Origin of the sequence: Streptomyces sp. NPDC101166 (assembly GCF_044768125.1) — a bacterium.
In the GTDB taxonomy this organism is placed as follows: domain Bacteria; phylum Actinomycetota; class Actinomycetes; order Streptomycetales; family Streptomycetaceae; genus Streptomyces.
On record NZ_JBIWPF010000004.1, the window covers coordinates 1 to 57269 of the forward strand.

Annotated in this window: 49 protein-coding genes (1 of these 49 running past the window's edge); 34 read left to right on the forward strand and 15 right to left on the reverse strand. The window is 72.7% G+C overall.

All coding sequences use genetic code 11. The features are described from left to right. From ACIRS4_RS08910 to ACIRS4_RS08925, 4 genes are all read left to right on the forward strand, one after another. On the forward strand, positions 1–339 hold a 339-nt coding region (locus ACIRS4_RS08910), incomplete at its 5' end, for an alpha-glucosidase C-terminal domain-containing protein (protein WP_404192137.1). A gap of 28 nt (positions 340–367) precedes the next feature. After that, positions 368–1729, forward strand: a complete 1362-nt coding sequence (locus tag ACIRS4_RS08915) for a maltokinase (RefSeq protein ID WP_404192140.1) — start codon at positions 368–370, stop codon at positions 1727–1729. A gap of 4 nt (positions 1730–1733) precedes the next feature. Then, positions 1734–3950 (forward strand): 1,4-alpha-glucan branching protein GlgB, encoded by a 2217-nt coding sequence (gene glgB, locus ACIRS4_RS08920; RefSeq protein ID WP_404192143.1) that lies wholly within the window; start codon positions 1734–1736, stop codon positions 3948–3950. 55 nt (positions 3951–4005) lie between these two features. Then, positions 4006–5106 (forward strand): glutamate--cysteine ligase, encoded by a 1101-nt coding sequence (locus tag ACIRS4_RS08925; protein WP_404192146.1) that lies wholly within the window; start codon positions 4006–4008, stop codon positions 5104–5106. Positions 5107–5143: 37 nt separating this feature from the next. Here ACIRS4_RS08925 and ACIRS4_RS08930 read toward each other — a convergent pair whose 3' ends face one another. Next, positions 5144–5377 carry a DUF6480 family protein gene (locus ACIRS4_RS08930; RefSeq protein ID WP_404192148.1) on the reverse strand — a complete coding sequence of 78 codons (234 nt, stop codon included), beginning with the start codon at positions 5375–5377 and terminating at the stop codon, positions 5144–5146. Between the two features lie 149 nt (positions 5378–5526). On the opposite strand from ACIRS4_RS08930, the gene ACIRS4_RS08935 reads away from it, so the two are divergent. Both ACIRS4_RS08935 and ACIRS4_RS08940 read left to right on the forward strand, forming a co-directional pair. Next, positions 5527–7434: an AMP-dependent synthetase/ligase gene (locus ACIRS4_RS08935; protein ID WP_404192151.1), complete on the forward strand. Its 1908-nt coding sequence runs from the start codon at positions 5527–5529 to the stop codon at positions 7432–7434. A 163-nt stretch (positions 7435–7597) separates the two neighbouring features. After that, a complete protein-coding gene (locus ACIRS4_RS08940) occupies positions 7598–8032 on the forward strand; it encodes an ATP-binding protein (RefSeq protein ID WP_404192154.1) in 435 nt (144 codons plus the stop codon). Positions 8033–8137: 105 nt separating this feature from the next. Here the strand turns inward: ACIRS4_RS08940 and ACIRS4_RS08945 are convergent, their stop codons facing one another. After that, positions 8138–8503 carry a PRC-barrel domain containing protein gene (locus ACIRS4_RS08945; protein ID WP_404192157.1) on the reverse strand — a complete coding sequence of 122 codons (366 nt, stop codon included), beginning with the start codon at positions 8501–8503 and terminating at the stop codon, positions 8138–8140. 190 nt (positions 8504–8693) lie between these two features. On the opposite strand from ACIRS4_RS08945, the gene ACIRS4_RS08950 reads away from it, so the two are divergent. From ACIRS4_RS08950 to ACIRS4_RS09000, 11 genes are all read left to right on the forward strand, one after another. Further along, entirely contained in the window at positions 8694–9575 is an 882-nt protein-coding gene (locus ACIRS4_RS08950) for an RNA polymerase sigma factor SigF (protein WP_404192158.1), read from the forward strand. A gap of 313 nt (positions 9576–9888) precedes the next feature. Next, on the forward strand, positions 9889–14163 hold the full coding sequence (locus ACIRS4_RS08955; RefSeq protein WP_404192160.1) for a HAMP domain-containing protein: 4275 nt from the start codon (positions 9889–9891) through the stop codon (positions 14161–14163). A 52-nt stretch (positions 14164–14215) separates the two neighbouring features. Then, complete coding sequence (locus ACIRS4_RS08960; protein ID WP_404192162.1) at positions 14216–16774, forward strand: SpoIIE family protein phosphatase; 2559 nt, start codon at positions 14216–14218, stop codon at positions 16772–16774. Positions 16775–17051: 277 nt separating this feature from the next. After that, positions 17052–17426, forward strand: a complete 375-nt coding sequence (locus ACIRS4_RS08965) for an STAS domain-containing protein (RefSeq protein ID WP_404192165.1) — start codon at positions 17052–17054, stop codon at positions 17424–17426. 156 nt (positions 17427–17582) lie between these two features. Next, positions 17583–18482, forward strand: a complete 900-nt coding sequence (locus tag ACIRS4_RS08970) for an STAS domain-containing protein (RefSeq protein WP_404192167.1) — start codon at positions 17583–17585, stop codon at positions 18480–18482. Next, positions 18479–18895: an STAS domain-containing protein gene (locus ACIRS4_RS08975; RefSeq protein WP_404192170.1), complete on the forward strand. Its 417-nt coding sequence runs from the start codon at positions 18479–18481 to the stop codon at positions 18893–18895. Before ACIRS4_RS08970 ends, ACIRS4_RS08975 begins: the two co-directional genes overlap by 4 nt. A 47-nt stretch (positions 18896–18942) precedes the next feature. Next, a complete protein-coding gene (locus tag ACIRS4_RS08980) occupies positions 18943–19335 on the forward strand; it encodes an anti-sigma regulatory factor (RefSeq protein ID WP_404193052.1) in 393 nt (130 codons plus the stop codon). Further along, on the forward strand, positions 19335–20381 hold the full coding sequence (locus ACIRS4_RS08985; protein ID WP_404192172.1) for a SpoIIE family protein phosphatase: 1047 nt from the start codon (positions 19335–19337) through the stop codon (positions 20379–20381). Before ACIRS4_RS08980 ends, ACIRS4_RS08985 begins: the two co-directional genes overlap by 1 nt. Next, positions 20378–22114, forward strand: coding sequence for a PP2C family protein-serine/threonine phosphatase (locus ACIRS4_RS08990; protein ID WP_404192175.1), 1737 nt, complete (start codon positions 20378–20380; stop codon positions 22112–22114). The genes ACIRS4_RS08985 and ACIRS4_RS08990 overlap by 4 nt, the downstream gene beginning before the upstream one ends. A gap of 207 nt (positions 22115–22321) precedes the next feature. Continuing rightward, on the forward strand, positions 22322–23752 hold the full coding sequence (locus ACIRS4_RS08995; RefSeq protein ID WP_404192177.1) for an NAD(P)/FAD-dependent oxidoreductase: 1431 nt from the start codon (positions 22322–22324) through the stop codon (positions 23750–23752). An 83-nt stretch (positions 23753–23835) separates the two neighbouring features. Continuing rightward, positions 23836–26082 carry an FUSC family protein gene (locus ACIRS4_RS09000; RefSeq protein ID WP_404193055.1) on the forward strand — a complete coding sequence of 749 codons (2247 nt, stop codon included), beginning with the start codon at positions 23836–23838 and terminating at the stop codon, positions 26080–26082. Between the two features lie 296 nt (positions 26083–26378). Here the strand turns inward: ACIRS4_RS09000 and ACIRS4_RS09005 are convergent, their stop codons facing one another. The 5 genes from ACIRS4_RS09005 to ACIRS4_RS09025 form a co-directional block, all read right to left on the reverse strand. After that, positions 26379–26810: a hypothetical protein gene (locus ACIRS4_RS09005; RefSeq protein WP_404192179.1), complete on the reverse strand. Its 432-nt coding sequence runs from the start codon at positions 26808–26810 to the stop codon at positions 26379–26381. Between the two features lie 29 nt (positions 26811–26839). Continuing rightward, complete coding sequence (locus tag ACIRS4_RS09010; RefSeq protein WP_404192182.1) at positions 26840–27679, reverse strand: DUF1206 domain-containing protein; 840 nt, start codon at positions 27677–27679, stop codon at positions 26840–26842. 181 nt (positions 27680–27860) lie between these two features. Beyond that, positions 27861–28103, reverse strand: a complete 243-nt coding sequence (locus tag ACIRS4_RS09015) for a DUF5133 domain-containing protein (RefSeq protein ID WP_404192185.1) — start codon at positions 28101–28103, stop codon at positions 27861–27863. An 87-nt stretch (positions 28104–28190) separates the two neighbouring features. Then, on the reverse strand, positions 28191–29039 hold the full coding sequence (locus ACIRS4_RS09020; RefSeq protein ID WP_404192187.1) for a SigB/SigF/SigG family RNA polymerase sigma factor: 849 nt from the start codon (positions 29037–29039) through the stop codon (positions 28191–28193). A gap of 235 nt (positions 29040–29274) precedes the next feature. Then, positions 29275–29718, reverse strand: coding sequence for an ATP-binding protein (locus ACIRS4_RS09025; RefSeq protein ID WP_404192189.1), 444 nt, complete (start codon positions 29716–29718; stop codon positions 29275–29277). A 536-nt stretch (positions 29719–30254) separates the two neighbouring features. On the opposite strand from ACIRS4_RS09025, the gene ACIRS4_RS09030 reads away from it, so the two are divergent. The 3 genes from ACIRS4_RS09030 to ACIRS4_RS09040 all read left to right on the forward strand — a co-directional run bounded on the left by ACIRS4_RS09030 (position 30255) and on the right by ACIRS4_RS09040 (position 32824). Further along, positions 30255–30476 carry a hypothetical protein gene (locus tag ACIRS4_RS09030; RefSeq protein WP_404192191.1) on the forward strand — a complete coding sequence of 74 codons (222 nt, stop codon included), beginning with the start codon at positions 30255–30257 and terminating at the stop codon, positions 30474–30476. A gap of 63 nt (positions 30477–30539) precedes the next feature. Further along, positions 30540–32018 carry an aminotransferase class I/II-fold pyridoxal phosphate-dependent enzyme gene (locus tag ACIRS4_RS09035; protein WP_404192193.1) on the forward strand — a complete coding sequence of 493 codons (1479 nt, stop codon included), beginning with the start codon at positions 30540–30542 and terminating at the stop codon, positions 32016–32018. Positions 32019–32368: 350 nt separating this feature from the next. Beyond that, positions 32369–32824 (forward strand): cyclic nucleotide-binding domain-containing protein, encoded by a 456-nt coding sequence (locus ACIRS4_RS09040; RefSeq protein ID WP_404192195.1) that lies wholly within the window; start codon positions 32369–32371, stop codon positions 32822–32824. A gap of 35 nt (positions 32825–32859) precedes the next feature. On the opposite strand, the gene ACIRS4_RS09045 is transcribed toward ACIRS4_RS09040, so the two are convergent. Next, positions 32860–33477, reverse strand: coding sequence for a LysE/ArgO family amino acid transporter (locus ACIRS4_RS09045; RefSeq protein WP_404192197.1), 618 nt, complete (start codon positions 33475–33477; stop codon positions 32860–32862). Positions 33478–33546: 69 nt separating this feature from the next. Between ACIRS4_RS09045 and ACIRS4_RS09050 the strand changes: the two genes are divergently transcribed. The 3 genes from ACIRS4_RS09050 to ACIRS4_RS09060 all read left to right on the forward strand — a co-directional run bounded on the left by ACIRS4_RS09050 (position 33547) and on the right by ACIRS4_RS09060 (position 36109). After that, positions 33547–34446 carry a LysR family transcriptional regulator ArgP gene (locus tag ACIRS4_RS09050; protein ID WP_404193058.1) on the forward strand — a complete coding sequence of 300 codons (900 nt, stop codon included), beginning with the start codon at positions 33547–33549 and terminating at the stop codon, positions 34444–34446. Between the two features lie 89 nt (positions 34447–34535). Continuing rightward, positions 34536–35753: a saccharopine dehydrogenase family protein gene (locus ACIRS4_RS09055; RefSeq protein WP_404192199.1), complete on the forward strand. Its 1218-nt coding sequence runs from the start codon at positions 34536–34538 to the stop codon at positions 35751–35753. A gap of 104 nt (positions 35754–35857) precedes the next feature. Then, on the forward strand, positions 35858–36109 hold the full coding sequence (locus ACIRS4_RS09060; RefSeq protein ID WP_404192202.1) for a WhiB family transcriptional regulator: 252 nt from the start codon (positions 35858–35860) through the stop codon (positions 36107–36109). A gap of 56 nt (positions 36110–36165) precedes the next feature. Here ACIRS4_RS09060 and ACIRS4_RS09065 read toward each other — a convergent pair whose 3' ends face one another. The 3 genes from ACIRS4_RS09065 to ACIRS4_RS09075 form a co-directional block, all read right to left on the reverse strand. Further along, a complete protein-coding gene (locus ACIRS4_RS09065; RefSeq protein WP_404193061.1) occupies positions 36166–38052 on the reverse strand; it encodes a sensor histidine kinase in 1887 nt (628 codons plus the stop codon). Between the two features lie 32 nt (positions 38053–38084). Then, positions 38085–38783: a response regulator gene (locus ACIRS4_RS09070; protein ID WP_404192204.1), complete on the reverse strand. Its 699-nt coding sequence runs from the start codon at positions 38781–38783 to the stop codon at positions 38085–38087. A 139-nt stretch (positions 38784–38922) separates the two neighbouring features. Continuing rightward, a complete protein-coding gene (locus tag ACIRS4_RS09075) occupies positions 38923–40332 on the reverse strand; it encodes a M1 family metallopeptidase (RefSeq protein WP_404192207.1) in 1410 nt (469 codons plus the stop codon). Positions 40333–40497: 165 nt separating this feature from the next. Here ACIRS4_RS09075 and ACIRS4_RS09080 point away from each other — a divergent pair, with 165 nt between their 5' ends. Beyond that, complete coding sequence (locus tag ACIRS4_RS09080; RefSeq protein WP_404192209.1) at positions 40498–40845, forward strand: DUF488 domain-containing protein; 348 nt, start codon at positions 40498–40500, stop codon at positions 40843–40845. A 24-nt stretch (positions 40846–40869) separates the two neighbouring features. Here the strand turns inward: ACIRS4_RS09080 and ACIRS4_RS09085 are convergent, their stop codons facing one another. Together ACIRS4_RS09085 and ACIRS4_RS09090 are read right to left on the reverse strand one after the other, a co-directional pair. Beyond that, complete coding sequence (locus ACIRS4_RS09085; protein WP_404192211.1) at positions 40870–42543, reverse strand: FAD-binding dehydrogenase; 1674 nt, start codon at positions 42541–42543, stop codon at positions 40870–40872. Between the two features lie 46 nt (positions 42544–42589). Continuing rightward, the gene (locus ACIRS4_RS09090; protein ID WP_404192213.1) at positions 42590–43249 is read right to left on the reverse strand and encodes a TetR/AcrR family transcriptional regulator; all 660 of its coding nucleotides are present in this window, start codon (positions 43247–43249) and stop codon (positions 42590–42592) included. A gap of 131 nt (positions 43250–43380) precedes the next feature. Between ACIRS4_RS09090 and ACIRS4_RS09095 the strand changes: the two genes are divergently transcribed. The 3 genes from ACIRS4_RS09095 to ACIRS4_RS09105 all read left to right on the forward strand — a co-directional run bounded on the left by ACIRS4_RS09095 (position 43381) and on the right by ACIRS4_RS09105 (position 46129). Continuing rightward, on the forward strand, positions 43381–44007 hold the full coding sequence (locus tag ACIRS4_RS09095) for an alpha-ketoglutarate-dependent dioxygenase AlkB (protein ID WP_404192215.1): 627 nt from the start codon (positions 43381–43383) through the stop codon (positions 44005–44007). 127 nt (positions 44008–44134) lie between these two features. Next, positions 44135–44884 (forward strand): MBL fold metallo-hydrolase, encoded by a 750-nt coding sequence (locus tag ACIRS4_RS09100; protein ID WP_404192218.1) that lies wholly within the window; start codon positions 44135–44137, stop codon positions 44882–44884. A 9-nt stretch (positions 44885–44893) separates the two neighbouring features. Beyond that, complete coding sequence (locus ACIRS4_RS09105; RefSeq protein ID WP_404192221.1) at positions 44894–46129, forward strand: DUF4032 domain-containing protein; 1236 nt, start codon at positions 44894–44896, stop codon at positions 46127–46129. Between the two features lie 9 nt (positions 46130–46138). Here ACIRS4_RS09105 and ACIRS4_RS09110 read toward each other — a convergent pair whose 3' ends face one another. After that, a complete protein-coding gene (locus ACIRS4_RS09110) occupies positions 46139–47011 on the reverse strand; it encodes a universal stress protein (protein ID WP_404192222.1) in 873 nt (290 codons plus the stop codon). Between the two features lie 252 nt (positions 47012–47263). On the opposite strand from ACIRS4_RS09110, the gene ACIRS4_RS09115 reads away from it, so the two are divergent. The 6 genes from ACIRS4_RS09115 (at position 47264) to ACIRS4_RS09140 (ending at position 55116) form a co-directional block, all read left to right on the forward strand. Further along, complete coding sequence (locus tag ACIRS4_RS09115) at positions 47264–48940, forward strand: FAD-dependent oxidoreductase (protein ID WP_404192225.1); 1677 nt, start codon at positions 47264–47266, stop codon at positions 48938–48940. A gap of 11 nt (positions 48941–48951) precedes the next feature. Then, positions 48952–50439 (forward strand): ATP-binding protein, encoded by a 1488-nt coding sequence (locus tag ACIRS4_RS09120; RefSeq protein ID WP_404192228.1) that lies wholly within the window; start codon positions 48952–48954, stop codon positions 50437–50439. After that, positions 50436–50789 carry a UBP-type zinc finger domain-containing protein gene (locus ACIRS4_RS09125; RefSeq protein WP_404192231.1) on the forward strand — a complete coding sequence of 118 codons (354 nt, stop codon included), beginning with the start codon at positions 50436–50438 and terminating at the stop codon, positions 50787–50789. The genes ACIRS4_RS09120 and ACIRS4_RS09125 overlap by 4 nt, the downstream gene beginning before the upstream one ends. A 189-nt stretch (positions 50790–50978) precedes the next feature. Then, a complete protein-coding gene (locus ACIRS4_RS09130; protein WP_404192234.1) occupies positions 50979–52196 on the forward strand; it encodes a serine hydrolase domain-containing protein in 1218 nt (405 codons plus the stop codon). Beyond that, positions 52193–53179: a threonine/serine dehydratase gene (locus ACIRS4_RS09135; protein WP_404192236.1), complete on the forward strand. Its 987-nt coding sequence runs from the start codon at positions 52193–52195 to the stop codon at positions 53177–53179. Before ACIRS4_RS09130 ends, ACIRS4_RS09135 begins: the two co-directional genes overlap by 4 nt. A 266-nt stretch (positions 53180–53445) precedes the next feature. Continuing rightward, positions 53446–55116 carry a serine/threonine protein kinase gene (locus ACIRS4_RS09140; protein ID WP_404192238.1) on the forward strand — a complete coding sequence of 557 codons (1671 nt, stop codon included), beginning with the start codon at positions 53446–53448 and terminating at the stop codon, positions 55114–55116. Here ACIRS4_RS09140 and ACIRS4_RS09145 read toward each other — a convergent pair. Next, positions 55108–56568 carry a serine hydrolase domain-containing protein gene (locus tag ACIRS4_RS09145; protein ID WP_404192241.1) on the reverse strand — a complete coding sequence of 487 codons (1461 nt, stop codon included), beginning with the start codon at positions 56566–56568 and terminating at the stop codon, positions 55108–55110. The two genes, ACIRS4_RS09140 and ACIRS4_RS09145, sit on opposite strands and share 9 nt — an antisense overlap. A 97-nt stretch (positions 56569–56665) precedes the next feature. Between ACIRS4_RS09145 and ACIRS4_RS09150 the strand changes: the two genes are divergently transcribed. After that, on the forward strand, positions 56666–57269 hold the 5' portion of the coding sequence (locus ACIRS4_RS09150; protein WP_404192244.1) for an LLM class F420-dependent oxidoreductase. It continues 368 nt past the right edge of the window; the window shows 604 of its 972 coding nt (coding positions 1–604); its start codon is at positions 56666–56668; the stop codon falls past the right edge of the window.

The window sequence follows — 57269 nt, forward strand, 5'->3', positions numbered from 1 at the left end:
CGCCGCATGATCGAGATCCGCAAACAGAACCCCGCCTTCGGACTCGGCTCCTACACCGAACTGCCCTCCTCCAACCCGGCCGTCCTCGCCTTCCTCCGCGAAGCCCCAGCGGAGGACGGAGGGGACGACCTGGTGCTCTGCGTCCACAACTTCTCGCGCTTCGCCCAGCCCACCGAGCTGGACCTCAGCCGCTTCAAGGGCCGCCACCCCGTCGAACTGTTCGGCGGGGTCCGCTTCCCCGCCGTCGGCGAACTGCCCTACCTGCTCACCCTCGCCGGCCACGGCTTCTACTGGTTCCGGCTCGCCCGAGCCGCATCCCGCGTCGGCCGGCGTCTGTGAGCGTGCGTCGAGGAAAGGACGCGTCACCATGCAGAAGACCGCATCTCTGAGCCCGGGCAGTGCCGCCGGCGTCCGCTCCGCGGGGACGCTGAGCGCTCTGCTGCGCGAGTGGCTGCCCCGGCAGCGCTGGTTCGCGGGCAAGGACCGGCCGCTCCACGATCTGCGTCTGCTGTCCATGACGGAGCTGTATCCGGGCTGTCTGCATCTGCTGGTGCAGACCGGTCAGTCGGGCGTGCCCTCGCCCGGCGGCACTCCCCCGCCCGGGGACTGCTACCAACTGCTCCTCGGCATCCAGCGGCACCAGTCCCCGCGACTGGGCCGGGCCCTGATCGGCCGGGTGGAGGAGGGGGCGCTGGCAGGGCTCACGGTGCACGACGCGTTGCAGGACCCCCGGTCGGCGCAGCTGCTGCTGGAGCGGATGCGGCACCCCGGCTCCCTCGGACCGCTGTGCTTCGAGTCCGACCCGTCGAAGCCCGTGCCGGCGGGGCTCGCGCCGCGGCTGCTGGAGGCGGAGCAGTCGAACACCTCCGTGGTGTACGGCGACGCCTTCATCCTGAAGGTGTTCCGGCGTGTCCAGCCCGGGGTGAACCCGGATCTGGAGGTGCCGGTCGCGCTCGCCGGTCAGGGGTGCGGCAGGGTCCCGGCGCCGGTGGCGTGGTTCGGGACGACGCATCCCCTGGAGGCGACGCTCGGCGTGCTCCAGCCGTTCCTGCCCGACGCGTCGGACGGCTGGACGCTGGCGCTGGACGCCCTCGCCCACGGCGACGACTTCACCGCCGAGGCGGAGGCGCTGGGCCGGGCCACGGCGGAGGTGCACACCTCTCTCGCGGCGGCGTTCCCGGGCGGTCCGCACGCCGACAACGCGCGGACGGCGGCGGGGATGACCGAGCGTCTGGAGGCCGCGGCGCACCATGTGGCGGCGCTGCGCCCGTACGTCCCCGGTCTCACCACCGCGTTCGAGGCGCTCGCCGTGTGCGATCCGGGCCCGCCCGCCCAGCGCATCCACGGCGACCTGCACCTCGGGCAGGTGCTGCGCGCCGGGCGGGACTGGTTCGTCATCGACTTCGAGGGCGAGCCGTCCCGTCCGCTGGCCGAGCGGTGCAGCCCGCATTCCCCGGTGCGCGACATCGCCGGCATGCTGCGGTCCTTCGACTACGCCGCCCGGCAGCGCCGGCCCTGGCGGCCGGAGTGGGCGCGCGGCTGCCGGGAGGCGTTCTGCGCCGGTTACGCGGCGCGGGCCGGCTGGGACCCCCGCAAGAAACACGCGCTGCTGCGTGCCTACGAAACCGACCGGGCCGTGTACGAGGTGCTGTACGAGGCGCGGCACCGTCCGGACTGGCTACCCGTACCCATGGCGGCGATCGAACGACTCGCCGTCCGAGGAGGCTGACCCCATGGCTCTGCGCGACATCTCTCTGCCCGAGTCGGCCGGCCCCCGCCCGGGTGCGGCGCCCCCGCTGGACGCGGCCGACCGCGGCCGTCTGCTGGCGGGCGCGCATCACGACCCGCACTCCTTGCTCGGCGCGCATCCGGCGCCGGGCGGGATCGTCTTCCGGGCGCTGCGGCCGTACGCCCGGTCGGTGGCCGTGGTGGTGGACGGCGTGCGCACGCCGCTGGTGTCGGAGGGGGACGGTCTCTTCTCGGCGCTGCTGCCGCTGGACGCGATCCCCGCGTACACGCTGGCGGTGGCGTACGAGCGGGACGGGGCGGACGAGGCCGAGGTGCACGATCCGTACCGTTTCCTGCCCGCGCTGGGGGAGCTCGATCTGCATCTCGTCCGGGAGGGCCGTCACGAGCAGTTGTGGAAGGCGCTGGGCGCGGAGCCGATGGTCCATGAGGGGGTGGCGGGGACCCGGTTCACGGTGTGGGCGCCGAACGCCCAAGGGGTGCGCCTCGCCGCGGACTTCACGTACTGGGACGGAACGGCGTTCCCGATGCGCTCGCTCGGCGCGTCCGGGGTCTGGGAGCTGTTCCTGCCCGGGGTGGGCGAGGGTGTGAAGTACAAGTTCGAGATCACCTCCCGGCACGGTCACCGTTTTCTGAAGGCCGACCCGATGGCGCGGTGCGCGGAGGTCCCGCCGGACACGGCGTCGATCGTGCACGCCTCGCACTACGAGTGGGGCGACGCGGAGTGGATGGCGCACCGGGGTGACGTCCCCGTGCACGAGGCGCCGTTCTCGGTGTACGAGGTGCACCTGCCCTCGTGGCGGCCGGGGTCCGACTACCGCAGGCTGGCGGAGGAGCTTCCGGCGTATGTGAACGAACTCGGCTTCACGCATGTGGAGTTCATGCCGGTCGCGCAGCATCCGTTCTCGGGCTCCTGGGGTTACCAGGTCACCGGGTTCTACGCACCGGCCGCCCGGCTCGGCTCCCCGGACGATCTCAAGTACCTGGTGGACAGTCTGCACCGGGCGGGCATCGGCGTGATCATGGACTGGGTGCCGGCCCATTTCCCCAAGGACGACTGGGCGTTGGCGCGCTTCGACGGGGACCCACTGTACGAGCCCGGGGACTCACGGCGTGCCGAGCACCCCGACTGGGGCACGTTCGAGTTCGACTTCGGGCGAACCGAGGTGCGCAACTTCCTCGTCGCCAACGCCACTTACTGGTGCGAGGAGTTCCATATCGACGGGCTGCGGGTGGACGCCGTCGCCTCGATGCTCTACCTCGACTACTCGCGGGACTCCGGGCAGTGGACGCCGAACGTGTACGGCGGCCGGGAGGACCTGGACGCGATGGCGTTCCTCCAGGAGATGAACGCCACGGTGTACCGGCGCAATCCGGGTGTGGTGACGATCGCCGAGGAGTCGACGGCCTGGGGCGGGGTGACCCGGCCCACCGAAAGCGGCGGTCTGGGCTTCGGGCTGAAGTGGAACATGGGGTGGATGCACGACTCGCTGGAGTACATCGCCAAGGAGCCGGTGCACCGCAAGTACCACCACCACGAGATGACGTTCTCGATGATCTACGCCTACAGCGAGAACTACGTCCTGCCCATCTCGCACGACGAAGTGGTCCACGGCAAGCAGGCGCTGGTGTCGAAGATGCCGGGCGACTGGTGGCAGCGGCGGGCCGACCATCGCGCCTACCTGGGCTTCATGTGGGCTCATCCGGGCAAGCAACTGCTCTTCATGGGGCAGGAGTTCGCGCAGGGCGCGGAGTGGTCCGAGGAGCAGGGTCCGGAGTGGTGGCTGTTGGACGCCGGGTACGCCTCGGCGGGCGACCACCGGGGCGTGCAGCACCTCGTCCGCGATCTGAACACGCTCTACCGCGCGACGCCGGCCCTGTGGCAGCGGGACACCGAACCCGCCGGATTCCGCTGGGTGTTGTGCGACGCCGCGGAAGACAACGTGTTCGCCTTCCTGCGCCACGCCGCCGACGGCACGCCGCTGCTGTCGGTGAGCAACTTCTCGCCGGTGGTCCGCGACGACTACCGGCTCGGCGTGCCCGACGGGGTCTGGCGGGAGGTGCTCAACACCGACGCGGCGTGCTACGGCGGTGGTGACGTCCGTGCCGTCGGCCCGAAGGGGGAGGTGAAGGCGCAGAACGGGGAGATCCGGTTGACGCTGCCGCCGCTCGCCACGGTGTGGCTGACGCCGGCGGGCGTGTGAAGGAGGCCCTGCGGGGCATTCGGGTGCGTACCACCTGCAGAGAGGCTGTGAAGACGTGCGCACCGTCGGAGTGGAGGAGGAACTCCTCCTGGTCGACCCGGAGACCGGTGAACCGCGTGCCATGTCGGCCGCGGTTCTCGCCCGCGCCGAGCGGGACGAAGCCGAGCAAGGCGTCTTCGAGAAGGAACTGCACGATCAGATGCTGGAGTTCGCCACCCACCCGCAGTCGGGCATGGCGGAACTCGCCGAGGAGATCGTGCGCATCCGGGCCGAGGCCGCCCGGCACGCCGGGGAGATCGGCTGCACCGTGGCGGCGCTGGCGACGTCGCCGCTGCCGGTGCTGCCCTCGGTCGGCATGAACCGGCGCTACCAGTGGATGGCGGATCACTACGGCATCGCCACGCGTGAGCAACTGGTGTGCGGATGCCACGTCCATGTGTCCGTGGACTCCGACGACGAGGGCGTCGCGGTCGTCGACCGGATCCGGCCGTGGCTGTCGGTGCTGCTGGCGCTGAGCGCCAACTCGCCCTTCTGGCAGGGGAACGACTCGGGGTACAACAGTTACCGCAGCCGGGTGTGGGAGCGCTGGCCCTCGGCCGGGCCGACCGAGCTGTTCGGGTCGGCGGAGCGCTACCACCGGCGGGTGGCGGACATGGTGGCCACGGGCACGATCCTCGACGACGGGATGATCTACTTCGACGCCCGGCTGTCGGCGCGCTATCCGACGGTGGAGATCCGGGTGGCGGACGTCTGTCTGCACGCCGAGACCGCCGTTCTCCTCGCCACGCTCGCCCGGGGGCTCGTGGAGACGGCGGCGCGTGCCTGGAAGGCCGGTGAGGAGCCCGTCGACCACAGTGTGAGCCTGCTGCGGCTGGCCGGCTGGCAGGCCTCCCGCTCCGGGCTCACCGGTGAGCTGCTGCATCCCGCGACCATGCGGCGGGCACCCGCCGAGACGGTGGTGAACGCCCTGCTGGACCACGTCTCGGACGCGCTGTCCGACAGCGGGGACCTGGAGCGGGCCCGCGCGAGCTGTGCGGCGCTGCTGCGCGACGGCAACGGCGCGCGGATCCAGCGAGAGGTGTGGGAGCGCACGGGCAGCCTGCGCGAGGTCGTCACGACCTGCGTCCGCCACACCCAGGCCGACGGGGCCCACTGACCGCCGGGAGCGGCGATCGGAGCATCAGGGCCGGCGATCAAAGCATCAGGACAAGGGCGTAGGCCAGGAAGAAGGCCGCGACCAGCACGGCCAGGACGATGATCAGGGTGAGCGGGGCCTTGGCCCAGCCCTTGGTCGGGTTGTGCGTCTCGCGCGGCCCGGCCTCGGGCAGGCTGCTCTCCGCGGGCGGCGTCTCGCCGGGCGGAACGCCGCCTCCCGGTTCGAGACCGGTGCTGCGTTCGGGTTCGGGGTCGGGGCTGATGTGGGTCATGCCCCCCGAGTCCCCCCACCCTCGAGATCATCAACGCGGATTACTTATCTGTTCCCGGCCACAACCGGTCCCACCTGGGCTACATTCGACCACCGTCGATAACAGTCCTCATCGGCTGAGTCACACCCCGTACATGTCAGGAGCAGCGCATGCGCAACGTCGCCCTCGCTCCCCCAGCCGCCTCGCCCCTGACCGGAGGGCTCGCCGACAGCGTCTTCGAGACGGCGACCCGCACCCCCGCGCTTCCCGTGCTCGCCCGCCGTTCCGGCTCCGCGGGAGAAGAGGAGTGGGTGGAGGTGACGGCCCTCGAACTGCGGGACCAGGTGGTCGACCTCGCCAAGGGACTCGTCGCCTCAGGGATCTCGCCGGGCCACCGGGTGGCGATCATGGCGCGCACCCGTTACGAGTGGTCGGTGCTGTGCCACGCCCTGTGGGCGCTGGGCGCCGAGGTCGTCCCCATCTATCCGACGTCCTCCCGCGACCAGGTGGAGTGGATCCTGCGGGACGCCGGCTGCGTCGGCGTGGTCGTCGAGGACGAGCAGAGCGTGATGACGGTGGGCTCGGTGTGCGCGAACCTGCCGGCCCTGCGCCATGTCTGGCAGCTGGACACGGGCGCGCTGGACGAACTCGCACACCTGGGCCGGACGGTGTCGATCACCTCCGTGGACTCGCTGCGCCGGATCGTGCTGCCGGACTCCACCGCGGTGGTCGCCTACACCTCCGGCACCTCGGGCCGCCCGCTGGGCTGCGCCCTGAGCCACCGCAGTCTGGCCGCGCCCTGCGACACACTGCTGGCCGGCTGGGGGCGGACGGCGGCGCCGGCCGGGAAGCAGCCCTCCGTGCTCGCCTTCCTGCCGTTCTCCCATGTGTACGGGCTGATGATCCAGGGGCTGTGTCTGCGCGGCGGCATCCTCATGGGCCACGAGCCCGACCTGAGCGCCACCGCGCTCGCCGAGGCGCTGCGCACCTTCCGGCCGACCTATCTGTACGCCGTCCCCTCCGTGTTCGAGAAGATCTACAAGAACTTCCTGCGCACCGCCCAGCAGTCGGGCCGGGGGGCGGTGTTCGAGCGGGCCGCGGAGACGGCCCGCGACTTCGCGGCCGCCGTCGAACGCCAGCGGCTCGGCCGGGGTTCGGGACCGGGTTTCGACCTGCGGCTCCAGCACGCCCTGTTCGAGCGCACGGTGTACCGCAGACTGCGCGCCGCCCTCGGCGGGCGCGTGCACCGCGCCACGTCGGGCGGCTCGCCGCTCCACCGCGACCTGTCCCTGTTCTACGAGGGCATCGGCATCTACGTGCACGACGGGTACGGGCTGACCGAGACCGCCGGCGGGGTCACCATGCAGCCGCTCGGGCGGGAGAAGACGGGCACCGTCGGACAGGCCCTGCCGGGCAACGAGATCCGCGTCGCGGACGACGGGGAGATCCTGGTGCGCGGCCCGTCCGTGTTCCAGGGTTACATCAACGACGAGGGCGCGACCCGGGCCGCACTGCGGGACGGCTGGCTGGCCACCGGCGATCTCGGGACGCTGGACTCCGAGGGGTACCTCAGCATCACCGGCCGCAAGAAGGACGTCATCATCACCAGCAGCGGCAAGAGCGTGGCGCCGGCCGCGCTGGAGCAGCGGCTGCGGATGCATCCGCTCGTGCACCAGGCGGTGGTCGTGGGCGACAACCGGCCCTGCGTGGGCGCGTTGATCACGCTGGACCCCGACTTCCTGGCGCACTGGCGCGGCGGGCTGTCGCTGCACAGCGACGCCTTCAGCCGCGAGGACCGGGAGGAGACGGCACTGCGGGACGAGATCGGCCGGGCGGTGGCCGCGGCCAACAGCGCGGTGTCCCGCTCGGAGTCCATCCGCTGCTTCCGGATCCTCGCGCAGCCGTTCGACCAGTCCAACGGTCTGCTCACCCCGTCGATGAAGCTGCGCCGGGACTCGATCGTGCGGCACTACGCGGCGGAGATCGAGGCCATGTACCAGGCGCGCGCCCGGCCGCCCAGGCAGAGCCCGGTGGAAGAGGTGCTCAGCTGGGACGACGCCGACGACGTCTTCCGCTGACGGCCGCACCCGGTGTGGCCGCGCGGTGGCCCGGCGTATCTCACAGTCCGCCGTGCCGAGCCGGACGCGTAGCCTGCGCCGCCTCGGGAACCCTGTTGAGTGCGACGAGCAAGCTGCGGAAGAAAGGACGACGGCCCCGGCCACAGAGGGCCGCAACTACGACATGGCAACCGAGCCCCGTGGTAACGACTCACTGACCTCCTGGGCGATCCCGGGCCGCACCGCCCGTTTCTCGGGCGAACCGCACGACGTGACGGGCGCGCGTCTGGCCGCCGAGGAGTTCCTCCGTGACCTGTCACGGGTGTCCCGACCCGCGGCACCCGAGTACTGGCACGACATCGTGCTGATCGTCACGGAGCTGTCCTCGAACGCGGTCCAGTACGCGCCGGGTCCCTTCGACCTGCATCTGCGTCCCACGTTCGACGGCGTGCACGTCACGCTGCACGACACCAACCCCACCCCGCCGGCGCCCCGGCCGTTCCACCCCGACAGCGGGGGCGGCGGCATCGGCTGGCACCTGATCCACACCCTGTGCAGCCAGGTCAGTGTGGTCGCGGACGACACGGGTAAGGACGTGCACGTCTTCCTGCCCTGGTGAGTCACGCCGTGGCGACGGACCCGGCGAGAGGGCCCGGTGAGCGCCGCGCGGGCGGCCCCGTGATGCCATGTGAGCATCCGGGGGCCGCCCGCGCGCCGTGGGCGGTCAGCCCGTGGTCGTCCCGTGCGGGGTCAGCCGGTGGTAGTAATCGGCCACGGCCGTCAGATAGGCGGGGTCCATGGTCTCGCTGTCCGTCGTGAACCGGGGGGCCTCCTTGACCTGGTCCCCGGTGCAGGCCAGCGCGATGGAGCGGGCCTGCATGTCGACGGACTTGACGACCCCCACCGGTACGACGGCACTGCGCCCGAAGAGCCAGACCCCCGTGTCGACGACCAGGTGCCACATGCCGTGGTGGCCGTCCTCCCGTTCGACGTGGCCTATGGAGCGGTCGGCCGCCACCACGTCATACCCCGTCAGGTCCTCTCCCGCCGCATGCCCGCTGCCCGCCGGGTAGGACCAGATTCCGTCCATGGTCACGCTGCTCCCTTCTCGATTCCACCCCCCGGATACCCGCGCCCCGCGCGGGCATTCGGCGATTTCGGCCGAGGCCGGCGGCGGGCGGGTCCGGGGCGGTGTGGGGTGGGGAAGGCAGGGCACACGGAGTGCGTCCTTGATCAAGTCCGACGGTCCACGGCGGGCATTCACGAACGGAGTGAGCGGCATGAATGCCGTGACGGCACAGGCGAGAGAGACCACGGCGGAGCCGGGGGCCGCGGGCGGCCTCCCGGAGGGGGTCCCGGTCGTCGAATCGCCCACCCAGGTCAGCCCGAGGGACGCGCGACAGCTCTCGCGCCGGTTCTTCGACCGGCTGGCCGTGCTGGAGGAGGGCACGCGCGAGTACCAGTACGTGCGCAACACCTTGATCGAGATGAACCTCTCGCTGGTGCGGTACGCGGCCTCCCGGTTCCGCGGCCGTGGCGACTCGATGGAGGACATCGTCCAGGTCGGGACGATCGGCCTGATCAAGGCGATCGACCGGTTCGAGCTGTCCCGCGAGGTGGAGTTCACCTCGTTCGCCGTGCCCTACATCGTCGGGGAGATCAAGCGCTTCTTCCGCGACACCAGCTGGGCGGTCCACGTGCCGCGCCGGCTCCAGGAGGCGCGGGTCGAACTGGCCCGCGCCACGGACGAGTTGCAGACCAGGCTGGGCCGGATGCCCACCACGCGCGAGCTGTCGCAGCTGATGTCGCTGTCCGAGGAGGAGGTCATCGAGGCCCGCAAGGCCGCCAACTGCTACACCTCCGCCTCGCTCGACGCCGCCCTCACCGCCGACAGCGGCGCGGACGGCGAATCGGTGCTGGCCGACTTCATCGGCGTGGAGGAGCCGGCGCTGACGCTGGTGGAGGACTTCCACTCGCTGGCGCCCCTGATCGCCGAACTCGGCCCGCGGGAGCGGCGAATCCTGCATCTGCGCTTCGTCGAGGAGCGCACGCAGGCCGAGATCGGTCAGGAGCTCGGCATCTCGCAGATGCACGTCTCACGGCTGATCAGCCGGCTGGTGAGCCGGCTGCGCACGGGGCTGCTCGGCTCCGACCTCGCCTGAGCTCACCGGGCGCCCCGGGGGACGGGCCGCGACAGCGCCGATCCAGGGATGGGACAGGGCCGCGAAACCCTTTCCGGTACCCCGTTTCGCGCCGTGCATGCCTGATGGACGCCCGGTGGAAATCCTGTGTGCGCAAATCACGTGACGCTTTGTTCCGCCCCCGGCTCGTGGGTTAGCCTTCGGCGTATTTCTCTCCTCAGCGCACATTCGTGAGCTGCGGAAATACACGCACGACATGCGGTGCCGTCCACCCGGGCGGCCCGCGTTCCGAGCCTCCGCCCGGGGGCTCCTGGGGAGCGGAACGAGGGTACGCATGACCAGCAACGCGACCGAGGTCGTCGACACGGTCCCCGGCGAGGAGCTCAGGCGGCTCCTCGCCGGGCTCACCGCCGTACGCGACGGCGACTTCGGCACCCGGCTGCCCGCCGACGGCGACGGCCTCATGGGCGACATCGCGACCGTGTTCAACGGCATGGTCGACCAGCTGTCCGTGTTCACCTCCGAGGTCACCCGGGTGGCGCGGGAGGTCGGCACTGAGGGCACCCTCGGCGGTCAGGCCGAGGTGCCGGGGGTCTCCGGGACGTGGGCGGACCTCACGGACTCCGTCAACGCGATGGCGGGCAACCTGACCACGCAGGTCCGTGACATCGCACAGGTGGCGACAGCGGTGGCCAAGGGCGACCTGTCGCAGAAGATCGACGTGCCGGCGCGCGGCGAGATCCTCCAGCTGAAGGAGACCGTCAACACGATGGTCGACCAGCTGTCCGCCTTCGCGGGCGAGGTGACACGCGTCGCCCGCGAGGTCGGCACCGAGGGACGCCTCGGCGGACAGGCGCAGGTGCCGGGCGTGGCCGGCGTGTGGCGCGATCTGACGGATTCGGTCAACTTCATGGCCGGCAACCTCACCGCGCAGGTCCGCAACATCGCCCAGGTGACGACGGCGGTCGCCAAGGGCGACCTCTCCCAGAAGATCACCGTGGACGCCCGCGGCGAGATCCTCGAACTGAAGAACACCATCAACACGATGGTCGACCAACTCTCCGCCTTCGGCGACGAGGTCACCCGCGTCGCCCGCGAGGTCGGCACCGAGGGACGCCTCGGCGGCCAGGCCGACGTGAAGGGCGTCAAGGGGACCTGGCGGGACCTCACCGACTCGGTGAACTTCATGGCGGGCAACCTCACCGCGCAGGTCCGCAACATCGCCCAGGTGGCGACGGCGGTCGCCCAGGGCGACCTCTCCCAGAAAATCACCGTGGACGCCCGCGGCGAGATCCTGGAGCTGAAGAACACCCTGAACACGATGGTGGACCAGCTGTCCGCCTTCGCCGACGAGGTCACCCGTGTCGCCCGCGAGGTCGGCACCGCCGGCAACCTGGGCGGTCAGGCCACGGTGCGCGGGGTGTCGGGCACCTGGAAGGACCTCACCGACAACGTCAACGTGATGGCGTCGAACCTGACGGGCCAGGTGCGCTCCATCGCCCAGGTCGCCACCGCCGTGGCCCGCGGCGACCTGTCGCAGAAGATCACCGTCGAGGCCAAGGGCGAGGTCGCCGCGCTCGCCGACGTCATCAACACCATGGTGGACACGCTGTCGGCGTTCGCCGACGAGGTGACCCGCGTGGCTCGCGAGGTCGGCACCGAGGGACGCCTCGGCGGGCAGGCGCACGTGCCGAACGTGGCCGGCACCTGGAAGGACCTCACCGACAACGTCAACTCCATGGCCAACAACCTCACCGGCCAGGTCCGCAACATCGCGCTGGTGACGACGGCGGTGGCCCTCGGCGACCTGTCGAAGAAGATCGACGTCGACGCCCGGGGCGAGATCCTCGAGCTCAAGACGACGATCAACACGATGGTCGACCAGCTGTCCGCCTTCGCCGACGAGGTCACCCGTGTCGCCCGCGAGGTCGGCACCGAGGGACGCCTCGGCGGCCAGGCCGAGGTGGAGGGTGTCTCGGGCACCTGGAAGCGGCTGACGGAGAACGTCAACGAGCTGGCCGGCAACCTGACCCGGCAGGTGCGTGCGATCGCCGAGGTGACCAACGCCGTCGCCGAGGGCGACCTGACCCGCTCGATCACCGTGGAGGCGTCCGGCGAGGTCGCAGAGCTCAAGGACAACATCAACTCGATGGTGAGCTCCCTGCGCGAGACCACGCTGGCCAACCAGGAGCAGGACTGGCTCAAGACCAACCTGGCGCGGATCTCCGGACTGATGCAGGGCCACCGGGACCTGCCCGTGGTGGCCGAGCTGATCATGGACGAACTGGTGCCGCTGGTCTCCGCCCAGTACGGCGCGTTCTACCTCGCCGAGGACGGCAGGAAGGGCCCGGAGCTGCGGCTCGTGGGCGCCTACGGCTACCCCGACGACGACTCCCGCCCCACCCGCATCCCGTTCGGCCGCTCCCTGGTCGGCCAGGCCGCCCGCAGCCGCCGTACGATCACGGTCGACGAGCTGCCCGCCGGGTACGTCGCCATCTCCTCGGGGCTCGGCCAGGTCGAGCCCAGCGCGCTGGTGCTGCTGCCGATCCTGTTCGAGGGCCAGGTGCTCGGTGTGATCGAACTGGCCTCGGTCACCGCGTTCAAGGAGATCCACCGGGACTTCCTGGAGCAGCTGCGGGAGACCATCGGCGTCAACGTCAACACCATCGTGGCGAACGCCCGCACCGACGAGCTGCTCGACGAGTCGCAGCGCCTGACGGCCGAACTCCAGGCCCGCTCGGCCGAGTTGCAGTCGCAGCAGGAGGAACTGCAGCGCTCCAACGCCGAACTGGAGGAGAAGGCCTCGCTGCTGGTGGCGCAGAACCGCGACATCGAGGCGAAGAACCTCCAGATCGAGCAGGCCCGGCAGGAACTGGAGGCGCGGGCGCAGCAGTTGTCGCTGGCGTCGAAGTACAAGTCGGAGTTCCTGGCGAACATGAGCCATGAGCTGCGCACCCCGCTCAACAGTCTGCTGATCCTGGCCCAGTTGCTGGCTCAGAACCCCTCGCGCAACCTCACCCCCAAGCAGGTGGAGTACGCGGGGATCATCCACTCGGCCGGCTCCGACCTGCTCCAGCTGATCAACGACATCCTGGACCTGTCCAAGGTCGAGGCGGGCAAGATGGACGTCTCTCCGGAACGGGTGCCGCTGCGTCAGTTGCTGGAGTACGTCGAGGCGACGTTCCGTCCGATGACGACGCAGAAGAGCCTGGACTTCACCATCAGCACGGCCGCCGGCGCTCCGGCGGACCTGCTGACGGACGACTCGCGGCTGCGTCAGGTGCTGCGCAACCTGCTGTCCAACGCGGTGAAGTTCACCGAGCAGGGCAGTGTGGAGCTGCGCATCGAGCCGGTGGCGCCGGAGGAGGTGCCCCAGGGGGTGATCCGGGGCGGCACGGTGGTCGCGTTCCGGGTCAAGGACACCGGCATCGGCATCCCGGAACAGCAGTTGGAGACCATCTTCGGCGCCTTCCAGCAGGCGGACGGCACCACCAGCCGCAAGTACGGCGGCACGGGTCTGGGACTGTCCATCACCCGGGAGATCGCCCATCTGCTCGGCGGCGCGGTGACCGTGGACAGCACGCCCGGCAAGGGCAGCACGTTCACGCTGTATCTGCCGGTCGCCCGGGTCGACTTCGAGGAGCTGCTCGCCGGCGGACGGCCGGTGGAGCGCGGCTCCGAGGAGCGGCCGGCGGTGCTGATGGCGCCCGCTCCGGGGCTGCCGCTGTCGCCGGGCGGGGCCGCTCGCCGTCCGCGCCGGCTGCTCGTGGTGGAGGAGCGGCCGCGCGGGCTGCTGACCCTGGTCGCGGAGAGCGTCGTGGCGGACATGGCGCGCAGCCGGGAGGACGCCACCCCGCCGCCGCCGGTGGACGTGGTCACCGCGGTGGGGGCGCAGGAGGCGGCGGGCGCGCTGGCCGCCGAGCCGTGCCACTGCGTGGTCCTGGAGCTGGGCATGCCCGACGCGGAGGCCTCCCGTTTCCTTGAGGCGCTCCAGGCCGACTCGGCGCTGACGGGTGTGCCGGTGCTCGTGCACAGCGGGCACCGGGCCGACCTGGCGCAGGAGGAGACGCTGCAGTCCCGTTCGGCGGGCCGGCCGCTGGAGTTCCTCTCCAGCCTGGACGAGCTGCGCGAGCGCATCACCCTGCACCTGTCGGCCGAGCAGCCCGGAGACGTGCTGGCGCTGGTCCGCCCGGAGGAGCCGCAGCCGGTGGGTCCGCCGCCCGTCGACGACGCCGTCGTGGGCCGTACGGTCCTCGTCGTGGACGACGACGCGCGCAACCTGTTCGCGCTGAGCGGCATCCTGGAGCTGCACGGCATGCGGGTGCTGCACGCGGAGAACGGGCGCGAGGGCATCGAGACGCTGCGCAACAACCCGGACATCGCGATGGTGCTGATGGACGTGATGATGCCGGAGATGGACGGGTACACCGCCACCGCGGAGATCCGAACCATGCCGCAGTACGCCGAGCTGCCCATCGTCGCGGTGACCGCGAAGGCGATGCCCGGGGACCGGGAGAAGAGTCTCGCCTCGGGCGCCAGCGACTACGTCACCAAGCCCGTCGACACCCATGACCTGATGTCCTGCGTACGCCGCTGGCTGACCGTCTGAGAGCGCCCGCCCGCACCCGCCCCCGGACGTTCCAGCCGAGGAGTCTTCGCACGTGAGCATTCCCGAACAACCGCACGAGAGGAACGACACCCCGGCCGCCGCTGAGCCGGCCGAGGCCGGCCGGGGCGGCGCGGCCCGGCCGTCCGCGGACGGGACGGCCGCCGTGTCGCCGTCCCCGGGGCGGGCGACCGCCGTCGCGTCGCAGCCGGACCGGTCCCCCGGGGGCCGGTCCGGCGAGGACGGGGACGAGGAGACGCCCACGCCGGTGGGCCGGCTCGCGGCGACCGTGGCGCGGCTGCGGCGGGAGGTCCGGGCGGCGCAGGCCGAGGCCGAGGGCCGGGCCCTGGTCGAGCTCGCCAAGGGCATCCTGGTGGAGCGCCTCGGGTGCGGTCCGGCCGAGGCGGCCCGCCAGCTCACCGAGCTGGCCCGGCAGGCCGGGGTGACGCCGCTGGAGTTCGCGGTGGACGTCATCAACCAGGCCGCACGGGACCGGATGTCGGAGGTGACCGACGCCTTCATCGCCACCGTCTCCGGCGTCGACGACGGCCCCGGCGACGGTTTCGGTGAGGGCGCCGGGGAGGACTCCGCGGCCGTGCGGCTACGGGCCGCGGAGAGCGGGGCGCTCGCCGCGCACGACACGCAGGCCGTCGCCGACTCGTTGCTCCAGCACGCCCTGGGCCCGCTCGGCGCGGTGGCGGTGGCGATCTGGGCGACCGGCCCGGACGGCTCGCTCACCCTGGCCGGCAGCGCCGGCTTCGCCCCCGCGGAGGCCGCGCGCTGGCGTTACGTCCCGCCGGACGTGGCCACGGTGGCCCGGCGGGGCCTGACGGAGCGTTCGGGCCAGTGGATCCGGTCACTGGCGCACACGGGCGTGCCCACCATCGGCCGGCAGCTGTACCCCGACGGCGGCCGGGTCGCCCTGCCCGCCGGGACCGGCGGCCGGGTGCACGGCGTCCTGGAGATCGCCTGGCCCGTCCCGCTGGAGCGGCAGCCGCCGCAGGTGGTGCGCCAGGTGGAGGCGCTGGCCGAGCTGTGCGCGCACACGCTGCAGACGTACACGCACGCCGAGGGCTCCGACCGGGAGCCGCGAGTGCTGCCCGACGCCGCGGAGCTGATGGATCTCGCGGACGGACTGCACGACCCGGCGCTGGTCCTCGTGCCGCACATCGACGCGTCGGGGCAGCTGGTGGACTTCCGCATCCAGCACGTCAACGACCGCTTCCTGGACCCGGCGGGCCGTCCCCGGGCGGTGGTCAACGGCGCCCTGATGCTGGAGGCGTACCCGATGTCCGCCGGCGGGAGCGACCTGTTCCAGCGCATCGAGCGCGTCTACGCCACGGGTGAGCCGTTCCGGGCGCGGCGGATGAGTCTGACCGCGCTCGTCGACGACGTGCCGCTGTCGGCGGTCGCGGACATGAGCATCAGCCGGCACGGCACGTGCGTCCTGCTGATCTGGCGCATCGAGGACGAGACGGCGCGGCTGGCGAGCCTGCTGCAGCACGCGCAGCGCCTCGGCCGCATCGGCGGCTTCGAGGAGAACGTGCTCACGGGCGAGACCACCTGGAACGGCCAGATGTTCGCCCTGTACGGGCGGGACCCCTCCGGTTCCCCGGTGCCGCTGGAGGCGCTGGGGGCGCACGCCCACCCCGACGACGCGGTGCCCGTCGGGCGGTTCCTGCGCACGCTGATGCACCACCGGCGGCCGTCCTCGGCCGCCTTCCGGCTCCAGCGGCCGGACGGGGTGACCCGGCACATGCGGATCGTGGCCGAGCCCGTTCTGGACACCGACGCCCGGCTGGTCGCCGTACGCGGCGCCTACCAGGACATCTCGGCGCAGCACTGGACGGAGGTGGCGCTCGCCGCGACCCGTGACCAGCTGGCGCAGACCGAGCAGCAGGCGAGCGAGCGCAACCGGCTCACGCTTCAGCTCCAGCACGCGATCATGCCGCCGACGCACGCGCCGCTGGAGGTCCCCGGGCTGCAGGTGGCGGTGCGCTACCGGCCGGCCGAGGAGGAGCAGCTGGTGGGCGGTGACTGGTACGACACGGTGGTCCTGCCGTCGGGACTGGTGATGCTGTGCGTGGGCGACGTCGCCGGGCACGGCATCGAGGCGGCGACGTCCATGGTGGTGCTGCGCAACGCGCTGCGCGGGCTGGCGGTGACCGGGGCGGGCCCGGGGCAGCTGCTGTCCTGGCTGAACATCGTCGCCCACCATCTGACGGGCGCCGTGACGGCGACGGCGGTGTGCGGGCTGTACGACCCGGCGCGGCGCACCCTGCGGTGGGCGAGGGCCGGCCATCTGCCGCCGGTGCTGGTGCGCGACGCGAGCGCGACCCCGCTGCCCCTGCTGAAGGGGATGCTGCTGGGCGCCGTGCCGGAGACCACGTACGAGGAGGAGGAGATCCAGCTCGCGGCCGACGACACGCTGCTGATGTACACGGACGGGCTGATCGAGCGGCGGGACCGGTCGGTGGAGGAGTCGCTGACGCATCTGCTGAGCGAGGCCCGCACGGCCGTGGCGACGCTGGACCAGCAGCTGGACCGGCTGCTCACCTACAGCAGGTCCGACACGGACGACGACACCTGCATCGTGGGCATCAGGCTGGGCTGACCGGGGCCACACGCCGCCTTCGAGGGGTCCTCGCGCCATGAGCGTCCGATCAGGGCGCGCGCGAGGACCCCTCAGGGGTTCTCGCGGGATCTTCGGCGCATGAGCGGCGGGTTCGCGGGTATCCGCTCGTGCGCGGTGCGAGACCGGGAGCGGCAAGGCGAGGGGGAGAGACGAGGCAGGGCCCGGTGTCGGCCGGAGGATCCGTCCCGACCGCGCTCGTCCCGTACCGCAGTCACCCCCGGGCACGCGCCCGGACCGTCAGTTTTCGGAGGTATTCGTGTCCATCGCCCAGAACCCGTTGTCCGTCGAGGTGACCCTGCCCCGCGAGGACGTGGCCCTGGTCACGGTCGAGGGTCATCTCGACCTCGACACGGCGACCGAATTCCAGGCCCATCTGGCGAACCAGCTCCATCACGGCAGGCGGCACTTCCTGCTGGATCTGTCCGCGGTGCCCTTCATGGACTCCTCCGGGATGAACATCATCCTGCGCGTGTACCAGGAGGCGCGGACGCTGCCGGGCAGTGTGCACGTGATCGATCCCACGCCTGCGGTGCGCCGGGTCCTGGATCTGACCGGGGTGAGCCTCACGGTTCCCGTGTCGGACAAGGTGGAGGACGCGTTGGCGCTGATCGACGGCCCGCAGCCGGCCTGATCGAAGGGGGAAGTGATCGTTTGACAGCCGTGCGGGCAGGCCAAGAGAGTGGGCCGGTCGGGGACCTGGTTAGGGTTGTCGTCCGGCAAAGGTCACCCCGCGTCACCGCCGTCCGCGGCGGGGTCGCAGCAGCAGGACGCAGATGAGGAGTGAAGAGTGCCGGAGCACGAAGCGGCCGCACAGCACCGTACGCCGACGGAGGAAGTAGGGGCCTTCCTGGACCGCCGTCGGGAGCAGATCGCCCAACGGTGGGCTGACGAGTCCTTCTTCCGGACCGTCTTCACGGTGTCCCGGGACGAGGCGGTGGACGCGGGCCGCACGGTGGTGGACGCCCTCGCGGACGTCGTCCGCTCCGGCCGCGTGGAGAACTCCGACAGCGCCGGGTTCGCCGCGGTCCGCGAGCAGCTGTCCCGGATGACCTCCGCCCGCTCCCGTTTCGGCCTGAGCACGGCGCAGGTCTCCAGCGAGGTGGACGCGCTGCGGGCGCCCGCGGTGGACCTGCTGGTCGCCGACCTGGCGGACGCCTCCCCGGACCACGCCAGGGAGTGCGGCACGATCTTGACCGTGCTGATGGGCACGCTGCGGCTGGTGGTCATGGAGACCGCGCTGACCGAGGTGCAGGCCCTCAACGACCGGCAGCAGCTCCAGCTGCTGGAGGTCGCCACGCCCATCATCCGGCTGTGGGACGGCATCGTCGCCGTGCCGCTGATCGGCACCCTGGACAGCGCCCGCAGCCAGGTCGTCATGGAGACGCTGCTGGAGGCGGTCGTCGACCAGCAGGCCAAGTACGCGATCCTGGACATCACCGGTGTGCCGACGGTCGACTCGCTCGTCGCGCAGCACCTGATGAAGACGGTGGCGGCGGTGCGGCTGATGGGCGCCGAGTGCATCGTCTCCGGCATCCGGCCCGCGATCGCGCAGACCATCGTCCACCTCGGTCTGGACCTGGGCACCGTCATCACCCGGGCCGGTCTGGCCGACGCCCTGTCGTACGCCCTGCACGGTCTGGGCGCGGACATCGTGCACTCGGCGTCCGGCGGTGCGGGTCAGCGGTGAACGGCCACTTCTCCCCCACCGGTGGGGCACACGTGCCGGTGCTCCGGCTGGGTGACATCCTGCTGGTCACCCTCCAGGGCGATCTGCACGACAGCACGGCGGAACAGCTCCAGCACGACATCGTGGAGGCGATCGCCCACAGCCGGGTCGCCGGCGTGGTCATCGACATCTCCGGTGTGGAGATAGTCGACTCCTTCCTCGGCCGGGTGCTGGCCGAGATCGCGGCGAACGCCCGGCTGCTGGCCGCGCAGACCGTCGTGGCCGGCATGCGGCCCGCGGTCGCGATCACTTTGGTGGAACTGGGGCTGACGCTGCCGGGTCTGCGCACGGCGCTGAGCACCGAGGCGGCGCTGGCGCTCCTCGGCTCGACAGGCTCCCCGGCCGCGCGTGGCCCGCGCGGGGAGCCTCGGTGAGCGGGACGGCCGCGGGCGTCGAGGCCCGCCTGCCGATCCGCTCCGACATGGACCTGGCGTGGGTACGGCAGCATGTGCGGCAGGCCGCGGCCGCGCTCGGCTTCAGTCTGGTCGAGCAGACGAAACTGGTCACCGCGGCCAGCGAACTCGCCCGCAACACACTCGTTTACGGCGGGGGCGGCGAGGTGGAGACGCTGCGCGTCACCGAGGGGCGCGTGCAGGGGCTGCGGCTGGTCTTCTCCGACCAGGGGCCCGGCATCACCGACGTGGAGCGGGCGCTGAGCGACGGCTTCACCTCCGGCGGCGGCCTCGGCATGGGGCTCGGCGGGGCGAAGCGGCTGGTGCACGACTTCGCCATCGACAGCACACCCGGTTCGGGCACGACGGTCACGGTGACCTCGTGGGCGGCCCGGCCGCCCCGCCAGCGCGAGGAGGTCTGATGCCCCAGGTGTGGGAGGTCCCCGTGCACGACTCGACACGGGTGCGCGACGCGCGGGTGGCCGCCGAGGAGGCCGCCGCCCTCGCGGACCTCGACGAGTCGCGTGCGGCGGCCGCCGCGCTGGTGGCGACGGAGCTGGCCACCAACCTGCTCAAGCACGGCGGTGGCGGTCAGCTGCTCGTCGAGGTGGTGGCGCCGCCCACCGGCGGGACCGGAATGTTCGTGCAGATCGCGGCCGTGGACCACGGTCCGGGAATCGCGGACGTCGGCGCCGCGTCGGGCGACGGCTTCTCCACGGCGGGCTCGCTGGGCGCGGGCCTGGGCACCTGCCGGCGGGTGGCCGACGACTTCGACCTGCACAGCGTCCCGGGCCGCGGCACGGTCGCGCTGGCCCGGGTCGGCGCGGTCCGGCCGAAGACGTACACGCGTGACCCGGTGCCGGCGCGGGCCGGCGGGGTGAACATCCCGTTCGCCGGGAACGCCTGGTCGGGCGACGCCTGGACCTTCGTGCGCGCCGAGGACCGGCTGACGCTGATGCTGGCCGACGGACTGGGCCACGGCCCGGGGGCCGCCCGCGCGTCGACCGCGGCGGTCGAGGAACTGCGCCGTTCGGCCCATCTGCGCCCCTCCGAGGTACTGGGCCGCCTGGACGGCGCGCTGCGCGGAACTCGCGGCGCGGCGGTCGCGCTGGCCCAGCTCGACCTGCGGGCCGGGCGGCTGCGGTTCGCCGGCATCGGCAACGTGGGCGCGCGACTGCGGGAGGGCGACAGCTGGCGCCACCTGCTGTCCCGGCCGGGCATAGTGGGCGTCCACCGCCCCACGTCGCTGCCCGAGACCGAGGCGCCCTGGGGCGCGGACCGGCTGCTGGTGCTGCACAGTGACGGTCTGCCCAGCCGCTGGACGCCGCCGTCCGACCCACGGCTGCCCGCCATGGACCCGGCGGTCGCCGCCGCGGTGATCGTGCGCGACGCCAGCAGTTCCGCCCGCCCGGTGCGTGACGACACCGCCGTGGCCGTCCTGTCCCCGACCCCGCCGGACCGCCCATGATGCGCACCTGGCAGATCACCACCGTCACCGACGCGGCCCGCGCCCGGATCGCGACCACACGGCTGGCCGCCGCGTTCGGCGTCGCCCCGCTGGAGCGCACCCGGCTGGCGAGCGCGCTCAGCGGGCGGCTGCGGCAGTGTCTGACGAAGGGCGGCGTGTGGCGGCTCACCCTGGAGACGTCGGCGGGCGTGCTGCGCGCCGAGATCGCCTCCTCCCCCGCCGCCGGGGAGCCGCCGTGGCACGTCACCGTGCCGTGTCCCGAGCCGGCCGACGCCTCGATCTTCCACGGGGTGGCCGACGACCCGGCGGCCCTCGCGGAGGCCCTGCTCGGCGCGGACGAGGACACCGCCGTCGTGCTGGACAGACTCACCGAGCAGGAGGAGCTGGTGCTCTTCCACCGGGAGGAGCTGCACCAGACCAACCAGGGCGTCCTGGCGCTGCACGCCGAGCTGGACGCGGCCGGGCGGGCGCAGAAGGAGGCCTTCGCGGCGGAGCGCGCGGCGCGCCAGGAGGCGGAGAGCGCCCGGCGCCGGCTGACGTTCCTCGCGGACGCCAGCGCGGCGCTGACGGCGTCCCTGAACCACGAGGAGATCGTGCGCCGGCTGCCCGAGCTGCTGGTCCCGGAGTACGCGCGCACGGTCGACGTGTGGCTCTTCGACGCCGAGGACGACCGGCATCCACCGGCCCCGGAGACCTCGTCGTCGACGTCCGCCGCGGCGGCGGTGGTCGCGGCCCGCACGGGGCGGCCCCAGTACGCGGCCGATCACCCCGGCGGCCTGCCCGGTGTGGACGACCTGCCGCCGTCCGTGACGCACCCCGGCACGCCCGTGCTGTGCATCCCGCTGCCCACCCGGCACACCCCGCTGGGCGTGCTGACGCTGACGCCGCCCGGCGAGCGCTGGGACCCGGACGACGCGGTGATGCTGATCGAGCTGACCAGACGGGCCAGCACCGCGCTGGAGAATGCGCGGCGCTTCGAGCACAACCGGGACATCGCCGAGACCCTGCAGCACGCGCTGCTGACGCAGTTGCCGACGATCGAGGGCCTGAACCTGTCGGCGCACTACCTCCCGGCGACGTACGGACTGAACATCGGCGGCGACTGGTACGACGCGTTCCGGCAGCCGGACGGCTCTCTGATCACGGTCATCGGCGACGTGACCGGGCACGGGCTGCACGCGGCGGTGATGATGAGCCAGCTGCGCACCGCGCTGCGCGCCTACGCCGTCGACGGTGGCAGCCCCGGCGTGCTGCTGACCCGGCTGCACACCTTCCTGCACCATCTCCAGCCCGACCTGTACGCGACGGCGGTGATCGCCCGTTTCACACCCGGCGACCCGGTGCTGACGTGGGCGGCCGCCGGGCATCCGCCGCCGGTGCTGCGGGAGCCGGACGGCCGGGTGCGCACGCTGGACGCCAAGCCGGGGGCGATGCTGGGCATCCCGCTGCGCCAGGAGATCGCCGACCACACCGAGCCCCTCGCGCCCGGCACGACGCTGGCGCTCTACACGGACGGTCTGGTCGAGCGGCGCGCCCAGGGCATAGACCCGGGCATCGAGCGGCTCGCGGCGGCGCTCGGCTCGTTCCGCACCGAGGAGCTGGACGCGGATCTGCGCGGCTCCGCGGAGCGCATCCTGCACCCGCTGCTGAGCGACTCCGAGCGGGACGACGACGTCTGTCTGCTGCTGTCCCACATCGACAGCCGCACGGCGACGGTCTCCGTGGGCTCCTGACGGCGGACGCGCATCGGGGCCCGTCGGGGACCTGATCGGGACGCGGCGGGGACCTCGGGAGGAGAAACGGCAAAACGTTCGTCTGCATGCTCCGCCCCACTGGCGCGAGCACTACGGTCGCGGTGGGATCGATCGACGAGGTGCGAAGCGCCGTCCGGTGGGAACGCGCATGACGTCGAGGAAGACCGCCTGGAGCCGCAGAAAGGGATGGACATCGTGACACGACCCAGGATCCTGGTGGTGGGCGCGGGCTTCGCGGGAGTGGGGTGCGTTCGGCGTCTGGAACGCAAGCTCTCCCCCGGCGAGGCCGAGATCACTTTGGTGACGCCGTTCAGCTACCAGCTCTATCTGCCGCTGCTGCCGCAGGTCGCCTCCGGGGTGCTGACCCCCCAGTCGATCGCCGTCTCCCTGCGCCGCAGCAAGAAGTACCGCACCCGGATCATCCCGGGCGGCGCCATCGGCGTGGACCTGAAGGCGAAGGTCTGCGTCATCCGCACCATCACCGACGAGATCGTCAACGAGCCCTACGACTACATCGTGCTGGCTCCCGGCAGCGTCACCCGCACCTTCGACATCCCGGGGCTGACCGAGCACGCCTTCGGGATGAAGACGCTCGCGGAGGCCGCCTACATCCGCGACCACGTCATCTCCCAGCTGGACCTGGCCGACGCGAGCCACGACCCCGTCGAGCGGGCGTCGCGGCTGCAGTTCGTGGTCGTGGGCGGCGGCTACGCCGGCACCGAGACCGCGGCCTGCCTCCAGCTGCTCACCCACAACGCGGTCAAGCGCTACCCCCGGCTGGACCCGAGCCTGATCAAGTGGCACCTGATCGACATCGCCCCGAAGCTGATGCCCGAACTCGGCGACAAGCTCGGCCGCAGTGCGCAGGAGGTGCTGCGCCGGCGCGGGATCGAGGTCTCGCTCGGCGTGTCCATCGACAAGGCGGGTCCGGAGGAGGTCACCTTCACCGACGGGCGGGTGGTGCCGACCCGCACGCTGATCTGGACGGCCGGCGTGGTGGCGAGCCCGCTCATCGCGACCCTGGGCGCGGAGACCGTCCGCGGCCGGCTCGCGGTCACCTCCGAGATGTGCCTGCCGGGCCAGGACGGGGTGTTCGCGCTCGGCGACGCCGCCGCGGTGCCCGACGAGGCCAAGGGCGAGGAGGGGGCGGTGTGCCCGCCGACCGCGCAGCACGCGATGCGGCAGGGCACGGCCGTCGCCGACAACGTCATGGCGGCGCTGCGGGGCCGGGAGCTGAAGCCGTACGCGCACAAGGACCTCGGGCTGGTCGTGGACCTGGGCGGCACCGACGCCGTGTCCAAGCCGATGGGCGTGGAGCTGCGGGGGCTGCCGGCGCAGGCCGTCGCCCGCGGTTACCACTGGGGCGCGCTGCGCACGGGCGTGGCCAAGGCGCGGGTGCTGACGAACTGGACGCTCAACGCGTTGGCGGGCGACGATTTCGTCCGCACGGGCTTCCAGGCCCGGCGCCCGGCCAAGCTGAAGGACTTCGAGTACACGGACAGCTATCTGACGCCGGAGCAGGTGCGGGCCCACGTAGAAGGAACAGCAGGAACGGCAGGAACGGCGGGAACGGCCGGCCCCCAGGACGGGCAGGGCGCGGGGTCCGAGGCCGGCTGAGGGACGACGCGAACGGAACGGCGAGGCACGGCGAGCGGGTCGGGAGAGAGTACGGCGGCGTGAGGGCAGCGGCGACGACAGCGGTGACGGCGACGGGACCCCGATCGTTCGGGGTGCGATGGCGGGACCGGGTCGTGGCGTCCGACCCGGGGCTGCTGCGGCTGGCCGCGGGGTTGCGGACGGTCGCCGCGATCGCGCTCACGCTGGCCGTCGTCTCCCTGTCCGGCGGGGACGTCTCCCATCTGGTCGCCGGGGCCATCTCGTCGATGGTCGCGACCTTCGCGATCCGCGAGAAGCAGCTCGGCCTTCAGGCGGTCACCCTGGCGCTCGGGCTGCCCGTCGCGCTGGCCTCCGTGACGGTGGCGGCGCTGCTGAGCTCGCGCACCGTCGTCGGCGACCTCTTCTTCGTCGCGCTGATCTTCTGCGCGGTCTACGGCCGGAGGTTCGGGGACCGGGGCACGGCGCTCGGGCTGATCGGCTTCCAGGTCTACTTCATGTCGCTGTTCGTCGGCGTGACGCGCGAGAGCCTGCCCGGGTTCTGGGCGACGATCGGCGTCGCCTTCGCGTGCAGTGCCACGGCCCGGTTCGCGCTGGTGCCGCAGACCCCGGCGGGGATCCTCAGCCGGTTGCGCACGGCGTTCCGGGCCCGGCTCGCCCAGCTCCTCGACGCCCAGGGCGAGCTGATGGACGCCGGTCCCGAGGACGTGGAGAAGGCGCTGACACAGGTGCGCGAGGGCACCGCTCGGCTGCACGAGACGGCCATGATGATCCAGGGCCGGCTGGACGAGGGCACCCGCGACGAGGCGACGGCACGGCTGGTGCAGCGCCGGGTCGCCGACGCGGAGATCGCCGCCGAGCGGCTGGGTCTGCTGCTGCTGACGGCGCGCAGCGCCGAACGGGCGGACACCCTCACCCTGCACCTGCCGGGGGCGCCGGTCCCCGAGAGCGGCCTGCTGCCGGTGCGGGAGGAGGCGACGGACGTCCTGCGCCGTGATCTGCGGGCGCTCAGTCTGCTCGTACGGCATCCCGTGACGGACGGGACGGGGCTGGCGCAGGTGCGCAATCGGCTGCTCGGGTACCGCGAGGAGGAGAACCTGCCGGTCGCTTCGCCGCCCGTGCAGGACGTCTTCCGGGGCGTCGGCGAGGCGGCCCGCGCGGTGCTCGGGCTGCGGCTCGCGCTGGACGGGCCGCAGGACGAGTCGGACGACAGTCCCGAGACGGCGCGCTCCCGGGAGGAGCTCGACGCGGAGGACGCCGCGATCGGCGGGGCGGAGGAGGCGGATGACGCCGCCGACGAGCCCACCGGTCTGCGCCGGCCGACGACGCGGGCGGCCGTGCAGGTCGCGCTCGGGTCGGCGCTGGCCATCCTCGCCGGGGAGACGCTGTCCACGCAGCGCTGGTACTGGGCGGTCCTGACCTGCTGGATCGTCTTCATCAACACGGCGTCGACCGGGGAGATCCTGGTCAAGGGCTACCGGCGGTTGCTGGGCACGGTGCTCGGGGTGGTCGCGGGGATCGGGCTGACCGCGCTGGTCGGGCACCATACGTGGACGGCGTTCGCGGTGGTGCTGCTGTGCGTGTTCGCCATGTTCTACACGGCGCCGCTGTCGTACACGCTGATGTCGTTCTTCGTGACCGCGGCGCTGGGCGTGCTGTACACGCTGCTGCACACCTACAGCCTGTCGGTGCTGCTGCTGCGGGTGGAGGAGACGGCGCTGGGGGTGGCCTGCGGGGTGGTCGCGGCGGCGGTGGTGCTGCCGGTGCGGACGGACCGCCGTACGAACGAGCTGCTGACGACCGTGCTCGACCGGTTGACCGACGTCACCTCGGCGGCCGTGGAGCAGCTGAGCGGGGGGCCGCCCGCGGATCTGCTGGACCGGGCGCGGGACCTGGACCAGGCGCTGGCCGACCTCAGGGCGGCCACCCAGCCTCTGACCCACCCGGTCACCCCGCTGCGCACACGGCGCGACACCGCCCGGTACGTCGTCGCGCTCCTGGAGACCTGCGCCTACCACGCGCGTTCGCTGGCCGCCACGGCCGAGCTGCTCCCCAGCCATCCGTCGATCGCGGCGGACCCGCGGCTGCGGGGAGCGGGGCAGCGCATCCTGCACAACGTGGGCGCTGTCGCCGACCGCGTGGAGGACGACCACAGCACGGCGGAGGTCCTGACCGGCCCGAGCATCGCCTCCCTCCTGAAGCCCACGACGGCGACCCCGCCCGGGTACGCCCGGGTCACCGACCGTGTTCTGCGCCACCTCCAACGCCTGGACGAAGCGGTGACCGGTCTGGCCCGACCGTTGGACGTGCCCGTCCAGCAGGAGCAGCCGTGACGCGGTAGGACGGGCGGCTGGACGAGGGGCCCAGGGTCCGGAGTGAGTGCTGCCGGGGGCGGGCGGCCGGGGGCAGGCCTTCGGCCACCAGGGCCGGGCGTCCGGGGCGGCGGGGGCGGCTGCCGGACAGCTGGACCGGGCCGCGCCGGGCCCACGACGGGCGGCCCGGGACCACGGGATCGCAGCGGTCAGGGCCGGGACCACGGGATCGCAGCGGTCAGGGCCGGGACCACGGGATCGCAGCGGTCAGGGCCGCGTCGGCCCGGAGGCGGGGCCGGTGAAGGGGCGGGGGCCGGTCAGAAGTCCGTGGGGAGGCCGCTGGCTGCGGCGATGCCGCGGAGTTCTTCCGTGTCGCTCTGCCGGCGGCGGATGCAGCCGGCGATCTCGGCCAGTCGGTCCGGGTCGGAGGCGGTCACCGCGTCGGTGACCACCCGGACCGGTCCCGTCCCGTCCACCTGGATCTCCACCAGCTGGTTGTCGAGACGGCCGGTGACGGCCGTCGCGATGACCAGGGCGGCCTCGTCGCGGATCTCCTGGGGCAGGTCCTCGGTGTCCTGCGGATCCAGCGCGAAGTCCAGGGTCTCGGGGGATTGCTCGTCCAGTGCGCGCAGCGCGGGCGCGACGACCTTGAGCAGCATCTCGTAGTCCTCGTCGTCCATGCGGACGCGCAGGAGGTCGAGGTACATGTCCACGGGTCGTCCGTCCGGCGGGAACTCGGATTCGTTCATTCCCCCCGGGTTCCCCGGGACCGGCGTGTTCAGACCTTGCGCCAGCGGGCCATGGCGAACGAGAACAGTCCGAAGAGCACCAGCCCGGCGGCGACGCAGGCCAGCAGCCACGGACCGGCCGGTGTGTCGGCGAAGGAGCGCAGGGTGTCGTCGAGGCCCTTGGCCTGGTCGGGCTGGTAGTCGACGGCGGCACGGACGGCGAAGACCCCCGCCGCCGCGAACACCAGGCCGCGCGCCGCGCCGCCGCCCACGCCGGTCACGTCCACCGCGCGGCGCACCGCCGGTGACATCTCCCCCATCCGCATCTTGTCGTGGTACTTGCGCAGCACGGCCCGGCCGCCGATCCACAGACCGGCCACGACGATCCCGATCCCGCCCGCGCCGACGATCCACTGACCGCCGGGCAGCTCCAGCACCCGGGCGGTGACGTCGCGGGACTGCTCGTCGCTGGATCCTCCCCCGCTGCCGGAGCCCGCGGCGAAGGCGAGGACCGAGTAGGCGACGAAGGAGTAGAAGACGCACCGCGCCAGCGACAGCAGCCGCTTCTTGGGCTTGCGGCCCTCGGGGCCGACCGATCCGAAGACGACCTCGGACAGCCGCCACAGGGCCATGCCGACGAGGCCGATGCCCAGCGCCCACAGCAGGACGGAACCGAAAGGCTTCTGGGACATCTCCGCGAGCGCGCCCTGCCGGTCCGCCTCCTGGCTCTTGTTCTCGCCGAAGGCGATCTGCAGTGCGAGCATCCCGACGAGCAGATAGATCACACCGCGGGCCGTGAGGCCGGCTCTGGCGGCCCCCTTCGTCACCGACCCCCGCGCCGCCCGCTCGGCCTGCGTCCGGCCGCCTCGCGCCATGGCACTCGCGTTCATCACTGAACCTCCCCTGAAAGACTCGCGTTCGGATGCCCCGCCCACGGCCCGGCACACCCCGTTCGGGCACCGCTCCTCCACGTCACGCACACACGAGCGCCCCCGCCGCAGGGTCAGTGGCTGCGGCGGGGGCGCTCGCGACACCCCTCAGGGCCTGATCACGCGTACGCGCAGGACCTGATCACGCGTACGCGTGGGGTCCGTCCTCCGTGGTCCGGCGGGGTGCGGCGTCCGCCTCCGCCGCCGCGGCGAGCCAGCCGCGGGCCGCCTCCAGGGCGAGGGTGATGTCACGCGTCCCGGTGGAGACGCACAGCGTGTAGGCGAGGTCCTGTGCCCTGGTGTTCCCCTCGACCGGTCCTGTCGCCGTCACAGCCTCGTACTCGTCGACGAGCTTGCGCAGCACGGCGGGGTGGGGCATCAGCATGCGAGGACTCCTTGTCCCTGAACGGATCGGTTCCGTAAGCGGATCGGTGTGGGATGCGTCGGTGCGGTGCGGGCCGTCGACGCGGCGTCAGCCACGGCCGTCACGACGGCCGAGGGCCTCCTCGCGCACCATCGCGCAGCTGCGGCTGATGAGGCGGGAGACGTGCATCTGGGAGATGCCGAGGCGGTCGGCGATGCGGCTCTGGGTCATGTCCTCGAAGAAACGCATGTAGAGGATGGCCCGTTCGCGTTCCGGGAGCCGCCGCAGGCTCTCCTTCGCGGACTCGCGGTCCACGACGACGTCGAAGGAGGCGTCGGGGCCGCCGAGGGTGTCGACGAGGCTGTAACCGTCGTCGCCGGCCGGGAGTTCGGCGTCCAGCGACAGGGTGCTGAAGCTCTCCAGCGCCTCCAGGCCGGCCGCGACCTCTTCCTCGGTGAGCCCGGTGTGGGCGGCGATGTCGGCGGCCGAGGGCTCGGGGGCGCCGGGCGTCTGGGCGAGTTCCCGGCGGGCGAGGCGCACCTTGTTGCGCAGTTCCTGCACCCGGCGGGGCACGCGCAGGGCCCACATCCGGTCCCGGAAGTGCCGCTTGATCTCGCCGGTGATGGTCGGGACGGCGTAGCTCTCGAAGGCCCCGCGTTCCGGGTCGAAGCGGTCGACGGCCTTCACCAGGCCGAGTGCCGCCACCTGGCGGAGGTCCTCGATCGCCTCGCCCCGGTCGCGGAACCGGCCCGCGATCCGGTGGGCCATCGGCAGCCAGGCCGTGACGAGTTCGTCGCGGACGGCGTCCCGCTCGGGCCCTTCCTCCAGGGTGACCAGCCGGGCGAACCGGCTCGCGGTGTCGGGAGCGTCGTCATGGTTCCGGCGCGAGGGGGTGGTGGTCGCGGCGGGCGTCGGGGCGGGTGTCACGGGACGGCTTGTCGACATGTCGATGAGCATGCGGAATCGCTCCTGAACGAGGATTTCAGGGACTGACCACGGGAGGGCCACTGCCGGCCGGGGCATGCGAAGCGCCCCGAAACGGCTGTACCGCTCCCGCTGGCGCGCCTCCGGTCCGAAGCACGAACCTCCGTCTGCCCTACCCCCGGAGGAACAAACTCCGTGATTCTGAAAGGCGTTCAGAGGGCCGGGCGAGCGGCCCGTGGCCGTGCGGACGAGCTGAGCCGACGGGCCGTCAGAACACGGGGACGACAGCGGTGATGCACTTGCCGCCGGAGGGCAGATCGGACACCCGGACGTCCCGGGCCAGTCGGCAGACGATGGGCCAGCCGCGTCCGCCGGACCGGCGGCGGCCCTGTTCGTCGACCGGGTCGACGGCCACCGGGAGCCGGTCGCTGCGGTCGCTCACCGAGACCCGCACGGCCGGCCCGTCGACGTCGACGTCGTACTCCGTGACGCCGCCGCCGTGGAGTATGGCGTTGGTGGTGAGTTCCGAGGCGACGAGCAGGGCGTCGGAGAGGGCCTCCTCGTCGTAAGGGCGGCCGGTGTCCCCGCGCCGTCCGCTGACCGCGCGCCGCACGGCACTGCGGACGTCGGCCGGCCGGAACCGGCCGGCTCCGTCGTCCCGGCCTAGGCCGTCCGACGTGTCCACGCGGTCGATCGAGTACTTCGCGCGCATCCTCTCGCTCCCTGAGTCCGTCCGCTGATGAGTCCTGCTGCCTGACATGAGGTGCACCGCCACGGCGGCCGTGGCCCGCGGCGGGGCGAGGCCCGGCCGCCGCCGATCGCGCCGCTGCCGGGCGGCGGCACCCGGTCCCTCCGGCCGGCCGCGGATCGCTCCGCCGCGGCAACGCTGTCGCGGGTCCGATCCGTCACGGGCCGTGGAAGAATCCACGGTTGACACGAGTCATCCGCGTCGCTCGTGGACTTCGCCACGGCCGGTGGCGGGCCGGCCCGCCACCGGTCGAGACCTCCGTGAAGCCGGTCGCCTTCGGTCGCCGCCCGAAACCGGGAGGCGGCCGACCGGTCATGGGGTACGGTCCGGCAGGCCCGGGGCCTTCCCGTGGTCGTGCCGGTGGCCTCCGCCTGCCGGGCGGCGCGGCCCTCTTCAATTCGGCTGGCCGAAGCGCCGCTGCCCAAACCTGCTGTTTTACGACGGTGGGACGTCGAGGCGGATGAGGTCATCGAAGCGCCGCGGCTGGGTAGGCGGAGGTCATGACGGATGTCGTGGACTCGGATGAACTGTTGCGCCGCATTCAGCGGGCGAGGGCCTGTGCGCGGGAGGAACTCAAGGACCTGCGCACCCGGAGCGAGGATCTGGGCCGGACCGATCCGGACGCGGCCCGCGACGCGTACGTGCGGGGTCTGGCCTACGAGGCGGTGGTCGACGTGCTGGACGAGATCGTGACGCCGGGCCGCCACCCCGGCCCGCCCTGATCCGACCGGGTGGCGCGGGACGCCGCGCCGGTTGGGGGACGGGCTCGCGGGAACCCGGCCGGCATGGCAGCCGATCACACCCGAGCACCCGTTCTCGAAGCCCTCGTCGCCTACCACCGCCAGGGGCGCCTGGCGTTCTCGCCTCCCGGTCACAAACAGGCGCGCGGCGCCGATCCGCAGGTGCGGGAGGTGCTGGGGGACGCGGTCTTCCTGGGTGACGTACTGGCGTCGGGCGGACTCGACGACCGGCTCACCCGGGGCCGGGTCCTGGAGCGCGCCGAGGAGCTGATGGCGGACGCGGTCCACGCCGACCACACGTTCTTCTCGACCTGCGGCAGCTCCCTGTCGGTCAAGGCGGCCATGCTGTCCGTCGCCGGTCCGCACGAGAAGCTGCTGGTCGGGCGGGACGCGCACAAGTCGGTGGTGTCCGGCCTGATCCTGGCGGGGATCGAGCCCGTCTGGGTCGAGCCGCGCTGGGACACCGAACGGCACATCGCCCACCCGCCGTCCGCGGAGAAGTTCGCCAAGGCCTTCGAGATCCATCCCGACGCCAAGGGCGCCCTGGTGACGACCCCCACGCCGTACGGCGCGTGCGCGGACCTGCGGGCGATCGCCGACGTCTGCCACGCCCGCTCACGTCCGCTGATCGTGGACGAGGCATGGGGTGCGCACCTGCCCTTCCACCCCGACCTGCCGTCCTGGGCGATGGACGCGGGCGCCGACATCTGCGTCACCAGCATCCACAAGATGGGCAGCGGCCTGGAGCAGGGCTCCGTCTTCCATCTGCAGGGCGATCTGATCCCGGCGGAGCTGCTGAAGATGCGCGCCGATCTGCTGGGCACCACCAGCCCCTCGGTGCTGCTGTACGCCGGACTCGACGGCTGGCGGCGCCAGATGGCGCTGCGCGGCGAGGAACTGATGGGCGGGGCGCTGGAGTTGGCGGCGGAGGTGCGGGCCGCCATCGAGCAGATCGACGGGATGCGCGTCCACGGCCGCGAGGACCTCTGCGGTCCCGGACTGGCCGACGACTTCGACCCGCTGCCGGGCGTCATCGACGTCAGCGAACTCGGCATCTCGGGTTTCCAGGCGGCCGACTGGCTGCACGAGCACCGGTCGATGGACATGCACCTGAACGACCACCGCCGTATCGGCGCGCAGATCACCCACGGCGACGACCGGACGACGACCGGCGAGCTGCTCGACGCGCTGAAGGACCTCGCCCGCGCGGCGCCCGGGCTGCCGCCCGCGCCGCGGATGGAGGTGCCGGGGCCGGAGGGGCTGCGCATGGCGCAGGGGCTGCTGCCGCGGGACGCGTTCTTCGGCCCGGCCGAGCAGGTGCCGGTGTCGAAGGCGGCCGGCCGGGTCGCCGCCGAGATGATCACCCCGTATCCGCCCGGCATCCCCGCGGTGCTGCCCGGCGAGCGGCTGACCGAGCCGGTGCTGCGGTACCTGACCAGCGGGCTGGAGGGGGGCATGAACCTGCCCGACGCGACCGACCCGAAGCTCGAGACGATCCGCGTCGTGACCCGCGAGGCGGAGTGAGCCGTACCGCCCGCGGACAGGGGGCTCGAGACCCGCGAAGTGAAACGGGTCACGCGACCGGGTTCGGGCTTGCGCTGACCGCCCCGCGATGGTTTACGGTTCATACATACGTGGTTCGCGAGGTCGAGCGCACTCCCCCGCACACCACCCCTTGATCGGCCCTGGCTGGCTTCCCCCGTCCAGCCAGGGCTTTTCCTTGCCCGCAACCGGAAAGTCCGGTCCGCCGAGGTGCTCCCCGCACCCGTAAGGGCTGAAATGGGCAGTAGGGAAAGCCGGTGACCCCGGTGCACCCCGGTACACCCGGAAGGCCCGGAGCGGCCGGGCCCATCGCCGGCGAGGAGTCCCCCGTCATGACCAAAGCGACGAAACTGCTGACCGCCCTGCCCCCTCCCCAGCGCCAGCGCCTGATGACCCTCGCGCGGGAGGTGTCCTTCCCGGAGGACTCCCGGATCTTCGAGGCGGGGGGCAGGGCCGACCGGTTCTGGGTCATCCGCTCCGGCGCCGTCTCGCTCGACCAGCGGGTGACGACCGTGCAGCGGGTCGTCGTCGCCAGTCTCGGCGCGGGCGATCTGCTCGGCTGGTCCTGGCTCTTCCCGCCGTACCACTGGGACTTCGGCGCGGAGGCCTTCAGCCCTGTGCGCGCCTACGAGTTCGAGGCGCAGCCGGTGCTCAAGCTGTGCGAGGAGGACCCGGCGCTCGGCCTGTCCCTGGTGCGCATCGTGGCCGAGATCCTCGCCCACCGCCTGGAGACGACCCGGGTCAAGCTCATGGAGCAGTACGGCATGCGCCGGCGTCGGGCCATCTGACCGCGGCGTCCACGGGTTCACCGGGTCCGGTCCGGTCAGGCGCCCGCGACGAGCATCGCGCCGAGGGCGAGCATGGTGACGGCGACGAGTCCGTCCAGGACGCGCCAGGCGGCGGGTCGGGCCAGGAAGCGGCCGAGCAGCCGGGCGCCGAAGCCCAGCGCGGCGAACCAGCACAGACTGGCCAGCGCGGCGCCGAGGCCGAAGGTCCAGCGCAGGGGGCCGCGGTCGGCGGCGACGGTGCCGAGCAGGAAGACGGTGTCGAGGTAGACGTGCGGGTTGAGCCAGGTCATCGCGAGGCAGGTGAGCACGGCCCGCCGGCGTGAACCGGCCGTGTCCCCCTCCGTGTGCAGGGCGCCGCCCCCCGGCTTCAGCACCCTGCGCGCGGCGAGGACGCCGTAGCAGAGCAGGAACGCGCCGCCCGCCCAGCCGACGACCGTCAGCGCGCTCGGCCAGGCCACCACCAGCGCGCCCACCCCGGCCACGCCGAGGGTGATGAGCAGGGCGTCGGACAGGGCGCAGATGCCGACGACGGCCAGGACGGCGTCACGGCGGACGCCCTGGCGGAGGACGAAGGCGTTCTGGGCGCCGATCGCGACGATGAGGGACAGGCCGGTGCCGAAGCCGGCGGCCGCGGCGGTGAGAGCGGGGGTCATGGCGTCCACGCTAGGGATCCCCACATCGTAGGTACAGCTAAAGATCCTTACGTATCATTAGCGATTGTGATGATGGATCTGCCGTTGGACCAGGTACGGACGCTGCTCGCGGTGGTCGACGAGGGCACGTTCGACGCGGCCGCCGCCGCGCTGCACGTGACGCCGTCGGCGGTCAGTCAGCGGGTGAAGGCCCTGGAGCAGCGCACCGGCCGGGTGCTGCTGCTGCGCACCAAGCCGGTGCGGGCGACGGAGTCCGGGGAGATCGTCGTGCGGTTCGCCCGGCAATTGGCGCGGCTGGAACGCGACACACGGTCCGAGCTGGGCCTGAGCGGGGACGGGGAGCCGACCCGGGTGTCGATCGCGGTGAACGCGGACTCACTGGCCACCTGGTTCCTGCCGGCCCTGGCCAAGGTCCCGCAGGAGCCGCCGCTCGCCTTCGAACTGCACCGCGAGGACGAGACGCGTACGGCGGAGCTGCTGCGCAAGGGACTGGTGATGGCGGCGGTGACCTCCTCCCCCGACGCGGTGGCGGGCTGCTCGGTACGGGCACTGGGCAGGATGCGGTACATCGCGGCGGCGCAGCCGGACTTCGTCGCGCTTCACCTGGACGGCGTACCGCTGGCCGAGGGGCTCGCCCGGGCGCCCGTGGTGACCCTCGACCGCAGCGACGAGCTTCAGGACACCTTCGTACGACGGCTGCGGCGCGGCCGGGGCGGCGCTGGGCCCGTCCGGCACGCCGTGCCGACCTCGGAGGGCTTCGTGGACGCGGTGGCGGCGGGGCTCGGCTGGGGGCTGGTGCCAGAGGCGCAGGCGGGCGCGTTGCTGGAGTCCGGGCGGCTGACGCCGCTCGCGCCGGGGCGCTTTCTGGACGTTCCGCTGTACTGGCAGCAGTGGAAACTGGATTCCCCCGCGTTGGCGGCGGTGGCGCAGGCGGTGACCGCGACGGCCGGGGACGCGCTGCGGGGCTGAGGGGGACGCCGTCGGCCGGATCGTGCGGCGGCGGAGTTCCTGGCGTACCGGGTTGTGGACCTGCCGACTTCTCGGTAGGAGTGCTTGTCATGCGTGTACTGCTCGTGGGTGCCGGCGGCGTGGGCACGGCGATCACCCGGATCGCGGCCCGCCGTCCGTTCTTCGAGGCGATGGTGGTCGCCGACTACGACCGCGACCGCGCCACCGCCGCGGTCGCCGCGCTCGACGGCGACGCGCGCTTCTCGGCGGAACGCGTCGACGCCGGCGACGAGGACGCGGTGGCCGCGCTGCTCGCCGGGCACCGCTGCGACGTCCTGCTCAACGCCACCGACCCCAGGTTCGTGATGCCCCTGTTCCAGGCGGCGCGCACGGGAGGCGCCACCTATGTCGACATGGCCATGTCCCTGTCGCACCCGCACCCCGAGCGGCCGTACGAGGAGTGCGGGGTCAAGCTCGGCGACGCCCAGTTCGAACGGGCCGCCGAGTGGGAGCGGGACGGCGCGCTGGCCCTGGTGGGCATGGGCGTGGAGCCCGGCCTGTCGGACGTCTTCGCCCGGTACGCCGCCGACGAACTCTTCGACGAGATCGAGGAGATCGGCGTCCGCGACGGCGCGAACCTCACCGTCGAAGGGCTTGACTTCGCGCCCTCGTTCAGCATCTGGACGACGATCGAGGAGTGCCTGAACCCCCCGGTGGTCTACGAGGCCGACCGCGGCTGGTTCACCACCGAACCGTTCAGCGAGCCCGAGGTGTTCGACTTCCCGGAGGGCATCGGCCCCGTCGAGTGCGTGAACGTGGAGCACGAGGAGGTGCTGCTCGTGCCGCGCTGGGTGGACGTCCGCCGGGTCACCTTCAAGTACGGCCTGGGGCAGGAGTTCATCGACACGCTGAAGACGCTGCACCGGCTGGAACTGGACCGCACCGCCCCGGTGACCGTCCCGAGCGTGCACGGGCCGGTCCCGGTCTCCCCGCGTGACGTCGTCGCCGCGTGTCTGCCCGACCCGGCGACGCTGGGCGGGCGCATGCGCGGCAAGACGTGCGCGGGCACCTGGGTGCGGGGGACGAAGGGCGGCGCGCCGCGCGAGGTGTACCTGTACCACGTGGTCGACAACCAGTGGTCGATGGCGGAGTACGGCAGTCAGGCCGTGGTGTGGCAGACCGCCGTGAACCCGGTCGTCGCCCTCGAACTGCTCTCCGCCGGCGTCTGGTCGGGCGCCGGCGTCCTGGGTCCCGAGGCGTTTCCCGCCCGGCCCTTCCTCGACCTGCTGACGGCGTACGGCTCGCCGTGGGGGCTGCGGGAGCAGTGACCGGCGCTTCGCGCCGATGTTGTTTCACGGCCGCCGGGCCGGTCACCCGATCAGGGAGCAACTCTTCCGGAAACGCACACGACTTTGATCGCAGGTGACTTTCCATGGACGACTGGCGACAGCACGCCGAGTGCCGCCGCGAGGACCCCGACCTCTTCTTCCCGATCGGCACCACGGGCCCGGCACTGCTGCAGACGGAACAGGCCAAGGCGGTCTGCCGACGGTGCCCGGTGCAGGAACCGTGCCTGGAATGGGCGATGGAGACCGACCAGACCCTCGGCGTCTGGGGCGGCACGAGCGAGAACGAACGGCGGGCCCTCAAGCGCCGTATCCGGGCCCGGCAACGAAGCTCCTGACCCGCCGCGCGCCGCTCGGCGCGGCGGGCCGCCCGCCGTGTCCCGGCCGCCGCGTCTCACCCGTCGTGGGGCTCCGCCGCCGCGGGCAGGCGCAGGGTGAAGACGCTGCCGGCGCCCGGTGCGCTCGCCGCTTGCGCCGAGCCGCCGTGAGCGTCCGTCAGCTGGCGGACGATGGGCAGGCCGAGCCCGCTGCCGCCGGTGCGCCGGCTGCGTGACTTCTCCGCGCGCCAGAACCGCTCGAAGACGTGCGGCAGGTCCTCCGGCGCGATACCGCTGCCGGTGTCGGCGACTTCGAGGACTACCTGGTCGCCGTCGCGCCGCCCGGTGAGGGTGACCGTGCCCTCGGGCGGAGTGTGGCGCACCGCGTTGGTGACGAGGTTGCCGAGCGCCTGCCGCAGCCGAACCGGGTCGGCGTCCAGCCACCCGGCCCCGCCGGTCTCCGCCCCCGTCCGCTCGCCCGCCCCGGCCCGCAGGGTGACGCCCGCCGCCTCGGCGGCGACCCGGTGGGCGGCGGCGACCTGCGCGAGCAGTTCGTCGACGGCGACGGGCTCCCGGTGCAGCCGCAGCGTGCCCGCGTCGGCCGCGGCGAGGTCGCGCAGGTCGTCGATGACGCGCTGGAGGACGAGGGCCTCGTCGTGCAGCGCGCCGAGCAGTTCGGCGTCGGGCTCGACGAGGCCGTCGCGGGTGACCTCCAGCCAGCCTCGGATGTTGGTGAGCGGGCTGCGCAGTTCGTGCGCGACGTCGCTGACCAGTGCCTTGCGCTGGGCTTCGAGGCGTTCACGGCGTTCGGCGAGGTCGTTGAAGGCCTCGGCGAGGATGCCGGTCTCGTCCCGTGTGGTGACGGGGACCCGCACATGCCGGTCGGGCGGCTGCTGGGCCGCCTCGGTGAGGGCGCGCAGGGGCCGTACCAGCCGGGTGGCGACGACGGCGGTCACCGCGACGGTGACCGCGAGCACCAGCCCGGCCGCGCCCACGACCTTCGTCTTGTTGGCCGGCGACATGTTCCAGCGGGGTCCGGTGGCGCTGTCGCCGCCGCCCAGGAACAGTTCGGCGACCGGGGCGACGTAGGGGTCGAGCTGGGCTCGGCGGGCCTGCCCCAGACAGCTCTGGGCCACGCGCACAGCGGCTGCCTCGCCCTTCATGATCAGGCCGGGCTCGGGCCCAGGGGTCCGAGGCGCTGGGCCGGTGAGGGCGGGGACGAGGAACAACTGCCTGCCGAGGGACGGCTCCTCGCGGGCCAGACACTGCTCGACCTGCCCCTGAAGCGCCGTCAGCGCCCTCTCCTCCGTGCGGGTCAGCGAGTTGTACAGCCCTTCGGCGCACCGCTCGGGCACGTAGTCGGGGGCGGCGGCGCCGTCGGCCGCGGTGAGGACCGTACGGCCGGACGGGGTGCGGGTCAGGACGGTGTCGATGCCGTGGCGGGTGAAGCAGCCCTGCTGTTCGCCGGCCAGGGCGTCGATTCGCGCGCGCTCCTCGGCGGTGAGCCGGTAGGGGCCGACCACCCGCGGGTCGGTGCCGCTGAGCTGCGCGCCCGGTTCGCTGTAGGTGTCGGTGCGCAGCGGGTCCACGGTGGCGGCGGCGCGCGGCGGCAGGGAGGCGCCGGGCGGGGCGGAGTCGGCGATCGGGGTGCGGTCGGCGGTGGTCAGGGCGATCCGGCGGCCGGTGCGCGCGGAGAGGTCGCGCACGGTGGCCCGGACGCCCGTCCAGTCGGGGTGGGCGGCCGCGTAGCCGCTGAGCCGGGCGAGGATGTCCATGTCGTCGGCGAGGGCCTGGCCCTGTTCCTCGCGCAGCGCGCGCGTGGTGGTGGCCACCGCGAGCCAGGCGGTCGCCGCCACCGAGCACACGGCGATGAGCACGGACGCGATCAGCAGCCGGACCAGCAGACGCTTGCGCAGCGGTATGCGGACGCGGCGGGCGTTCGGAGCGCCGCCGGCGTCGGCCACGGCCTCGGCGCCGGACGGGTCGCGCCGCCGCTTCACGCACGGCCGCCGCTGAGCTTGTAGCCGACGCCGAAGACGGTGAGCAGCCGGACGGGCCTGCGCGGGTCGGCCTCTATCTTGCGGCGCAGGTTCATGATGTGCACGTCGACGGCCCGTTCGGTGGAGGAGCGGTCGAAGCCCCGGGTGCACTGGAGCAACTGCCTTCGGGAGAAGACCCGTTCGGGTTCGCCGGCGAGGGCGAGGAGGATCTGGAACTCGGCGGGCGTGCAGTCCACGGGTTCGCCGTCGCACCGCACCTCGTGCCGCTCCGGGTCGACGGCGATGCCCGCGGCCCGTACGACGGGGCCCTCCCGGCGGCCGTCGGCGGCGCGTCCGCTGCGGCGCAGGACCGTGCGGATGCGGGCCATCAGTTCGCGCGGGCTGTACGGCTTGGTCATGTAGTCGTCGGCGCCGAGTTCCAGGCCGAGCAGGACGTCCTCCTCGGCGGCGCGGGCGGTGAGCATCAGCACCGGTATGTCGTCGCTCCGGCGCAGCACCCGGCACACGCCGAAGCCGTCGACGACCGGCAGCATCAGGTCCAGCACGACGAGGTCGGGACTCTCGCGCCGCACCGCGTCCAGGGCGGCGGAGCCGTCGTGGACGACGGTGGCGGTGTGGCCCTCGGCGAGCAGGGAGCGGCGGATGAGCTCGGCCTGCATGGCGTCGTCCTCGGCGACCAGTACATGTGCGCACACGCGGCGGTGTCCCCCTTCGGTCGACGGTTCTCGTTTCAGCGGGCCGGCCGAGCCCGCCCTCGAATCCGCCGGCCGGGGGTGTGCGGTGCGTCGTCCTGGGGTCGAGGGTGGCCGCGGGATGTGAGGAACCGGTCAGGTTCTAGCGGGTATTCGTCCGAATGTTCGGCTTGCCCGGAGCGTACAGCCAGGTGTGGAAGAGGCCGCCGAGTTCCTTGCCGGACACCCGTTCCGCGAGGCGTTCGAACTGGGCGGTGGTGCCGTGGCCGTGGCGGTGCTGGTCCGCCCAGGCGCGCAGGACGCGGAAGAACGCGCGGTCGCCGACCGCGGTGCGCAGGGCGTGCAGGGTCATGGCGCCGCGCGCGTAGACCGGGGTGCCGAAGATGTTCTTGCCGCCGCCGGGGTCGCCGGGCGGGAACGCCCACAGGTCGTCGTTCGCCGGGGTGGCGTACAGGGCGTCGAAGGAGGCCTGGGCGCTCTCGCCGCCGTGCTGCTCGGCGTAGAGCCATTCGGCGTAGGCGGCGAAGCCCTCGTTGAGCCAGATGTCCTTCCAGGAGGTGAGGGAGACGGAGTCGCCGAACCACTGGTGGGCGCTCTCGTGGACGAGGGTGCCGATGTCGGGCGCACGGTCGTACAGCGGGCGGGTCTGGGTCTCGAGCGCGTACCCGGCCTGGGGGGCGCGGTCCACGATCGCTCCGGCGGCGCGGAAGGGGTAGCGGCCGAACAGCTTGCTCTCCCAGTCCAGGACGGACGGGAGTTGTCTGAGGACCGGTGCGGAGGCGGTGGCCTCGCGCGGGTCGACGGCGTTGTAGACCTTGACGCCGTCGCGGGTGGTGAACTGCTGGACCTGGAACTTCCCGATGGTGGCGGTGGCGAGGTAGGCGGCCATGGGTTCCTGCTGCCGCCAGCGGAAGGTCGTCCGGCCGTGCGCGGTGCGCTTGCCGAGGAGGACGCCGTTGGCGACCGCCGTGCGGCCCTCGGGGACGGTGAGGAGGAAGTCGTAGGACGCCTTGTCCTCGGGGTGGTTGTTCGCCGGGAACCAGGTCATGGCGCCCTGGGGTTCGCCGGCGACGAACGCGCCGTCGTCGGTGGGGATCCAGCCGTCGAGGGAGCCGTCGGGGTCGGTGACCGGGCCGGGGACGCCGGAGTAGGTGACGGTCACGCGGAACCGTTCGCCGGCGCGCAGGGCGCGGCGCGGGGTGACGACGAGTTCCTGGCCGTCGCGCCGGTGCCGGGCCCTGGTCCGGTCGACGGTCACGCCGGTGACCTTCAGTCCGCGCAGGTCGAGGTCGAAGCGGGTGAGGCGCTGGGTGGCGCGGGCGGTGAGGACGGCTCTGCCTTCGAGGCGCCGGCTGCCGGGGTCGTAGTTCAGGCTCAGGTCGTAGTGGTCGACGTGGTAGCCGCCGTTGCCGGCGAGCGGGAAGTAGGGGTCGCCGACGCCGGGCGCGCCCACGCCCCCGGCCGCGAGGGCCGGGTCGGCCGCGGCGAGCAGCGCGGTCACGGCGAGGGGCACGGCCGCCAGGAGGGCGGGACGTCTGCGGAGGTGGATCACGTGCGCTCCTTGGGGGGTGGCGAGTGAGCAAACGTGCTCAGACTAGGCACCCGTCGGAGCCATTTCCCCCTTGAACAGGTCAAGTTCGGCCGCGTCGCCCACCGTACGGAGTCGTTCACGGCAGTACGCTCCCGGGCACAGTCCCCGTCGAGGAAGGGCCCGCCCGTGAGCGTCCGCGTGCGTCGCGTCTACGATCCGCCCGAGCCGGACGACGGCGTCCGCGTCCTGGTCGACCGGCTGTGGCCGCGGGGTGTCTCCAAGGACGCGGCGCGGGTGGACGAATGGCCCAAGGGCATGACCCCGTCGACGGAGCTGCGCCGCTGGTACCACGCGGGCGAGGCCTCCTACGAGGAGTTCGCCCGCCGCTACGAGGCGGAGCTGGCCGCCCCGGAGGCGGCCGGACTCCTCTCCCATGTGCGCGAGTTGGCGAACGCGGGCCCGGTGACCCTGCTGACGTCGGCGAAGGAACCGGACCGCAGCCACGCCGCCGTCCTGATCCGCCTCCTGGGCTGAAGTCCAGGCTCAGGAGGCCTGTCGTCAGCCTGTCTGGGCCGCCGCCGCCCGGCCCGCCGCGCGGCCGGAGAAGAGGCAGCCGCCGAGGAAGGTGCCCTCCAGGGCGTTGTAGCCGTGCACGCCTCCGCCGCCGAAGCCGGCGACCTCGCCCGCCGCGTAGAGCCCGTCGATCGGCCTGCCGTCGGCGCCCAGGGCGCGCGAGTCCAGATCGGTCTGGATGCCGCCGAGCGTCTTGCGGGTGAGGACGTGCAGCTTGACGGCGATGAGCGGTCCGGCCTCGGGGTCGAGGATGCGGTGCGGGGTGGCGACCCGGCCGAGGCGGTCGCCGATGTAGCGGCGGGCGTTGCGGATGCCCTGCACCTGGGCGTCCTTGGTGTAGGGGTTGGCGATCTGGAGGTCGCGGGCGCGGATCTGGCGGCGCAGGTCGTCGGCGTCGATGAGCGCCTTCTCCGTGAGGGCGTTCATCTTCTCGACGAGCCGGTCCAGGGTGTCGGCGACGACGAAGTCCGCGCCCTGGTCGACGAAGGCCTGCACCGGGCCGGGCGCTCCCTTGCCGAGGACGCGGTCGCGCAGGAACGCCTTGCGGTCCTTGGCGGTGATGTCGGGGTTCTGCTCGGAGCCGGAGAGCGCGAACTCCTTCTCGACGATCTTGCGGGTGAGGACGAACCAGGAGTGGTCGTGGCCGGCGAGGCCGTCGGCGGTGCGCAGGTGGCGGAGCGTGCCGAGGGTGTCGTAGCCGGGCAGGCAGGGGTCGGGCAGCCGGCGGCCGAGGGCGTCGAACCACAGGGAGGACGGGCCGGGCAGGATGCGGATGCCGTGGCCCGGCCAGATCGGGTTCCAGTTCTGCAGGCCCTCGGTGTAGTGCCACATGCGGTCGCGGTTGACGAGGCGCACGCCGGCCTCGGCGCTGATGTCGAGCATGCGGCCGTCGACGTAGGCGGGCACGCCGGTGACCATCTCGGCGGGCGGGGCGCCCAGGCGCTCGGGCCAGTGGCGGCGGACCGTCTCGTGGTTGGCGCCGATGCCGCCGCTGGTGACGACGACGGCCTGGGCGGTCAGTTCGAAGTCGCCGACGCGCTCGCGGCTGGAGGCGACGCCGCGCGGGGAGTCGTCGGGTGCGAGGACCGTGCCGCGTACGCCGCGGGCGGCGCCGCCTTCCAGGACCAGTTCGTCGACGCGGTGGCGGTGGTGGAAGGTCAGCAGCCCGTCCCTGGCGGCCTGCCTGGCGTGGCGGACGAACGGTTCGACGACGCCGGTGCCGGTGCCCCAGGCGATGTGGAAGCGGGGCACGGAGTTGCCGTGCCCGTCGGCGCGCAGGTCCCCGCGCTCGGCCCAGCCGACGGTGGGCAGGAAGCTGATGCCGTGTCCGGCCAGCCAGGACCGCTTCTCCCCCGCCGCGAACTCGACGTAGGCGCGCGCCCAGCGCACCGCCCAGGAGTCCTCGTCGTCGGTGCGGTCGAACTGCGCGCTGCCCTGCCAGTCGTTCCAGGCGAGGTCGAAGGAGTCCTTGACGCCGAGACGCCGTTGTTCCGGCGAGTCGACGAGGAACAGACCGCCGAAGGACCAGAACGCCTGGCCGCCGAGGTTGGCGGCGTTCTCCTGGTCGACCAGGGCGACCCGTCGGCCCTTGCTGGTGAGTTCGTGCGCCGCTACGAGGCCTGCGAGGCCCGCTCCGACGACGATGACGTCCGCGTCCATGGCGACCGTTGCCCTTCTCTGTTGATGGAAGCCGTTCTTTCCCCGGTCATCGCGGGGTGCCGCTGCCGTCGGTCAGCAGCGCGGTGAGCAGTTGCTTGAGCCAGGCGCGGGCGCCGTGCACGTCCTTGTCCAGCAGCAGTTGGGTGGTGACCCCGTCGTAGGCTGCGACCACCGCGTGGGCGGCCGAGTCGGCGTCACCGAGCACGGCGGGCAGCGCGGCGCGGCCGCGGGCTCGGGCGAGCCGGTCGGCGACGGCTTCGCGCAGCCGGGAGCGGTGTTCCAACAGGGTCTGCGCCACGGCCGGATCGCGGGCGGCGTGGACCAGGAAGTCGGTCTTGACCAGGAGCCAGTCGAGGTCGAGGAGGAGCACCTCGGTGACGCGGTCCACGGAGGCGGGCACGTCGAGGTCGGGGCCGTCGCCGGCGAGGGCGTCGGCGACCTGGCGGGCGATCAGGTCCGCACGCTGCCGGTACAGCGCGAAGAACAGTTCGTCCAGGCTGGCGAAGTTGGAGTAGAAGGCGCCCCGGCTGTAGCCGGCGGCCTCGCAGACCTCCTCGATGGAGACCCGGCCGAAGCCCTTCGCGGCGAACACCCGGAAGGCGGCGTCGAGCAGGTTGGCGCGGGTGCGCACCCGGCGCTTGGTGACACGCCCGGTCGCCGGCTCCGCCGGGTGCTCCGCAGGTTGTGCCGCCTGCTCCGCCGTCATGGTGTCGGACCTCCGTTCGATACGCGAATGTATCGGATACACCGGTGTATCGAAAAGGTCTTCGACCAAGACGCCCGATCGAGGGATCTTGTGATGGAACACATTTTCGATTTAGGAGTACGCTGGACGCCATGACCAGGCATCTCCAGGGCTCCCTCTTCGACCAGACCGACGAGCTGCGCCTCGGCTCCCTGGACGGGATCCGCCGGACGGCGCTGGACGCGGGCGCCTGGATCGACGTGCTGCCGGGCTGGCTCGCCGGATCGGACGCGCTGTTCGAACAGCTGGCCGCCGAAGTGCCGTGGCGGGCCGAGCGCCGGCACATGTACGACCACGTGGTGGACGTCCCCCGGCTGCTCGCCCATTACGGACCGGACGACCCGCTCCCCCACCCCGTCCTGGACGAGGCCCGCGCCGCGCTCAGCGCCCACTACGCCGAGGAGCTGGGCGAGCCCTTCGTCACCGCCGGCCTGTGCCACTACCGCGACGGCCGGGACAGCGTCGCCTGGCACGGCGACCGCACCGGCCGGGGATCGCACGAGGACACCATGGTCGCGATCCTCTCGGTCGGCTCGCCCCGCGACCTGCTGCTGCGCCCCGTGCACGGCGGCGAGACGGTACGGCGACCGCTCGGGCACGGCGACCTGATCGTCATGGGCGGCTCCTGCCAGCGGACCTGGGAACACTGCGTCCCCAAGTCCACCCGCGCCACGGGCCCGCGCGTCAGCGTCCAGTTCCGCCCGCGCGGCGTGCGCTGAGGCCGGTCCGGCGGGCGCCTGGGCGGTACGGACGCGGAGCGCGCGCTTCCGCCCCGCCGTGCCGATGGCCGCCGGGGTCTGCTTTGCTGTCTTCCGTCGGGTACGGACCTCACCCCACGGGGCGATCATGCGGGCAGACGTACAGCAAGTGGCGGACGGCGCCCACCTGGTGCGCGGGGGCGAGACCAACTGGGTGATCCTCACCGAGGGGGACGCGGTCACCCTCATCGACACCGGCTACCCGGCCGACCGGGAGCGGCTTCTCGACTCCCTCGCGCAGGTGGGCAGTTCACCGGAGGCGATCGTGGCCGTGCTGGTCACCCACGCCCACAACGACCACCTGGGCTCCGCCGAACACCTGCGCACGGCCTACGGCGTCCCCGTCTTCCTGCACCCGGCCGAAGTCCCGCACGCCCGCCGGGAGTTCCTCCAGCAGGTGAGCGTCGGCACGGTGCTGGCCAACGCCTGGCGTCCCGGTGTCCTGCCGTGGATGGTGCACGCGCTGCGCTCCGGCGGCGCCGAGCAGCACCCGGTCGCCGCGCCCGAGCCCTTCCCCGCCGCGTCCGGCCCGCTGGACCTGCCCGGCCGGCCCGTGCCCGTGCACACTCCCGGCCACACCGACGGCCACGCCGTGTTCCACCTCCCTCAGGCGGGCGCGGTGGTCTCGGGCGACGCCCTGGTCAGCGGTCACGCCACCGCTCGGCTGAAGGGCCCGCAACTGCTGCCCTCGATGTTCCACCACGAACGGGACCGCGCCGTCGCCTCCCTGGACGTGATCGGGGAGCTCCCGGCCGACGTGCTGCTGCCCGGGCACGGCCCGGCCCACCGGGGCTCCGTGAGGGAGGCGGCCGACCGCGCCCGGCAACGCGCCGTCTAAAGTCAGGCCATGGCTTTGCAGATCAGTGCCACCAACCCGGAGCACCCGGCCCTCCTGCTGGAGCTGCCCTGGCACCTGCCGCTGGAGGAGTGGCCCGAGGACATCCTCGTGCCGCTGCCGCGCGGCATCTCGCGTCACGTGGTGCGCTACGCCCGCGCCGGCGCCGAGGTGATCGCCGTCAAGGAGCTCGCGGAGCGCCCGGCGCTGCGGGAGTACGAGCTGCTGCGCGACCTGGACCGGCTGAGCATCCCGGCCGTCGACGCGCTGGCGGTGGTCACCGGCCGCGCCGACGGCTCCGGCGACCCGCTGGAGTCGGTGCTCGTGACCCGGCACCTGGGCGGCTCGATGCCGTACCGGTCGATGTTCGAGACGACCATGCGGCCTGCCACCATGCACCGGCTGATGGACGCCCTCGCGGTGCTGCTGGTGCGGCTGCACCTCGCCGGGTTCGCGTGGGGCGACTGCTCGCTGTCCAACACGCTCTTCAGGCGCGACGCGGGCGCGTACGCCGCCTACCTCGTCGACGCCGAGACCGGCGACCTGCATCCGCAGCTGAGCAGCGGGCAGCGCGACTACGATCTCGATCTCGCCCGGGTCAACATCAGCGGCGAGCTGCTCGACCTGGAGGCGTCGGGCGCGCTGCACCCGTCGGTGGACCCGGTGGAGTTCGGCACGGAGATCTGCGCCCGCTACCACCGGCTGTGGGAGGAGCTGACCCGCGTCTCCGTCTACCCGGCGGGCAAGTACCACTTCATCGAGCGCCGTATCCGCCGCCTCAACGAGCTCGGCTTCGACGTGGCCGAGATGCAGATCGAGCACTCCCCGGGCGGCGACTCGGTCACCTTCGTGCCCAAGGTCGTGGACGCCGGCCACCACCAGCGGCAACTGCTGCGGCTGACGGGCCTGGACGCCGAGGAGAACCAGGCCCGGCGGCTGCTGAACGACCTGGAGAGCTGGATGGCCACCCAGGACGACTACGCGCCCGGCGACCCCCTCGCCGCCCGCCCCGAGGTGCTCGCGCACCGCTGGGTGCGGGACGTGTTCCGGCCGACGGTGCGGGCCGTGCCGGTCGAGCTGCGCGGCTCCATGGACCCGGCGGAGATCTACCACGAGCTCCTGGAGCACCGCTGGTTCCTCTCCGAGCGGGCGCAGCACGACATCGGGCTCGACACGGCCGTCACCGACTACATCGAGAAGATCCTCCCCAGGGCGCGCGAGACGCTGGAGCCGACCCTCCCGCAGTGAACCCGCCGCTCAGTCGTGCGGGACGACGGCGACCGGGCAGTCCGCGTGGTGCAGGACGCCGTGGGCGACGGAGCCGATGCGGGCGCCGACGGCGGTGCGGTGGGCCCGCCGGCCGACGACCATCAGCTGGGCCCGCCCGGACACCGACAGCAGCACCTGCCCCGCGCTGCCGATCTCCACGTGCTCCACGACCGGCACGTCGGGGAAGCGTTCCCGCCAGGGGGCGAGGGCGTCGGTCAGCGCTTTGCGCTCGTACGGCTCCAGGCCTCCGGCGTCGTCGAGGAGCTTGAGCGAGGCGGGGCTGTAGGAGAACACCGGCGGGAGCGTCCAGGCGCGGACGACGCGCACGGAGGCGCCGCGGGCGGCGGCCGTCTCGAACGCGAACCGCAGGGCGGGCGCGCTGTCCTCGGGGGCGCCCTGCTGGCCGACGACGATCTCGTGCCCGGCGACCTCGTCGCTGGGCTTGTCCCCGGCGCGGACCAGGACGACCGGGCGCGTGGCCTCGGCGATCACCTGCTGGCCCACCGAGCCGAGCAGGAACCCGACGACCGGGCCGTGGCCGCGCGAGCCCAGCACCAGCGTCTCGGACTGCGCGGCGGCCTCGGTCAGCGTGTCGACCGGGTCGCCCTCCAGCACGTCGGTGGTGATCGCGAGGCCCGGGTGCCGTGCGGCGACCTCCGCGGCGGCCTGCTGGACTTCGGCCCGCACCCACTGCTCCTGGGCGGTCCGGTCGGCCACCTCGGCGGCCGCGTTCGGCTGGAACCGCCAGGCGTGCACCACCCGCAGCGCCCGGTCCCGCCGGACGGCCTCCCGTGCCGCCCAGGCGAGCGCCGCGAGGCTCTCTTCCGTCCCGTCGACCCCTGCCGTGATCGGGCGCGTCATCCCGCTGCCTCCTTGAGTGTCGTCGTCGATCGCTTGCGCCCAGTCTTCACCACCGCCCGGCCGGTCAGGCCCCCGGATGGGGTGAGCGCCGCGCACCCGGCGAGGGCTTGCCCAAGAGTGCCGGGATCTGAACCAGGGGCGCACCCTCTCCCCCGGCCCCACAGCGGTCCGGGGCGATCGAACATACGATGGCTGGAGCCCGCGCGGGGTGTGCCGTGCGGCGCGTTCCGACCGTTCTCGGGGTGGAGACGTATGGCACAGGCCGCCGAATCAGCGCGGACCGTCATCCTGACCGTGGACGACGACCCGGGGGTCTCCCGCGCCGTCGCCCGTGACCTGCGGCGTCGCTACGGCGCCGGGTACCGGATCGTCCGCGCGGAGTCCGGCGAGTCCGCGCTGGAGGCGCTGAGGGAGCTGAAGCTGCGCGGGGACCTGGTCGCCGTGATCCTCGCCGACTACCGGATGCCGCAGATGAACGGCATCGAGTTCCTCGAACAGGCGCTGGACGTGTACCCGGGCGCGCGCCGGGTGCTGCTGACGGCGTACGCCGACACCAACGCGGCGATCGACGCGATCAACGTGGTGGACCTCGACCACTACCTGCTCAAGCCGTGGGACCCGCCGGAGGAGAAGCTCTACCCGGTGCTGGACGACCTGCTGGCGGCGTGGCGGGCGAGCGATCACCGGCCGGCGCCCAGCACCAAGGTGGTGGGGCACCGCTGGTCGGCGCGCTCCTCCGAGGTGCGGGAGTTCCTGGCCCGCAACCAGGTGCCCTACCGCTGGTACTCCTCCGACGAACCGGAGGGACGGCGGCTGCTGGCCGCGGCGGGGCAGGACGGGCAGCGGCTGCCGCTGGTGATCACCGCCGAGGGCACGCCGCTGGTCGAGCCGGACGCGCCCGAGCTGGCGTCGAAGGTCGGTCTGGCGACGACGCCGACGGCCGACTTCTACGACCTGGTGGTGATCGGCGGCGGACCGGCCGGGCTCGGCGCGGCGGTGTACGGGGCCTCGGAGGGGCTGCGGACGGTGCTGGTGGAGCGGTCGGCGACGGGCGGGCAGGCCGGGCAGAGCTCGCGGATCGAGAACTACCTCGGCTTCCCCGACGGCGTCTCCGGAGCGCAGCTCACCGACCGGGCGCGCCGTCAGGCGACGAAGTTCGGCGCCGAGATCCTCACCGCGCGTGAGGTCACGGGGCTCGAGGTCAACGGCGCGGCGCGCGTGGTCCGTTTCTCCGACGGCTCGGCGATCGCCGCGCACAGCGTGATCCTGGCGACCGGTGTGTCGTACCGGGAGCTGCGGGCTCCCGGCTTGGACGACCTGACCGGCTGCGGGGTGTTCTACGGGTCTGCGCTCACCGAGGCGGCCTCCTGCCAGGGACACGACGTGTACATCGTGGGCGGCGCCAACTCCGCGGGCCAGGCGGCGATGTACCTGTCCCGGGGCGCGAAGTCGGTGACGCTGCTGGTGCGCGGCCCCGACCTGACGGCGTCGATGTCGTACTACCTGATCCAGCAGCTCGGTGAGGCGCCCAACATCTCGGTGCGCTGCGGCACGGTCGTCGACGCGGCGCACGGCGACGGCCATCTGGAGCAGCTGACGCTGCGGGACGTGGAGAGCGGGGCGACCGAACTGGTCGACGCGCAGTGGATGTTCGTGTTCATCGGCGCGGCCCCGCTGACCGGCTGGCTGGACGGCACGGTGCTGCGCGACGAGCGCGGGTTCATCCTGGCCGGGCCCGATCTCACGCCGGACGGGCGTCCGCCGGCGGGCTGGGAGCTGGACCGGCCGCCGTACCACCTGGAGACCAGTGTTCCGGGCGTGTTCGTGGCGGGCGACGCACGTGCGGAGTCCGCGAAGCGGGTCGCGTCCGCCGTCGGAGAGGGAGCCATGGCCGTGATGCTCGTGCACCGGTACCTGGAGCAGTCGTGAGCGGGCGGGCGATGCCCTGCAGCCCGAGCGAGATCGGCGCGCTGTTCCTGTTCGAGAAGCTCTCCCCCGAGCAGCTGGGACGGCTGTGCGCCGAGGGGCGCGTGGAGAAGTTCGACCCCGGGCCGGTGTACGCGGAGGGCGATCCGGCGACCTGCTTCTACGTGATGATCGAGGGCACGGTCGTGCTGTCCCGCCGGGTCGGCGGCGACGACGTCGAGGTCGTGCGCTCCTCGCAGCGCGGGGTGTACTCCGGGGCCATGCAGGCCTACCTCGGGGACCGGGTGCCGCAGGTCTACAACAACTCGATGCGGGTGACGGAGCCGACGCGGTTCTTCGTGCTGCCCGCGCAGTCGTTCGCGGACGTCATGCGGGAGTGGTTCCCGATGGCCGCCCATCTGCTGGAGGGGCTGTTCTTCGGCACGAAGAACACCCAGCGGGCCATCGGCCAGCGCGAACGGCTGCTCGCCCTGGGCTCGTTGTCCGCGGGGCTCACGCACGAGCTGAACAACCCGGCAGCGGCGGCGGTCCGGGCCACCGCGACGCTGCGGGAGCGGGTGGCGAAGATGCGGCACAAGCTCGCCGTCATCGCCCAGGGCTCGTACTCGCCCGAGACGCTCGCGGAACTCATCGAAATCCAGGAACGCACCGCCGAACGCGTGGCGAAAGCACCGGTGTTGAGCCCGCTGGAGGCCTCCGACCGGGAGGACGAGCTGACCGACTGGCTCGACGACCACGACATCCCGGACGGCTGGCGGATCGCGCCGACGTTCGTGCAGGCCGGGCTGGACGTGGACTGGCTGGAGCAGGTCGCCGCCGCCGTGGCCGCCGACATCCTGCCGGGCGCGATCGGTTGGCTCAACTACACCGTCGAGACAGAGCTGTTGATGGACGAGATCGACGACTCCACCACCCGCATCTCCCATCTGGTGGACGCCGCCAAGCAGTACTCGCAGCTCGACCGGGCCCCGTACCGCGTCGTCGACGTCCACGAACTCCTCGACAGCACCCTGCTGATGCTCTCGGGCAAGATCGGCCGGCGTATCGAGGTCGTCAAGGACTACGACCGTGACGCGCCGAAGGTCCCGGCCTACCCCGCGGAGCTCAACCAGGTGTGGACGAACCTCGTCGACAACGCCGTCTTCGCCATCAACAGCAGCGGTGGCGAGGGGACGTTGACCGTGCGGACGGCGCGGGAAGGGGACCATCTGCTGGTGGAGTTCCGCGACACGGGGCCCGGCATCCCGGCGGACGTCCGGGACCGCATCTTCGACCCCTTCTTCACCACCAAGCCGGTGGGCGAGGGCACCGGGCTGGGCCTGGACATCTCCTGGCGGATCGTCGTCAACAAACACCACGGCGGCATCCAGGTCGAGTCCGTGCCGGGCGACACCCGCTTCCAGGTCCTGCTGCCGCTGTCGGCGCCGGACCCCGAAGAGGCCGGGGCCGACGACGAGAACATGATCACCGAGGACAGCGCATCAGCGGAGGAGCCCGTATGACCGACGCCCACGCCATCGACCCGAACGTCCCGCCGAGCGGCGCCGGCTGCGTCGAGTGCGACGCCGCGGGCGGCTGGTGGTTCCATCTGCGGCGCTGCGCCCTGTGCGGGCACATCGGCTGTTGCGACTCCTCCCCCGGCCGGCACGCCACCGCCCACTGGAAGGCGACCGGGCATCCCCTGGTGCGCAGCTTCGAACCGGGCGAGGAGTGGTTCTGGGACTACGGTGACGACGAACTGTTCGACTCCGGACCCGAACTGGCCCCACCGGTCAGCCGACCGGAGGACCAGCCGGCTCCGGGCCCGGCGGGCCGGGTGCCGGCGGACTGGGCACGCTCGCTGCAGCGCTGAACTCACGCGCCCACCTGAAGTCACGCTCACCGCACGGCTGAACTCACGGCGTCCGCCCCGGACACCGGGGCGCGCACGCCCAAATGATCGCTTTCTTCCGTCCCCGCGCACATACTGAGCCGACCACGCGCGGTGACCTCTCGGTCACCAACTGCGCTTCGGCTGCGGAGATGTGACGGGACGAAAAGCATGTCACTCGGGGTGTTCGGAAAGTTGACGAGGGCGGCACTGTGCGTGTCGCTGGGGGCCGCCCTGGCGACCCTGCCGGCGGTCACCGCGCAGGCCGCGCCGCCTAAGCCCGATCTCAGCGGGCTGCGGGGCGTCCTGCGCACGGCGGTGAGCCAGGGCGCGCCGGGGGCGGCGGCGCTGCTCGACGACAACGGGGCCGTCCACCGGCTCGCCGTGGGCGTCTCCGACCGGAAGACGGGCCGCGCCCTGACCGCCGGCGACCGCTTCCGCATCGGCAGCGTCACCAAGGTCTTCTCGGCGGTGGTGCTGCTGCAACTCGTCGACGAGCACAAGCTCGCCCTCGACGCGCCGGTCAACCGCTATCTGCCCAGGCTGCTTCCCGACGGCCGCATCACGGTCCGGCACGTGCTGAGCCACCGCAGTGGTCTTTACGACTACAGCAACGACATGTTCGCCCGGAGCGTCTCCGGCTTCGAGGCGGTCCGCACCAAGGTGTTCACCTACCGTCAGCTGCTGGACCGCTCGCTGCGCCGGCCGCGCACGACCGCGCCGGGAGGTGCGTACTCCTACTCCAACACCAACTTCGTCGTCGCCGGGATGCTGATCGAGAAGCTCACCGGGCGTCCGGTGGGCGCGGCGTACCAGAGCCGGATCATCGGTCCGCTGAAGCTGCGGGACACCTTCTACGTCCATCCGGGCACCGGCATCCCCGGCGTCCACACCCGCGGCTACCTCACCCCCGACGCGCCGGCCACCGCCTTGGTCGACGCGACGCGGCAGACGGCGTCCTGGGCGCAGAGCGCGGGCGCCCTGATCTCCAGCATCCGGGACCTCACCACGTTCCTCTCGGCTCTGCAGCGCGGCCGGCTGACCTCGGCGGCGGCGCTGGCGCAGATGCGGCGATGGGTGCCCGCGGGCCCCCGTCAGGCGTACGGGCTCGGGCTGCGACGGCGCGACCTGTCGTGCGGGGTGTCGGTGTACGGGCACACGGGCGCGGTGCAGGGCTACTACACGTACGCGTTCACCTCCTCGGACGGCCGTCGCAGCCTGGCCGCGCTGTCCAACGCCTCCAACAGCTCCCGCGTCCACAACACGATGCTGCGCACGCTGGAGTCGGCGTTCTGCGGCGTGGGTAGGCGCACACGCACAGGCAAGGACGACGCCCACCGGGACGCCGTACCGCCGTACGAGCGACCCGAGGACGTGTTCACACCATGACCGAAGTTCCCGAGATCTCTAGCCTCCTGCACGTCTCGGCCGTGGAGGCCATGGCGGAACGGATCGCCGGACACGTCCTGCGCACTCCGACGCTCCCGAGCCCCGGGCTCTCCGCGCTGCTGGGCGCCCCCGTCACCGTCAAGCTGGAGTTGTTGCAGCGCACCGGGTCCTTCAAGGCGCGCGGGGCGACGGCGAAGCTGCTGTCGCTGAGCGAGGCCGAGCGGGCGGCGGGTGTGGTGGCGGTCAGCGGCGGCAACCACGGGATCGCGGCGGCGGTCATGGCCGCGGCGCTCGATGTGAAGGCCACGGTGGTGATGCCGCGGGCGGCGCCGGCGCGTTCGGTGCGGATGGCCGAGGAGGCGGGCGCGTCGGTGCGGCTGACCGACGGTATGGCGGAGGCGTTCTCCCTGGTGGACCGGTTGCGGGAGGAGGGGCTGACGCTTGTCCACCCGTTCGACGATCCGGCGGTCGTCGCCGGTCAGGGCACGGTCGGCCTGGAGCTCGACGAGGACGCGGACGACCTGACCGACGTCCTGGTGAGCGTCGGGGGCGGCGGGCTGATCTCCGGCGTCGCGGCGGCCCTGCGGGCCCGTCGGCCGGGAGTGCGGGTCTGGGGCGTGGAGACCGAGGGCGCGGAGGCGATGTCCCGGGCGCTGGCGGCGGGCGGCCCGGTGCCGGTGGAGCTGTCGTCCGTGGTCTCCACGCTGAGCGCTCCCGCCGTCTCGCAGCTGACGTACGACCATGTGGCCGCGCTGGTGGGCGAGGTGCTGGTGGTGCCGGACCGGGAGGCGGTGCGGGGCTCGGTGGAGTTCGCCGAGCACGGCAAGGTGTGGGCCGAGCCGGCCGCCGGATGTCTGCTGCCGGCCGCGCGGCGGGTGCTGGAGCGGGTCGGGGGCGACGCCCGGATCGGATTGGTGGTGTGCGGGGGCAATGCGTCGGCCGGGGACATCGCGTCCTGGGTCGAGCGGTTCGGGCTGGAGTGAGAGAGGAAAAGCCGCCGGGGCGCCTCCGTGATGCCAATGCGCCTCGGCGCGGCGAACGGGTTTGCGAAGACGGCCGAGGGCGGTCCAGGGGCGTTTACCGCTGGTTACACACCTGGACGGCCCCAGGTAATTTCCTTTCGTCGTACATATTGCCCGGCTTTTTTGAATGAAAGACAGGAATCCGTTCCCGTCGCGGTTCTTTTGAACGCAAGCCCTCTCGGCCGCCGTACCACTGGGAAAGGAGAACTCCGGCGGCTCAGCGAAGGATGGCCATGGTCAAGGCGCACGTCTCCAGGAACGAGCTGGTCGCCGGGCGGTACCGGCTTCTCGACGTCGTCCACCGCGAGACGAACCGCGTCAGCTGGTACGGGGAGTACGACGAGGACCCGGCCGGCCCCCGGCCGTGCCTGGTCACCCGGATCGGACTGCCCGAGGGCCAGGACCCGGAGGACGCGCTCCGGGCAGCCGACCGCGTGCTGCGCATGTCGCAGACGATGGCGCGGCTGTGCCCCGGCCGGGTCGCCACCGTCCTGGACGCCCTCACCGAGGACGGCTCCCTGTGGACCGTCACCGAGTGGATCGACGGGCTGCCGCTCGGCCAGCTCATCGAACAGAAGGGCGCCTTCCGGACCGCCCGCGCCGCCGCCATCGGGCTGGAGCTGCTCGACGTGCTGGAGGCCGCGCACGGCGAGGGCATCACCCACGGCGAGCTGAGCCCCGGTCAGGTCTATGTGCGGGCGCGCGGCCCGGTCGTCGTCACCGGGTTCGGCCTCGCCGGCGCCACCCTCGCCCCGCGCGTGGCCGCCCCGGCGTACGCGTCCCCGGAGCAGGCGCGGGACGACCGGATCGGTCCGGCGGCCGACCTGTGGGCGCTGGGCGCGATCCTGTACACGATGGTCGAGGGACGGCCGCCGTACCGGGACCGGGACCGGCCCGAGACCACGCTCAAAGGCGTCGACCGGCTGCCGTTGCGCACCCCGGTGCGGGCGGGCGCGCTGACGTCGACCGTGCAGGGGCTGCTGCGCAAGGACTCCCGGGAGCGCCTGACCCGGGCGGTGGTGCGCCAGGCACTCGACCGTGCCCTGGACGAGGACCCGCACGCGCCCGTGGCCGAGACGCGACTGCCCCGCGCGTACACCGCCGGGCGGTTCGGCGGGAGCCGGTGGAGCAGCCGGACCGTGACCGCGGGGGCCGCGCTGGCCGTCGTCGCGGTGGCGGTGGCCGCGCTCGCGGCGACCGGACGGCTGCCCGGCACCGGCGACTCCTCGTCCACCGACGCGCAGAGCGCGCCCAGCGCGTCCCCGAGCGCGCCGGGCGGCGACGGCGACACGAGGCCGAGCGCACCGGCCCCGGCGCCGCCCGCGCCCTCGACCCCGGCGACGTCCGCCCCCGCGTCGCCTCCCTCGGCCTCGCGCGGCCCGTCCCCCAGCCCGAGCCCCACGCCCACGGCGACGCGCTCCACCGACGCCCTGCCGGCCGGGTTCCGCGTCTACCGCGCCCCCGAGGGCTTCTCGGTCGCGCTGCCGGGGAACTTCAAGCGGGTGGACACCTCGCGCTCCTCCGACCTCGCCTACCGCGTGACCTTCGGAGCGGCGGGCGACCCGCGCACCCTCGCGGTGACCTACAGCGAGGTGCTCGGCCCGGACCCGGTGGCCGTCTGGCGCGAGACGGTCGAGCCCGGCCTGCGCAAGACGGACGGCTTCCGCCGCATCGGCGACATCGAGGCGACGACGTACCAGGGGTACAAGGCGGCCGACATGGAGTGGGTCATGGACGTCTACGGCAAGCAGGTGCGGGTCTTCGGCCGGGGCTTCATCATCGGCGACCACCGCGGCTTCTCACTGCGCTGGACGACACCGGCCGCGGACTGGAACGAGGACGAGAACGAACAGGCCCTCGCCGCGTTCCTGAAGACCTTCCGGGGCACGTCAGCCTGAGCGGCGCGGCGCCGAGCGGCCGGGCGCGCGCAGCCGCCGCAGCGGTCCGCCGTGCAGGGGCCGCGTCGCCCAGCGGGCGTCGAAGGTGCGGTCGGCGAGCGAGCACGACACCCGCAGCCGGTGCGGGGTCTCCAGGAAGACCACATCCACGGCGAGGACGCCGGCATCGGTCCAGCCGCCGCTCACCGCGAGGGGCAGCGGCTCCTCGGCCACCCGCCAGCCCTCACGGCCCGGGCGCAGGACGGTGCGGTGACCGTTCTCCTCGAGGGTCAGCCCCCAGCCGTCCCCGTCGGCGGTGACGACGACGCCGGTCAGACCCGGCTGGTCGGCGCAGACACCGCCGTGCGGCGTGAACCGCGCGCCCGCCCACTCCCCCGCCCGCTCGGGCGGCGCGGGCTTTCCGGCGGCCGGCGGCAGGGCGAGGTCCGCGAGCCGCTCGGCGAGGTCCGCGTCGGCGCGTTCCCGGCCGGTGAGCGGGCCGGGCCGGAACGCCGGCAGGAGGTGTTCCCAGACCAGGTCCAGCAGGGCCTGCATGTCGCCGGTCTCCGCGGTCGTCGCGATCACCGCGTCCTGCTCGGGCAGCACCAGGCAGAACTGCCCGTACGCCCCGTCGCCGCGGTAGCCGTGCCGCGAGCGCCAGAACTGCAGGCCATAGCCCTGGTCCCAGTCCGGCCGGTCACCGTCTCCCATGGCGCCCGCCGTCGGGATGTGGACGCGGGTCGCCTCGGCGACCCACTCGGCGGGCAGCAGCCGCTTCCCCTGCCACCGGCCTTCGCGCAGGTACAGCAGGCCGAGCCGGGCGACCGCGTCGGTGGCGCCGTGCAGGCCGCTGTAGCCGAGCTCACGGCCGGAGCGGTCGCTCAGCCAGGCGACCTCGCCGATGCCGAGCGGATCGAGCAGCCGGGGCCGCAGCCAGTCGGTGAGCGGGGCGCCGGTGACGCGCTGGACGATCGCCGCGAGGGTGAAGGTGGCGGGCTGGTTGTAGGCGAACACCGTGCCCGGCTCACGGTCCGGCGGCAGCAGCAGGAAGCCCCGGACGAGGTCGTCGGGGTCGAGCGCGTGCGCCCGGTCCACGGTCTCGTTCTCGTGGCCGCTGGCCATCGACGCCACGTGCCGCACGCGCAGGGCGCGGCTGCGCGGGTCGGTGACGTCCGCGTCGAGTTCGGGGAAGTACCGCAGCACCGGGTCGTCGAGACCGATCAGCCCCTCGGCGACGGCGAGGCCGGCGGCCGTGGACGTGAAGCTCTTGCTGAGCGAGTACAGCAGATGGAGACGTTCCGGTGTGTACGGCGCCCACCAGCCGGCGGCCACGACGTGGTCGTGCCGCAGGATCATCAGGCTGTGCGGGTCGACGGTCTCGCAGGCGTCGACGGCGTCGAGGAAGGCGTGGACTCCCGCGGCTTCGACGCCCTGGGCGGACGGCGGACTCACGGGCAAGGGGCGCGCGCTCATGAGGGCATCCTTATCCACGGGCCGGGTGCGTATCGACGTGTTTTTCCGCACCGCCGGCGGCCTGTTTCCACCGTCGTGGGCCGGGGACTCGGGGCGCATGGTGCGAATCGGATACACGATGATGACCGAACAGGCAGGCCCGCGGGAGCTGGTCGACCATGTGGTGCGTGCGGAGGAGGTCGGTTTCGACTTCTCGGTGACGTCGGACCACTACTTCCCGTGGCTGCGGTCCCAGGGCCACGCGCCGTACGCGTGGAGCGTGCTGGGCGCCGCCGCGCAGGCGACGTCGCGCATCCCGCTGATGACGTACGTGACGTGTCCGACCTTCCGCTACCACCCGGCGGTGGTGGCGCAGAAGGCGGCGACGCTCCAACTGCTGTCCGAGGGCCGTTTCCGGCTCGGCCTCGGTTCCGGTGAGAACCTCAACGAGCATGTGGTGGGCGGCGGTTGGCCTGCCGTGGACGTGCGGCACGAGATGCTGGAAGAGGCCGTGGAGATCATCCGCGCGCTGTTCGACGGCAAACACGTCACCCGGCACGGCACCCACTTCGACGTGGAGTCGGCGAAGCTGTGGGACCTGCCCGAACAGCCGCCGGAGATCGGCATAGCGGTCTCCGGCGAGCAGTCGTGCGAGCTGGCGGGACGGCTGGGCGACCTGGTGATCGCGACGGAGCCCAAGGCGGACCTGCTGGAGGCGTTCG

Coding starts and splice junctions, on each gene's coding strand:
- ACIRS4_RS08915 (WP_404192140.1), top strand. CDS start 368: ATGCAGAAGACCGCATCTCTGAGCCCGGGCAGTGCCGCCGGCGTCCGC.
- glgB (WP_404192143.1), top strand. CDS start 1,734: ATGGCTCTGCGCGACATCTCTCTGCCCGAGTCGGCCGGCCCCCGCCCG.
- ACIRS4_RS08930 (WP_404192148.1), bottom strand. CDS start 5,377: ATGACCCACATCAGCCCCGACCCCGAACCCGAACGCAGCACCGGTCTC.
- ACIRS4_RS08935 (WP_404192151.1), top strand. CDS start 5,527: ATGCGCAACGTCGCCCTCGCTCCCCCAGCCGCCTCGCCCCTGACCGGA.
- ACIRS4_RS08940 (WP_404192154.1), top strand. CDS start 7,598: ATGGCAACCGAGCCCCGTGGTAACGACTCACTGACCTCCTGGGCGATC.
- ACIRS4_RS08945 (WP_404192157.1), bottom strand. CDS start 8,503: ATGGACGGAATCTGGTCCTACCCGGCGGGCAGCGGGCATGCGGCGGGA.
- ACIRS4_RS08950 (WP_404192158.1), top strand. CDS start 8,694: ATGAATGCCGTGACGGCACAGGCGAGAGAGACCACGGCGGAGCCGGGG.
- ACIRS4_RS08955 (WP_404192160.1), top strand. CDS start 9,889: ATGACCAGCAACGCGACCGAGGTCGTCGACACGGTCCCCGGCGAGGAG.
- ACIRS4_RS08980 (WP_404193052.1), top strand. CDS start 18,943: ATGGACCTGGCGTGGGTACGGCAGCATGTGCGGCAGGCCGCGGCCGCG.
- ACIRS4_RS08985 (WP_404192172.1), top strand. CDS start 19,335: ATGCCCCAGGTGTGGGAGGTCCCCGTGCACGACTCGACACGGGTGCGC.
- ACIRS4_RS08990 (WP_404192175.1), top strand. CDS start 20,378: ATGATGCGCACCTGGCAGATCACCACCGTCACCGACGCGGCCCGCGCC.
- ACIRS4_RS08995 (WP_404192177.1), top strand. CDS start 22,322: ATGGACATCGTGACACGACCCAGGATCCTGGTGGTGGGCGCGGGCTTC.
- ACIRS4_RS09005 (WP_404192179.1), bottom strand. CDS start 26,810: ATGAACGAATCCGAGTTCCCGCCGGACGGACGACCCGTGGACATGTAC.
- ACIRS4_RS09010 (WP_404192182.1), bottom strand. CDS start 27,679: ATGAACGCGAGTGCCATGGCGCGAGGCGGCCGGACGCAGGCCGAGCGG.
- ACIRS4_RS09015 (WP_404192185.1), bottom strand. CDS start 28,103: ATGCTGATGCCCCACCCCGCCGTGCTGCGCAAGCTCGTCGACGAGTAC.
- ACIRS4_RS09020 (WP_404192187.1), bottom strand. CDS start 29,039: ATGCTCATCGACATGTCGACAAGCCGTCCCGTGACACCCGCCCCGACG.
- ACIRS4_RS09025 (WP_404192189.1), bottom strand. CDS start 29,718: ATGCGCGCGAAGTACTCGATCGACCGCGTGGACACGTCGGACGGCCTA.
- ACIRS4_RS09030 (WP_404192191.1), top strand. CDS start 30,255: ATGACGGATGTCGTGGACTCGGATGAACTGTTGCGCCGCATTCAGCGG.
- ACIRS4_RS09035 (WP_404192193.1), top strand. CDS start 30,540: ATGGCAGCCGATCACACCCGAGCACCCGTTCTCGAAGCCCTCGTCGCC.
- ACIRS4_RS09040 (WP_404192195.1), top strand. CDS start 32,369: ATGACCAAAGCGACGAAACTGCTGACCGCCCTGCCCCCTCCCCAGCGC.
- ACIRS4_RS09045 (WP_404192197.1), bottom strand. CDS start 33,477: ATGACCCCCGCTCTCACCGCCGCGGCCGCCGGCTTCGGCACCGGCCTG.
- ACIRS4_RS09050 (WP_404193058.1), top strand. CDS start 33,547: ATGATGGATCTGCCGTTGGACCAGGTACGGACGCTGCTCGCGGTGGTC.
- ACIRS4_RS09055 (WP_404192199.1), top strand. CDS start 34,536: ATGCGTGTACTGCTCGTGGGTGCCGGCGGCGTGGGCACGGCGATCACC.
- ACIRS4_RS09060 (WP_404192202.1), top strand. CDS start 35,858: ATGGACGACTGGCGACAGCACGCCGAGTGCCGCCGCGAGGACCCCGAC.
- ACIRS4_RS09085 (WP_404192211.1), bottom strand. CDS start 42,543: ATGGACGCGGACGTCATCGTCGTCGGAGCGGGCCTCGCAGGCCTCGTA.
- ACIRS4_RS09090 (WP_404192213.1), bottom strand. CDS start 43,249: ATGACGGCGGAGCAGGCGGCACAACCTGCGGAGCACCCGGCGGAGCCG.
- ACIRS4_RS09095 (WP_404192215.1), top strand. CDS start 43,381: ATGACCAGGCATCTCCAGGGCTCCCTCTTCGACCAGACCGACGAGCTG.
- ACIRS4_RS09100 (WP_404192218.1), top strand. CDS start 44,135: ATGCGGGCAGACGTACAGCAAGTGGCGGACGGCGCCCACCTGGTGCGC.
- ACIRS4_RS09105 (WP_404192221.1), top strand. CDS start 44,894: ATGGCTTTGCAGATCAGTGCCACCAACCCGGAGCACCCGGCCCTCCTG.
- ACIRS4_RS09110 (WP_404192222.1), bottom strand. CDS start 47,011: ATGACGCGCCCGATCACGGCAGGGGTCGACGGGACGGAAGAGAGCCTC.
- ACIRS4_RS09115 (WP_404192225.1), top strand. CDS start 47,264: ATGGCACAGGCCGCCGAATCAGCGCGGACCGTCATCCTGACCGTGGAC.
- ACIRS4_RS09120 (WP_404192228.1), top strand. CDS start 48,952: ATGCCCTGCAGCCCGAGCGAGATCGGCGCGCTGTTCCTGTTCGAGAAG.
- ACIRS4_RS09125 (WP_404192231.1), top strand. CDS start 50,436: ATGACCGACGCCCACGCCATCGACCCGAACGTCCCGCCGAGCGGCGCC.
- ACIRS4_RS09130 (WP_404192234.1), top strand. CDS start 50,979: ATGTCACTCGGGGTGTTCGGAAAGTTGACGAGGGCGGCACTGTGCGTG.
- ACIRS4_RS09135 (WP_404192236.1), top strand. CDS start 52,193: ATGACCGAAGTTCCCGAGATCTCTAGCCTCCTGCACGTCTCGGCCGTG.
- ACIRS4_RS09140 (WP_404192238.1), top strand. CDS start 53,446: ATGGCCATGGTCAAGGCGCACGTCTCCAGGAACGAGCTGGTCGCCGGG.
- ACIRS4_RS09145 (WP_404192241.1), bottom strand. CDS start 56,568: ATGAGCGCGCGCCCCTTGCCCGTGAGTCCGCCGTCCGCCCAGGGCGTC.